The sequence below is a fragment of the Terriglobales bacterium genome (genome assembly GCA_035561515.1).
Lineage (GTDB): Bacteria > Acidobacteriota > Terriglobia > Terriglobales > Acidobacteriaceae > DATMXP01.
In genome coordinates this window covers 1-55,903 of sequence record DATMXP010000016.1, presented here as the reverse complement: position 1 = coordinate 55,903, position 55,903 = coordinate 1, and the positions used below count along the sequence as shown (strand labels likewise).

59 protein-coding genes (1 of these 59 cut by a window edge) are annotated in these 55,903 nt (G+C 57.9%); 31 read left to right on the top strand and 28 right to left on the bottom strand.

What is annotated here, in order from left to right; genetic code table 11:
• Positions 1-809 carry the 5' portion of a sensor domain-containing diguanylate cyclase gene (locus VN577_06570; GenBank protein HWR14472.1) on the bottom strand. The gene continues 319 nt to the left of window position 1, outside the view, so the window shows 809 of its 1,128 coding nt (coding positions 1-809); its start codon is at positions 807-809; its stop codon lies beyond the left edge, outside the window.
• Positions 810-1,280: 471 nt separating this feature from the next.
• Between VN577_06570 and VN577_06565 the strand changes: the two genes are divergently transcribed.
• The 7 genes from VN577_06565 to VN577_06535 all read left to right on the top strand — a co-directional run bounded on the left by VN577_06565 (position 1,281) and on the right by VN577_06535 (position 9,028).
• On the top strand, positions 1,281-2,009 hold the full coding sequence (locus VN577_06565) for a GvpL/GvpF family gas vesicle protein (protein ID HWR14471.1): 729 nt from the start codon (positions 1,281-1,283) through the stop codon (positions 2,007-2,009).
• 135 nt (positions 2,010-2,144) lie between these two features.
• The gene (locus VN577_06560) at positions 2,145-3,752 is read left to right on the top strand and encodes an ATP-binding protein (protein ID HWR14470.1); all 1,608 of its coding nucleotides are present in this window, start codon (positions 2,145-2,147) and stop codon (positions 3,750-3,752) included.
• Between the two features lie 298 nt (positions 3,753-4,050).
• On the top strand, positions 4,051-5,556 hold the full coding sequence (locus tag VN577_06555; GenBank protein HWR14469.1) for a sigma-54 dependent transcriptional regulator: 1,506 nt from the start codon (positions 4,051-4,053) through the stop codon (positions 5,554-5,556).
• A gap of 495 nt (positions 5,557-6,051) precedes the next feature.
• Positions 6,052-6,420, top strand: a complete 369-nt coding sequence (locus VN577_06550; protein HWR14468.1) for a TraR/DksA family transcriptional regulator — start codon at positions 6,052-6,054, stop codon at positions 6,418-6,420.
• A 162-nt stretch (positions 6,421-6,582) separates the two neighbouring features.
• Complete coding sequence (locus tag VN577_06545) at positions 6,583-7,887, top strand: alkaline phosphatase family protein (GenBank protein ID HWR14467.1); 1,305 nt, start codon at positions 6,583-6,585, stop codon at positions 7,885-7,887.
• Entirely contained in the window at positions 7,845-8,303 is a 459-nt protein-coding gene (locus VN577_06540) for an HXXEE domain-containing protein (GenBank protein ID HWR14466.1), read from the top strand. Before VN577_06545 ends, VN577_06540 begins: the two co-directional genes overlap by 43 nt.
• 302 nt (positions 8,304-8,605) lie before the next feature.
• Positions 8,606-9,028 (top strand): type II toxin-antitoxin system VapC family toxin, encoded by a 423-nt coding sequence (locus VN577_06535; GenBank protein HWR14465.1) that lies wholly within the window; start codon positions 8,606-8,608, stop codon positions 9,026-9,028.
• A gap of 50 nt (positions 9,029-9,078) precedes the next feature.
• Here VN577_06535 and VN577_06530 read toward each other — a convergent pair whose 3' ends face one another.
• Together VN577_06530 and VN577_06525 are read right to left on the bottom strand one after the other, a co-directional pair.
• The gene (locus VN577_06530; GenBank protein ID HWR14464.1) at positions 9,079-10,350 is read right to left on the bottom strand and encodes a Glu/Leu/Phe/Val dehydrogenase; all 1,272 of its coding nucleotides are present in this window, start codon (positions 10,348-10,350) and stop codon (positions 9,079-9,081) included.
• 210 nt (positions 10,351-10,560) lie between these two features.
• On the bottom strand, positions 10,561-11,259 hold the full coding sequence (locus VN577_06525; protein ID HWR14463.1) for a hypothetical protein: 699 nt from the start codon (positions 11,257-11,259) through the stop codon (positions 10,561-10,563).
• A gap of 88 nt (positions 11,260-11,347) precedes the next feature.
• On the opposite strand from VN577_06525, the gene VN577_06520 reads away from it, so the two are divergent.
• Positions 11,348-12,103, top strand: a complete 756-nt coding sequence (locus VN577_06520; protein HWR14462.1) for a MerR family transcriptional regulator — start codon at positions 11,348-11,350, stop codon at positions 12,101-12,103.
• Positions 12,104-12,107: 4 nt separating this feature from the next.
• Here VN577_06520 and VN577_06515 read toward each other — a convergent pair whose 3' ends face one another.
• Positions 12,108-12,932 (bottom strand): MBL fold metallo-hydrolase, encoded by an 825-nt coding sequence (locus VN577_06515; protein HWR14461.1) that lies wholly within the window; start codon positions 12,930-12,932, stop codon positions 12,108-12,110.
• A gap of 261 nt (positions 12,933-13,193) precedes the next feature.
• Here VN577_06515 and trpE point away from each other — a divergent pair, with 261 nt between their 5' ends.
• Entirely contained in the window at positions 13,194-14,663 is a 1,470-nt protein-coding gene (gene trpE / locus VN577_06510; GenBank protein HWR14460.1) for an anthranilate synthase component I, read from the top strand.
• Here the strand turns inward: trpE and VN577_06505 are convergent, their stop codons facing one another.
• Together VN577_06505 and VN577_06500 are read right to left on the bottom strand one after the other, a co-directional pair.
• On the bottom strand, positions 14,664-15,188 hold the full coding sequence (locus VN577_06505) for a DUF2231 domain-containing protein (protein ID HWR14459.1): 525 nt from the start codon (positions 15,186-15,188) through the stop codon (positions 14,664-14,666).
• A 57-nt stretch (positions 15,189-15,245) separates the two neighbouring features.
• Positions 15,246-15,854 (bottom strand): rubrerythrin family protein, encoded by a 609-nt coding sequence (locus VN577_06500; protein HWR14458.1) that lies wholly within the window; start codon positions 15,852-15,854, stop codon positions 15,246-15,248.
• 120 nt (positions 15,855-15,974) lie between these two features.
• Between VN577_06500 and VN577_06495 the strand changes: the two genes are divergently transcribed.
• The 5 genes from VN577_06495 (at position 15,975) to VN577_06475 (ending at position 21,014) form a co-directional block, all read left to right on the top strand.
• A complete protein-coding gene (locus VN577_06495; protein ID HWR14457.1) occupies positions 15,975-16,553 on the top strand; it encodes an aminodeoxychorismate/anthranilate synthase component II in 579 nt (192 codons plus the stop codon).
• A gap of 122 nt (positions 16,554-16,675) precedes the next feature.
• Positions 16,676-16,996: a PilZ domain-containing protein gene (locus VN577_06490; GenBank protein ID HWR14456.1), complete on the top strand. Its 321-nt coding sequence runs from the start codon at positions 16,676-16,678 to the stop codon at positions 16,994-16,996.
• Positions 16,997-17,094: 98 nt separating this feature from the next.
• Positions 17,095-18,087 (top strand): hypothetical protein, encoded by a 993-nt coding sequence (locus VN577_06485; GenBank protein HWR14455.1) that lies wholly within the window; start codon positions 17,095-17,097, stop codon positions 18,085-18,087.
• Between the two features lie 93 nt (positions 18,088-18,180).
• The gene (locus tag VN577_06480) at positions 18,181-19,065 is read left to right on the top strand and encodes an energy transducer TonB (GenBank protein HWR14454.1); all 885 of its coding nucleotides are present in this window, start codon (positions 18,181-18,183) and stop codon (positions 19,063-19,065) included.
• A 143-nt stretch (positions 19,066-19,208) separates the two neighbouring features.
• Complete coding sequence (locus VN577_06475; GenBank protein ID HWR14453.1) at positions 19,209-21,014, top strand: GAF domain-containing SpoIIE family protein phosphatase; 1,806 nt, start codon at positions 19,209-19,211, stop codon at positions 21,012-21,014.
• Here VN577_06475 and VN577_06470 read toward each other — a convergent pair.
• From VN577_06470 to VN577_06460, 3 genes are all read right to left on the bottom strand, one after another.
• Positions 21,011-21,268 carry a hypothetical protein gene (locus VN577_06470; protein ID HWR14452.1) on the bottom strand — a complete coding sequence of 86 codons (258 nt, stop codon included), beginning with the start codon at positions 21,266-21,268 and terminating at the stop codon, positions 21,011-21,013. The two genes, VN577_06475 and VN577_06470, sit on opposite strands and share 4 nt — an antisense overlap.
• 64 nt (positions 21,269-21,332) lie before the next feature.
• A complete protein-coding gene (locus tag VN577_06465; GenBank protein HWR14451.1) occupies positions 21,333-23,153 on the bottom strand; it encodes a phosphoenolpyruvate carboxykinase (GTP) in 1,821 nt (606 codons plus the stop codon).
• Between the two features lie 73 nt (positions 23,154-23,226).
• Positions 23,227-23,580, bottom strand: coding sequence for a hypothetical protein (locus tag VN577_06460; protein HWR14450.1), 354 nt, complete (start codon positions 23,578-23,580; stop codon positions 23,227-23,229).
• Between the two features lie 68 nt (positions 23,581-23,648).
• Between VN577_06460 and pgeF the strand changes: the two genes are divergently transcribed.
• Both pgeF and VN577_06450 read left to right on the top strand, forming a co-directional pair.
• Positions 23,649-24,545 (top strand): peptidoglycan editing factor PgeF, encoded by an 897-nt coding sequence (gene pgeF / locus VN577_06455; GenBank protein ID HWR14449.1) that lies wholly within the window; start codon positions 23,649-23,651, stop codon positions 24,543-24,545.
• 33 nt (positions 24,546-24,578) lie between these two features.
• Positions 24,579-25,265 (top strand): hypothetical protein, encoded by a 687-nt coding sequence (locus VN577_06450; GenBank protein HWR14448.1) that lies wholly within the window; start codon positions 24,579-24,581, stop codon positions 25,263-25,265.
• A gap of 59 nt (positions 25,266-25,324) precedes the next feature.
• Here the strand turns inward: VN577_06450 and VN577_06445 are convergent, their stop codons facing one another.
• The 7 genes from VN577_06445 to VN577_06415 all read right to left on the bottom strand — a co-directional run bounded on the left by VN577_06445 (position 25,325) and on the right by VN577_06415 (position 31,827).
• Complete coding sequence (locus VN577_06445) at positions 25,325-25,645, bottom strand: HU family DNA-binding protein (protein HWR14447.1); 321 nt, start codon at positions 25,643-25,645, stop codon at positions 25,325-25,327.
• Between the two features lie 118 nt (positions 25,646-25,763).
• Positions 25,764-26,675: a signal peptide peptidase SppA gene (gene sppA / locus VN577_06440; GenBank protein ID HWR14446.1), complete on the bottom strand. Its 912-nt coding sequence runs from the start codon at positions 26,673-26,675 to the stop codon at positions 25,764-25,766.
• Between the two features lie 21 nt (positions 26,676-26,696).
• Positions 26,697-27,314, bottom strand: coding sequence for a LemA family protein (locus VN577_06435; protein HWR14445.1), 618 nt, complete (start codon positions 27,312-27,314; stop codon positions 26,697-26,699).
• 24 nt (positions 27,315-27,338) lie between these two features.
• Positions 27,339-28,076 carry a hypothetical protein gene (locus VN577_06430; GenBank protein ID HWR14444.1) on the bottom strand — a complete coding sequence of 246 codons (738 nt, stop codon included), beginning with the start codon at positions 28,074-28,076 and terminating at the stop codon, positions 27,339-27,341.
• A 15-nt stretch (positions 28,077-28,091) separates the two neighbouring features.
• A complete protein-coding gene (locus VN577_06425; GenBank protein HWR14443.1) occupies positions 28,092-28,853 on the bottom strand; it encodes a TPM domain-containing protein in 762 nt (253 codons plus the stop codon).
• 53 nt (positions 28,854-28,906) lie between these two features.
• A complete protein-coding gene (locus VN577_06420; protein ID HWR14442.1) occupies positions 28,907-29,710 on the bottom strand; it encodes a uracil-DNA glycosylase in 804 nt (267 codons plus the stop codon).
• 83 nt (positions 29,711-29,793) lie between these two features.
• Entirely contained in the window at positions 29,794-31,827 is a 2,034-nt protein-coding gene (locus VN577_06415; protein ID HWR14441.1) for an oligopeptide transporter, OPT family, read from the bottom strand.
• A 241-nt stretch (positions 31,828-32,068) separates the two neighbouring features.
• On the opposite strand from VN577_06415, the gene VN577_06410 reads away from it, so the two are divergent.
• Both VN577_06410 and VN577_06405 read left to right on the top strand, forming a co-directional pair.
• Positions 32,069-32,797 carry a DUF4440 domain-containing protein gene (locus VN577_06410; protein HWR14440.1) on the top strand — a complete coding sequence of 243 codons (729 nt, stop codon included), beginning with the start codon at positions 32,069-32,071 and terminating at the stop codon, positions 32,795-32,797.
• 463 nt (positions 32,798-33,260) lie between these two features.
• Positions 33,261-34,001, top strand: a complete 741-nt coding sequence (locus VN577_06405; GenBank protein HWR14439.1) for an isoprenylcysteine carboxylmethyltransferase family protein — start codon at positions 33,261-33,263, stop codon at positions 33,999-34,001.
• 190 nt (positions 34,002-34,191) lie between these two features.
• Here the strand turns inward: VN577_06405 and VN577_06400 are convergent, their stop codons facing one another.
• The gene (locus tag VN577_06400) at positions 34,192-34,680 is read right to left on the bottom strand and encodes a transposase (protein ID HWR14438.1); all 489 of its coding nucleotides are present in this window, start codon (positions 34,678-34,680) and stop codon (positions 34,192-34,194) included.
• 275 nt (positions 34,681-34,955) lie between these two features.
• Between VN577_06400 and VN577_06395 the strand changes: the two genes are divergently transcribed.
• Positions 34,956-35,423, top strand: a complete 468-nt coding sequence (locus VN577_06395) for a DUF4440 domain-containing protein (GenBank protein ID HWR14437.1) — start codon at positions 34,956-34,958, stop codon at positions 35,421-35,423.
• Positions 35,424-35,562: 139 nt separating this feature from the next.
• A complete protein-coding gene (locus tag VN577_06390; protein ID HWR14436.1) occupies positions 35,563-36,441 on the top strand; it encodes a DUF1259 domain-containing protein in 879 nt (292 codons plus the stop codon).
• 143 nt (positions 36,442-36,584) lie between these two features.
• On the opposite strand, the gene VN577_06385 is transcribed toward VN577_06390, so the two are convergent.
• The 3 genes from VN577_06385 to VN577_06375 form a co-directional block, all read right to left on the bottom strand.
• On the bottom strand, positions 36,585-36,893 hold the full coding sequence (locus VN577_06385) for a DHCW motif cupin fold protein (protein ID HWR14435.1): 309 nt from the start codon (positions 36,891-36,893) through the stop codon (positions 36,585-36,587).
• A gap of 136 nt (positions 36,894-37,029) precedes the next feature.
• Positions 37,030-38,016: a hypothetical protein gene (locus VN577_06380; protein ID HWR14434.1), complete on the bottom strand. Its 987-nt coding sequence runs from the start codon at positions 38,014-38,016 to the stop codon at positions 37,030-37,032.
• A complete protein-coding gene (locus tag VN577_06375; GenBank protein ID HWR14433.1) occupies positions 38,013-39,113 on the bottom strand; it encodes a nucleoid-associated protein in 1,101 nt (366 codons plus the stop codon). The genes VN577_06380 and VN577_06375 overlap by 4 nt, the downstream gene beginning before the upstream one ends.
• A gap of 203 nt (positions 39,114-39,316) precedes the next feature.
• Here VN577_06375 and rplM point away from each other — a divergent pair, with 203 nt between their 5' ends.
• The 6 genes from rplM to VN577_06345 all read left to right on the top strand — a co-directional run bounded on the left by rplM (position 39,317) and on the right by VN577_06345 (position 42,741).
• Positions 39,317-39,775, top strand: a complete 459-nt coding sequence (rplM, locus tag VN577_06370; GenBank protein HWR14432.1) for a 50S ribosomal protein L13 — start codon at positions 39,317-39,319, stop codon at positions 39,773-39,775.
• Between the two features lie 194 nt (positions 39,776-39,969).
• A complete protein-coding gene (rpsI, locus tag VN577_06365) occupies positions 39,970-40,365 on the top strand; it encodes a 30S ribosomal protein S9 (GenBank protein HWR14431.1) in 396 nt (131 codons plus the stop codon).
• Positions 40,366-40,377: 12 nt separating this feature from the next.
• Positions 40,378-40,569, top strand: coding sequence for a hypothetical protein (locus tag VN577_06360; GenBank protein ID HWR14430.1), 192 nt, complete (start codon positions 40,378-40,380; stop codon positions 40,567-40,569).
• 12 nt (positions 40,570-40,581) lie between these two features.
• The gene (gene rpsB, locus VN577_06355; protein ID HWR14429.1) at positions 40,582-41,460 is read left to right on the top strand and encodes a 30S ribosomal protein S2; all 879 of its coding nucleotides are present in this window, start codon (positions 40,582-40,584) and stop codon (positions 41,458-41,460) included.
• 113 nt (positions 41,461-41,573) lie between these two features.
• Positions 41,574-42,242, top strand: a complete 669-nt coding sequence (gene tsf, locus VN577_06350; GenBank protein HWR14428.1) for a translation elongation factor Ts — start codon at positions 41,574-41,576, stop codon at positions 42,240-42,242.
• An 85-nt stretch (positions 42,243-42,327) separates the two neighbouring features.
• Positions 42,328-42,741 carry a hypothetical protein gene (locus VN577_06345; protein ID HWR14427.1) on the top strand — a complete coding sequence of 138 codons (414 nt, stop codon included), beginning with the start codon at positions 42,328-42,330 and terminating at the stop codon, positions 42,739-42,741.
• Positions 42,742-43,012: 271 nt separating this feature from the next.
• Here the strand turns inward: VN577_06345 and VN577_06340 are convergent, their stop codons facing one another.
• Positions 43,013-43,516, bottom strand: coding sequence for a redoxin domain-containing protein (locus tag VN577_06340; GenBank protein HWR14426.1), 504 nt, complete (start codon positions 43,514-43,516; stop codon positions 43,013-43,015).
• A gap of 138 nt (positions 43,517-43,654) precedes the next feature.
• Here VN577_06340 and VN577_06335 point away from each other — a divergent pair, with 138 nt between their 5' ends.
• Together VN577_06335 and VN577_06330 are read left to right on the top strand one after the other, a co-directional pair.
• On the top strand, positions 43,655-44,578 hold the full coding sequence (locus tag VN577_06335) for a deiodinase-like protein (protein HWR14425.1): 924 nt from the start codon (positions 43,655-43,657) through the stop codon (positions 44,576-44,578).
• Positions 44,579-44,992: 414 nt separating this feature from the next.
• Positions 44,993-45,637 carry a PEP-CTERM sorting domain-containing protein gene (locus tag VN577_06330; protein ID HWR14424.1) on the top strand — a complete coding sequence of 215 codons (645 nt, stop codon included), beginning with the start codon at positions 44,993-44,995 and terminating at the stop codon, positions 45,635-45,637.
• A gap of 158 nt (positions 45,638-45,795) precedes the next feature.
• Here VN577_06330 and VN577_06325 read toward each other — a convergent pair whose 3' ends face one another.
• The gene (locus VN577_06325) at positions 45,796-46,071 is read right to left on the bottom strand and encodes a hypothetical protein (GenBank protein ID HWR14423.1); all 276 of its coding nucleotides are present in this window, start codon (positions 46,069-46,071) and stop codon (positions 45,796-45,798) included.
• A 340-nt stretch (positions 46,072-46,411) separates the two neighbouring features.
• Between VN577_06325 and VN577_06320 the strand changes: the two genes are divergently transcribed.
• Positions 46,412-46,705: a DUF2007 domain-containing protein gene (locus VN577_06320; protein HWR14422.1), complete on the top strand. Its 294-nt coding sequence runs from the start codon at positions 46,412-46,414 to the stop codon at positions 46,703-46,705.
• Here the strand turns inward: VN577_06320 and VN577_06315 are convergent.
• The 4 genes from VN577_06315 to VN577_06300 all read right to left on the bottom strand — a co-directional run bounded on the left by VN577_06315 (position 46,692) and on the right by VN577_06300 (position 52,287).
• Positions 46,692-49,286 (bottom strand): ComEC/Rec2 family competence protein, encoded by a 2,595-nt coding sequence (locus tag VN577_06315; GenBank protein HWR14421.1) that lies wholly within the window; start codon positions 49,284-49,286, stop codon positions 46,692-46,694. The genes VN577_06320 and VN577_06315 overlap by 14 nt on opposite strands.
• Before the next feature lie 113 nt (positions 49,287-49,399).
• Positions 49,400-50,731: a 23S rRNA (uracil(1939)-C(5))-methyltransferase RlmD gene (rlmD, locus tag VN577_06310; GenBank protein HWR14420.1), complete on the bottom strand. Its 1,332-nt coding sequence runs from the start codon at positions 50,729-50,731 to the stop codon at positions 49,400-49,402.
• A gap of 3 nt (positions 50,732-50,734) precedes the next feature.
• A complete protein-coding gene (locus VN577_06305) occupies positions 50,735-51,448 on the bottom strand; it encodes a hypothetical protein (GenBank protein ID HWR14419.1) in 714 nt (237 codons plus the stop codon).
• 8 nt (positions 51,449-51,456) lie between these two features.
• Complete coding sequence (locus VN577_06300) at positions 51,457-52,287, bottom strand: glycoside hydrolase family 16 protein (protein HWR14418.1); 831 nt, start codon at positions 52,285-52,287, stop codon at positions 51,457-51,459.
• Positions 52,288-52,487: 200 nt separating this feature from the next.
• Here VN577_06300 and VN577_06295 point away from each other — a divergent pair, with 200 nt between their 5' ends.
• The gene (locus VN577_06295; protein HWR14417.1) at positions 52,488-53,255 is read left to right on the top strand and encodes a tetratricopeptide repeat protein; all 768 of its coding nucleotides are present in this window, start codon (positions 52,488-52,490) and stop codon (positions 53,253-53,255) included.
• Here the strand turns inward: VN577_06295 and VN577_06290 are convergent, their stop codons facing one another.
• Together VN577_06290 and VN577_06285 are read right to left on the bottom strand one after the other, a co-directional pair.
• Positions 53,256-54,068: a type III pantothenate kinase gene (locus tag VN577_06290; GenBank protein HWR14416.1), complete on the bottom strand. Its 813-nt coding sequence runs from the start codon at positions 54,066-54,068 to the stop codon at positions 53,256-53,258.
• A gap of 53 nt (positions 54,069-54,121) precedes the next feature.
• Complete coding sequence (locus tag VN577_06285) at positions 54,122-55,192, bottom strand: biotin--[acetyl-CoA-carboxylase] ligase (GenBank protein HWR14415.1); 1,071 nt, start codon at positions 55,190-55,192, stop codon at positions 54,122-54,124.
• Between the two features lie 83 nt (positions 55,193-55,275).
• On the opposite strand from VN577_06285, the gene VN577_06280 reads away from it, so the two are divergent.
• Entirely contained in the window at positions 55,276-55,722 is a 447-nt protein-coding gene (locus VN577_06280; GenBank protein ID HWR14414.1) for a hypothetical protein, read from the top strand.
• The last annotated feature ends 181 nt before the right edge of the window (positions 55,723-55,903 follow it).

Below are 55,903 nucleotides of genomic sequence, written 5' to 3'. Positions count from 1 at the left end.
ATGTCCTTGGTCAAGAGAGAGGAGACGTCGCGCAGAACCTGGTCGCCAACGTGGTGGCCGTAACGGTCGTTCAACGGCTTGAAGAAATCGATATCGAGCATGAGAAGAGAGAGCGGCGCCTTCTTGCGCTCGCACCGCTTGATCTCGAGTTCGAGTTGTTGCTCAAGATATCCGCGTGTTTTAAGGCCAGTGAGGTAATCGGTAAACGCAAACGTGAGGAGGCCTTCGTTGGCGTGCTCGCGGCTGAGTATGTTCTCGGAGACGAGAGCGAGGATCCATAGGAGTTGCGCGTCTTCCTCGGTAAAGGCGCCGGGAGTGCGCGAGAAAAACTGCATGGAGCCCAACGTCCGGTTACTGACGACAAGGGGAACGATGAGGGCAGAGTTTGAGTTTGTCTCGTCGAGGACGGCGTCCGCCTGCGGGTGTATGCCCTTGGACACGAGCAGCGGGCGTCCAAACTTGTTAACCCAGAAGTTCAGGATGTTACCGCGTGCGGCAGACTCGGAGATGTTCTCCACACCGCGTGTGGTGCGCAGGAGCATCTGTTCGCTGGTTTCTTCCCAGAAATAGACGAGGGCGGCGTCATAATTGGCGATTTCAGCGGCGAAATCACAGAGCATGCTGAGTGCGGCTTCCATCTGCATGGGAAGTCCGGTGAGCATGCTTAGGCGGAGGATGGTGTTGATCTCGCGCCAGCGGCGCTGAATGGTCTCTTCTCCGACCTCGGAGAAGACCTCGACGACGAAACGGTCAGGTGTAAGGGATTCTGTATGTCCGACGTCGAAAGCCATGGTCGAAGGGCGGCGCACACACTGTGCCTCCCTCCTTGTTGCACGCCCGCTTCCATGCGTGATTCTGGCCGGGAAGATGGATCAGGTCGCAGCGAAACAGTTGGTTTCCAGCCGAGGTGGTCCGGGACCGGAGAGAGGCGCAGAGGCGGCCTGGTTCCTCCGGTGGGCACGCGGTGGCCGTGAAACGGAATCGAGATTCCCACCTTCGCGTAACGTTTCGAACCGGCAGAGTTCGTATGATGAAAAGGAGTTGCACCTTAGCTGGTGCAGTGGTTTCTCAGGCGAAGAGGAGAGGAAGCCATGATGGCTCGTAAAGCGAGATTTTCATGTTTTTGTGCCGCAAAACCGTTGCTTTCTTCATTGTGCTCAGCTAGGATGAACTTCGTAAGGTTCTAAGTACTAGCTCTCAGATGCACCTAGCCGTTCTTTCCGTCGTGTAACCCATCGGCCCCATCTCCCTAACTCTGTTTTGGCCCGGAGAGTTGATGCATGGCGTGGTACGCATACTGTATCGTTGAGCAACAGGCCCTCCTTGGCGGCGCAAGAGCGCGACGTCCATTCCCCATCACTAACATTCAAGGAATCGGTAATTCCCCGGTACTGGGATATCCGAGCGGCGATTTCGCAGTTGTGGTGAGCCCGTATGGACCGGCCACACTCGACCAGCAAGCCGCGCGGGACCATGCCCGGGTCGTCGGCGAATGCTTTAAGTTCGCGACGGTCTTGCCGTTCCGTTTTGGAACTGTATTCGACAACGATGAGGCGCTGCGACGAGCCGTACGGTCGAACCGGCGTCACTTCCAGGAAAACGTGGCTCAACTTCGCGGCAAGTCCGAAATGCACCTGAAGCTGGTGGTGCGGGACGGATCCTTGCGGGAGGTGGGTCCGGAAGTCCTTCCGGCGAAGGTTGGGCTGGAATACCTGAACAGGTTGCGTGAGCGTGCCGCTCTGGACCGGGATCGCCAGAGCAAAGCGAAGACGCTATCGGTTCAGGTCCACAGGCTGTTCAACCCACTTGCTGAGGAAATCAGTTGCAAGAAGGTGGATTCGGGCGGGCTGCTGATCGATATCGCCCACTTGATTGACTCCAAGTCAGTGGAGAAATACCAGAATCGTTACGCCGCAGCGACTCGCCAGTTCAAGAACTGCGAACTGGTCATCAGCGGACCGTGGCCTCCGTACCACTTCCTGAGGGGTAAGGGTAAGGCGGCGAACTAGCCAAGTGTTTTTCCGAAAGCGGCTGCCATCCGGCAGCCGTTTTTGTTTGGCGGCACCTTAGAGAACATCAGCCAGCGGCTATTCTGCATCTAACTACCCAAGTTTGCGGGCGCCGCACGGGTGCCCTTGTCTCCCATGCTCCCAACTGAAGCAAGAATCCTGGTAGTCGACGACGAAGCAAATATCCTGCTGACGTTGCAGGCGATTTTGCAGGAGGACGGGTTTCATGTCGACACAGTTGCGGACGGCGCGGAGGCAATTCAAGCGATACGGTCGCGGCATTACGACCTCGTGCTTACGGACCTGAAGATGCCGGGTGTGGACGGACTCGGTGTGCTGGCGGAAGTACAAAAGTGCTCACCAAACACAGTCACGATCATGATGACCGGTTACGGATCGGTCGATTCGGCATTGGAAGCGGTTCAATTGGGCGCCTATGACTACCTGTTGAAGCCGATGGAGATCGCGGCATTGAAGCAGGCGGTTCGGCGATCCCTGGAGCGGAAGCGGCTTTCGGAAGTAGACCGCTTGTACCGGGTGGCGAGCCGGGTGTCGGCGAGTTTTGATCGTGACGCCATCGCCAAGGAAGTGGAGGAGGCCGCGCAGCAAGTGTTGCGGGTGAGGGGAGCGAAGATCTATCCGTTTTCGGCGGGAGATTCGTCTGGTGTGGATTCGAGCTTGACGGAGATTCTCAATGACCGGATCGTGCAGGCCATACTGGAGCAGGGGATGAGCCTGACGGACCGGGAAGCTCCGTTGCCGCTGGAGAAGTGGGCCTCGGAGCAAGGAATGCGTAGCTTCGCAGTGGTGCCGGGGATCGGAAACGGCCGGCTCAGTTGCGTGCTGGTTGCGCACAATGGCGGCCAGGAATATGAGTTCCATGCGTCGGCGCTGCGCTATTTACAGGCGCTCGCGGCGCAATGTGCGCTGGCCTTGTCGAACGCCACGCTATTCTCGCGACTTCAGCAGAACAACCTGGAACTCGAAGCGGCGAACCGCAAGCTCCGCGAACTAGACCGATTGCGCACGCAGTTCCTTAGTATCGCGAGCCATGAATTGCGAACGCCGCTGACGATCGTCATGGGCTACAACTCCATGTTGAAGGAGTCTCTGGCGGATCGCGCCAACGAAGACGAGAAGGAGTTGATTGGCGAGTCGGTGACTGCGTGCCAGAAGCTGATTCGGATGGTGAACTCCATGCTCGACCTGACGCAGATGGACGCAGGCAAGATGCGAACCGAGTTCCGCGCAACTGACCTGATCGCGTTGATAAGCGCTGTGGCTACCCTGTTTCAGGCCGAGGCGGCGAATCGTGGCATACATCTGGGCATGGAGGTTCCGTCGAAGCTTCCGAAGCTTCTGGTTGATCCCGACCAGATCGAGCAGGTGGTCATTAATCTGGTCGGCAACGCCCTGAAGTTCACGGATAGGGGTGGGCAGATCCATCTTGCTCTGCGATACGACACAGAGGCAGAGACGGTGAGTATTGCCGTGTCGGATACGGGAGCGGGCATAGCGCCGGAGGACCAGGAGGTGATCTTCGACGAGTACGCCCAACTGGAGAAGCGAGCGAAGAAATCTTCTCGGGAGGGGACCGGGCTCGGGCTGGCGATCGTGAAGAGGATCGTGGAAGCGCATTCGGGAGCGGTAGGCGTGGAGAGCACTGTCGGGAAGGGCAGCACGTTTACCATTGTGTTACCAGCACGAAAACTGGCAGGTTCTGCTTCGGCTGTTCCCGCCTGAGGCAACTCGGGACCCAATTGTGTTATTCCAATGCATAGAGTGTGAATGGAAGTACAATATCCGCGAGCGTAGCTGGAAGGCTGCGTGCGGAAAAGCACATCAAGGCAGTGGCGAGTGGGGCGTGCTGAAAGTGATGTGTTCCGAGACTGATTGAATCTCTGCTGATTTACTAGTAACCCCACCACCGCCGTCGGCCAAACCAGGGCTGGACGGATTGGAAGCAGAGTCGATTTTCCGGCCTGACCGGAATGTGAAAGTTTCACTGCGTCCAAAAGACGGACATTGGAGTTTGCCGGTGATGCCAGTCCCTCGAGTTCGCGTGCTCGTTGTCGATGACGACCCGAGCATGTCTCGTTTCCTGAGCAGTTATCTGAGTCGCCAGAACTACGAGGTAAGCACGGCCGCGAGCGGTGAAGAAGCGATCCGCATGTTCCGGGTGTATGACCCCACGCTGGTGCTGCTCGATATGGCGATGGGCGGGATGGATGGCATCGACACGCTTGAACGCCTGAAACAGATAAAGCCGGAAGTGGCGGTGATCGTTGTGTCCGGCCAGAACAGCCCGGACCTCATCTTCCGCGCGTCGAAGGCGGGCGCCGAGGATTACATCAGCAAGCCATTCGATCCGAAAGACCTCGAGAGCCGCATCACCAAAATTCTCGACAAGCAGAGGCTTTCGACCGAAGCCACCCAATTGCGCGAACAGGTGCGCAAACAGACCGACTTCACCATGCTGTTCGGAACCAGTCCGAAGATGGAGGAAGTGAAGCAGACGATTGAACAGGTGGCGGATACGACGGCCACAGTGCTCATCCGCGGTGAAAGCGGCACGGGCAAGGAAGTTGTGGCTCGTATGGTCTACGGCCATTCCATGCGGCGCGATAAATCGTTTGTGAAGGTGAATTGCGCGGCGATTCCCCACGAGTTGCTGGAAAGCGAACTGTTCGGCTACGAACCCGGCGCGTTTACCGGAGCCACGCGGCAGAAGCTCGGCAAGTTCGATCTCGCCAACCAGGGCACGCTATTCCTTGATGAGATTAGCGAGATGCATCCGGCCTTGCAGGCCAAGCTGCTGCACGTGTTGCAGGACGGCGAGTTTGCCAGGCTGGGTGGGAAGCGCGATATCGCGGTCGACGTGCGCGTGCTGGCGGCGACCAACAAGCCGTTGGAGAGAGCGGTGGAAGAGGGTCATTTTCGTGAGGACCTGTTCTACCGACTGAATGTCGTTACCATCCACATTCCGCCGCTAAGGGAAAGGCGCGAAGAGATACCGGTATTCATCGACTTCTTCCTGAGCAAATACAGCGACTTCTACGGGAAAACCCCGCCGCCATTCAGCGATTATGCGGTCGGGCGGATGATGGAATACAACTGGCCCGGCAACATTCGCGAACTGGAGAACCTGGTGAAGCGGTATGTGATTGTGGGGAAGGAGTCGCAGATCATCCGTGAACTTTCCACGCACAAGCCGATCGTTTCGTCGTTAAGCGGCACGAGTCCTCTTTGGAACCCGAAGAACTCGGATGGGGAAGCTACTCCACAGCAGGTGCCTCCGCCGGCACCCGTGGTGGCGTTTTCCGGTACGGGCGGTGACTCAAAGGAAATGCCGTCGTTGCTTGAGATCGGACGTCGCGCAGCGATGCAAGCCGAGCGGGAAGCCATTGAGCGGGTGCTGGCGCAAACCCGATGGAACCGCCGCCAGGCTGCCAAGATCCTGAAGATCAGCTACAAGGCGCTTCTGAATAAACTCAAGGCGATCGAAGAGCAGAACCAGGCAGCTCAAAGTAAGCAGCAGAGTGCCTAAGCTGAGAACCTGGATACCAAGTTATCCCTGCTGATATTTTCTCCTCGACTCATATTGAAACACCGGATTTTCAGGTTAACTGGTTGCCCTCTCAACAGCTTACCCGTTCCACAAGAGATGCTCATGTACTTTGGTTGAGCAAGTGCAACTTACGGAGGTAACAAAAGAGGCCGTTGACACTTTGAATGATCCCTCTTCCTGAGATATCGACTTCTCTCTGTACGTTCCGGCGGAGTCGGAACGGCGTCTTGCATCGCCTTCCCTGAGATTCCCTCCCTCCTTGCCTCTTTTAAAAGCGGTCCCTGAAAAGGGGCCGCTTTTTTGCATATGTTCTCCGTGGATGATGGAGCCGAAGTCGGTCTGGCTGCATCCAACGTTGGTCATCCGTAATAGGCGGCGTTCGTTGACGAACCTCGAAACCGGGGTCTATCATTTCCGATTCGCCACCTGTTTGGGACAACGAAAGGCGAAGGTTTTCGAAGTCTGACAAAGTCGATGGACAAGAAGAAACTAGAACAGTTCAAGAAACGACTCGAGGAACGACAGGCCGAGCTGCGTAAAACCGTCTCTACCCGCCAGCAGGACGGACGGAATCAGGGCGAAGATATCGCGCAGGACATCGCCGACAAGGCTGCCAGCTCGTACAACAAGGAGTTCCTCTTCACGCAGAGCACAAACGAGCGGCAGATGCTGGGGATGGTGGATAGCGCGCTGTCTCGTATCCGCGAGGGTACTTACGGGGAATGCATTTCCTGCGGCAACGAGATCAATTCCAAGCGTCTTGAAGCGGTGCCCTGGACCCGTTACTGCATCGAGTGCCAGGACAAACTGGAAAAGGGCCAACTGGAACAAGTTACTCCGTAGTCTTCATGCCTCTTCAGATCCCGCAGTGAGCACCGGTTCTCCGGCACTGCGGGTTTCGTTTTTTGCGGGACCCCAGCAACAGTCCATCACTCCTTTAAGTGATTCGGCGTAGTCCTACCGCGCGCGGCATTGGTGTTTAATGCTTCCAGCAGCACTGTTGCCATGCAATCTTCACGTTTTCGCAAGCTAGTACTTGCCGTCGTTTGTCTGTTCACGGTTTCTCTTTTTGCCGCGAACCGAATCACCGACCTGCGTCCGACGGTAATCCTGGTATCCATCGACGGATTTCGTCCGGACTATCTGAACCAGGTCTCCACGCCAAACCTGCACTCGATCATGCAGCGCGGCCTTCGTGCCAAGTACATGATCCCGTCGTTCCCGACCAAGACGTTTCCCAACCACTACACGCTGGTGACGGGACTGTATCCCGCACACCACGGAATCGTGGCGAACACCATGTACGATCCCGGATCGGATTCATGGTTCCGTATGGCGGACCGATCCGCAGTGGAAGACGCGCGCTGGTGGGGCGGGGAGCCGATCTGGGTTACGGCGGAAAAGCAGGGCGTGAGGACAGCACCGTTATTGTGGCCCGGTGCCCAGGCGGCGATCGAGGGCACACGGCCCTCGTACAGCCAGCAGTATGAAAAGGACCTGACATCTGAGCAGCGCGTTGCCAAGTTGTTCGAATGCATGGATCTCTCGGCATTACTGAGACCGCAGCTCTTCACTCTGTATCTCGAAATGGTGGACAACGCCGGCCACGACTTTGGACCTCGCTCTCCACAGGTCCGCGAGGCAGTGCAGGAGGCCGACAACGCCGTGGGTCTGTTGCTCAACGGCCTTCGTCTGCGAGGTGTGGAAGATCAGGTGAACATCATCGTTGTCTCCGACCACGGCATGGCGCCTATCTCGACCAAGAAGATTGTGTACCTGGACGACTACATCGATCCGAAGACCGTGCAGATCGTGGATGGCAGTCCGGTATTGTCACTTCGTCCGAAAGACGGAAACGCGGAAGCACTGTACCAGAAGCTGAAGAAGATTCGGCACGCGAAGGCTTATCTCTCGACGGCCGTACCCGAGCGCTGGCACTTCAACGACAGCCCGAGAATCACGCCCGTGGTGGTGGTTGCCGATGATGAATGGACGATCAGTACGCGCGATTACCTGAAGACGCATCCGCTCAAGGGTGGGAACCATGGCTTCGACAACAGCACAAAGAATATGCGGGCAATGTTTTTCGCGGCGGGTCCTTCCTTCCAGAAGGGTAAGATGAAGCCGTTCCCGAACATCCACATTTATTCGCTGCTGGCGTACTTGTTAAACGTGAATCCGGCGAAGACCGACGGTTCGGTCGAGGTGTTCAAATCGCACCTGTTGCCGTCTACGGTCCGGCAGCCAACCAGAAAGCAGTTGGCACCATGGCAGAAAGAACGGGATCAATACGCGGTGTTGATGAAGTAAATCGAACAGGACGTTTCCTGTGGGCATGGGTGGCGTTTGCTTTTGCCCTGGCCATCCACGTAACTGACGAAGCCGCGCACAACTTCCTCTCGTGGTACAACCCTAACGTCCTCGCCATTCGCGCGAGATTTCCCTTCCTGCCGATTCCTACCTTCACATTTCGTCAATGGATTCTCGGGCTCGCGGCAGCAGTGGTTCTGCTGCTCTGCTTGTCCCCGTTCGCGTCACGAGAGGCGAGATGGCTGAAACTGGTAGCGATCCCACTTGGTGTGATTGTGGGGATATTGAATGGGCTTCAACACTTGATCGTGAGCGTTTACCTGGGGCGAATGGCCCCGGGGGCTTTGAGCGGGCCCATATTGATTCTGGCCGGGGGCTGGCTCGTGCTGGAGGCGAGGCGGAAGCCAGAATGGTAGGTCTCGGGAAAATATGTATTACTGCATTTAGTATGTAGTTTGTATAACTATTTGTAAGAATGATATATAATGTAAGACATGAAGCTATATAGCCAGTTGAGCACGAAGGGCCAAGTGGTCATACCGGCTGAGATCAGACAGCGTTACGGATTGACCTCAGGCACCCGCTTGGCGATCGAAGCGCACGAGGATCACATCGTTCTCCGCCCGATCACTGATGCTTACATCGAAAGCCTACGCGGATGCCTCAAAGGGCCTTCGCTGTCGGAAATGCGTGAAAGGGAGCATAGAGACGATAGGGAATGACGTTCGTACTTGATGCAAGTGCTGTTCTTCGATTTCTGGACAACGAGCCCGGGGCTCTTGAGGTAGAACGCCTGATTAAAGATGCTGCGATCGGTGCACACGACCTCTTGATGTCCGCGGCGAACTGGGGCGAAGTGTTCTACATCGTTCTGAAGGCACACGGGGTTGTCAGTGCAGAGAACATTGAGAATCGGTTTCAGAGTTTACCGATCAATGTGCTTTCAGTAGATCCCATCGTTGCAAGGGAAGCGGCCGAGTTTCGCTTCCGGTTCAAGGTTCCCTTTGCGGACTCTTTTGCGGGAGCACTGGCCCTGCGCAACAATGCCACCCTCATAACGGCGGACAATGATTTCCGTGTTGTGGGTAACGCGCTCAAAGTGAGTTTTCTGCCCAACAAGTCGAAGGGGCGTACACCGTAAGCAAAAAGGCCCGGTTCCTCACCGGGCCTCTGTTCGATGAACTTCTACTTTTACGCGTAAATACCGCGCTGGCGGATGGTATAAGCCACGCGGTCGATCGCCAGCATGTATGCGGCGATGCGGTTATTTACGTTGTGAGTTTCGGCATAACGAACCACATCTTCGAACGAAGCGCGCATGATGTGATCCAACTGTTCGTTCACAACCGATTCCTTCCAGAAGTAGCCCTGACGATCCTGAACCCACTCAAAGTACGAGGTGGTCACGCCGCCGGCGTTGGCCAGGATGTCGGGAATGACGAAGATCTTGTTGTCGGCAAGGATGTCGTCGGCGTGCGCAGTGGTGGGGCCGTTCGCACCTTCAGCGATGATCTTCGCCTTAATCTTGGCGGCATTCTTGCTGGTGATGACGTTCTCGGTCGCTGCGGGCACCAGGATGTCGCAATCCGTGAGGAGGAGTTCATGCTGGTCGTGCGGCTCGGCTCCCTTGAACCCATGGATGGTGCCGTTGCGATAGCGGTGCTCCCAAAGAGCATCGATGTCGATGCCGTCCTTGTTGTAGAGACCACCATCGAACTCGGCGATACCGATGATCTTGTAGCCGGCTTCGTGCATCAGGCGGGCTGCATTTGAACCGACATTGCCGAAGCCCTGCACGATGACGCGAGTGGATTCACGGCTCATACCCATGCGCTTGAGGGCTTCATCACACACGACCATTACGCCGCGACCCGTGGCTTCGCGGCGGCCCTTGCTGCCGCCCATATTGAGTGGTTTGCCGGTAACGACGGCCGTCACGGTCTGGCGCATGTGCATGGAATAGGTGTCCATGATCCAGGCCATCACCTGCTCGTTGGTGTTCATGTCGGGAGCGGGCACGTCTTTCTCGGGCCCGATGAACTCGACTAGTTCAGCCGTGTAGCGGCGGGTCATGCGTTCGAGTTCGTGCATGGACATCTTCTTGGGATCGCAGATGATGCCGCCCTTGCCGCCGCCGAAGGGGATGTTCACGACGGCGCATTTCCATGTCATCCAGCTCGCGAGGGCGCGGACTTCGTCGAGGCTGACATCGGGGCTGTAGCGGATTCCGCCCTTTGCGGGACCACGAGCGATGGAGTGCTGGACGCGATATCCGGTGAAGACTTCAATGTGGCCGTCGTCCATTTGGACGGGGATGTAAACGGTAATTTCGCGGTTGGGGCTGCGGAGGATGCGCCAGAGACCTTCGTCGAGGTTGAGTTTCTGTGCGGCCATGTCAAACCGGGCCGCCTGTGCTATCCACGGATTGGTTTCTTGATCCAGGGGAATAGAAATGGTGCTCATTCAATCTCCAAACGGGCAGGGAACTTCAATCGCACCACATCGGATGCAGGTTGGCGCGCTCCCGGCGCCATATCTGTATCTTGCGCCAAATGGCCAATTCTAAGCTTGAAGCGGAAAGTTGGGCAAGGCGACGAGGGTGCAGGAACCAAGGTGGTGAGGGGAAACCCGCGTGCTGCACCTGGGACAGAACGCGGGTCGGGGGGAGGGCGACTATTTGGCGCCGAGATAGCTGAGATCCGGCCGGTGAGAAGCTGTTTCGGTGCCGACTCTCTGGATGAGGTTTGCGTCGCGTTCGGAAATAGAGGCGAGGAGCTTTCGCACGGTTTCGGAGGTCGGGCCTAAATCCGAGTTCTTGTCTGCGGCGAGCAACAGGAGGTATTGCATGGTGCCGTTGGCTGGGCGCAGCAGTGCATGCGGAGGCGCCGCGGTACCTTGCAACGCGCTTGCGATAGAAGCTTCGAACTGACCGCCGAAGCCGGGACGTATGTCTAAGTAGACGAAGGTCAGCAGGCGCGAAGAGAGGCGCTGTTCGTCGAGATTGCTGGCGGCGGGCACAACTTCGAAGGTCGAGACCTGACGGACATCGGCGTAAGGGACTACGTTCTTTTCGTTGTCGCCACGGTCGCCCGACGGATTGACGGGCGAATCAAAGTCAGTCCAGGCATGCCCGAAGCTGGCATCGACAAACCATCCCGAGCGGTCGCCGGAATTGATGTTCCAGCCATGCCAAATCCACGGGTCCTTCGCGTTCGTGTGCCAGACCAGGTGGCGTTTATAGCCCTCTTCAAACTGACGTTCCATGCCGGGCTTCGGCTGCCACGTAACCATGCGAACGACATTGCGATTCTCCTGAGAGAGGACCACGGTCGCTACGAGAAGGACGAGCGAGAGCAGCTTCAGAACTTTCATTCCAACCTCCAGGACAAGGTGAACATTCCCGTAGGGGGAAGGTGCAACGGCTGAAAATGGGGTATCGTGGTGGGATGTGGGGTAAGCCGTGAAGCTGCGGATCAGTGAATTTGCGCAGTTGGCCGGGGTGTCGGCGAAGGCGCTGCGCTATTACGACGAGATCGGGCTGCTGTCGCCGGCAGCGGTCGATGCCCGCTCGGGTTACCGTTACTACGACACAAGGCAGTTGGTCAGGTTGAACCTTATCGTTGCGTTTAAGGACATGGGCTTGGCGCTGGATGAGATTCGTCCGCTGCTTTCGGGATCGGCTTGTGCACAACGAAGTGCGCTGGAGGCGCTGCGCGGGGAAATTCGAACGTCCATCCAGAAAGCGGGACAGAAACTGCGATTGCTGGAAGCCGCTCTCGCCGGCGACTACGAATTCGGAGCCGTCACTGTGCAGACGAAGCGGCGTCCTCCGGTGAGGATTGCGTCAGTGCGAGCGACGGTCGATGCGTACGAACACGTTGCCGACATGGAGAAAGAGCTTCTTGCGAACGTTCCAGAGGACTGTGTCGGAAAGCTGCGCGGTGTTTTGTGGCATCGATGCGCGGATTCCGGCGTGCTCGAGGGGGAGCCGTTCATCGAACTGACAACGCGGCTAAGTCGTCGGAGCGTGTTCGACCAGCGGGAACTGCCTCCGGCGACTCTGGCGTGCGCCTACGCTGGAAACACGGAAGAAGAAGCCGAGCACGCCTACGATGCCATCCGGCAATGGATGCGAGTGCAGAACGTTCAACTCGCGGGACCGAAGCGGGAGTTGTATTGGGGAGAGTTGCTGGAGATTCAGTTCCCGGTCGCCTGATCGGCTAGAGCTGGATTTCCATTCCTTCGGCGGCCGCCCGCACCTTCGGGTAGTAGTTGCTGGCGTCGCGGACGATGTTGTCGATACAGGCGTCGCTGTGGTCGGGATCGTGGTGGAAGAGCACGAGTTCCTTAGCGCCACTTTGCATCACGATGTTGATGGCTTCACGCCAGTGACTGTGCCCCCAACCGCGCTTGTGCGCTTCATACTGATCCGGCAGGTATTGAGCGTCGTAGATAAGGACATCGGCGCCTTCCGCCAGCTTGCGAACGTTCTTGTCGAAGATGGGATGGCCAGGTTCGTTGTCGGTGGCGTAGACGATGACCCCTTCGTCGGTCTCGAGCCGGAAGCCCAGGCACCCTTGCGGATGGTTCAGCCACATGCTCTGGATGATGCAGTTGTCGAAGGCGATCCGGTCTTCCTCAATGTCGTAGAAATTACGGTGAGCTGCCATCTCGCTCATGTCGACGGGAAAGTAGGGATCGGCCATCTGCTCTTCGATGGCGCGCTGCAGGTTGCGACTGCGGCTGGAAGAGTGAAAGAAGAAATAGTTGTCGCGCGATTCATACAGGGGACTAAAGAATGGAATTCCCTGGATGTGGTCCCAGTGAAAATGCGACAGGAAGATGTGGGCGTGGATTGGCTTCTCGGATTCTCGTGCGGTCTTGGAGAGTGCTTTGCCGAGGTTGCGAAAGCCGGTCCCGCAATCGAAGACGTAGATGTGCCCGTTGATGCGGACCTCTACGCAAGAGGTGTTCCCCCCATAACGCATGTTCTCTGGCTGGGGAGTCGGGGTAGACCCGCGTACACCCCAGAATTTAATGTGCATGCGCCTTCCTTGCAGTGCGGCTAAAAGGCAGTGCCATCCGCCAATCTCAATGCAATCTGCAACTAATCGCGTCTTGGGCGCCCGGGGGCAGCGCTCGTAAGTGCAGGCAGTATATGACACTTCTAGGACACACCGTCAATTTCATTTCAGGTTCCGGAAGTACCAGATCGAGATGGAACCGCGGCGGTTACTGCAACAGCCATAGGGCGTTAGTTTGGGTCGGCACGCCTGGATTGTGACGTTGCTAAACTGTTTCTCAGGATGATTCGCCCTACCCTGAAAGAGTTCATGGCGCTGGCCCGGACAGCCACGCTGGTCCCGGTCGCGAAGTCGGTAAGCGCCGACCTGCTTACGCCCGTCTCGGCGTTCTTGTCGTTTGCTGCCGACGAGCCGTATTCGTTTCTGCTCGAGTCCGTCGAAGGCGGAGAGAAGATCGGGCGCTACACCTTTCTGGGCGCGAACCCATACATGCGGCTCATCTGCGACGAGAGCGGAGTGGTTCTCTATCGGGGCCGCAAGCAGGACAAGGTGGATGGCGAGCCGGTCGAGGTCATCCGCCAGTTGCTGAAGCAGCATCAACCGGCGAAGGTGCCAGGGCTGCCTCCGTTTACTGCGGGAGCGGTGGGCTTTGTGAGCTATGACATGGTGCGTCGTTTTGAGCGCCTGCCGAAGACGGCCAAGCAGGACGTCTACGTTCCCGACTGCGTGCTCACGTTCTACGACCGAGTGCTGGCGTTCGATCACGTGCGGCACCAGATTCACATTATGGCGGCCGCCGATCTCCGGCATGAGAGCCCGCGCCGCGCTTACGAGCGTGCCGTACGCGATATCGAAGCCATCGAGAAGAAGCTGGCAAAAGGCTTCAAGCCGCCAAAGACGAAAGTTGTCCCCGGCAAGTTGAAAGTAAAGCGTCCCACGCCGCAGAAGAAGTTCGAAGATGCAGTCCGAAAAGCCAAGGATTACATCGCGGCAGGCGACATCTTCCAGGTCGTGTTATCGCAGCGTGCCGAATTTGAGCCCGGAGTGGAGCCCTTTCAGATTTACCGCGCGCTGCGTCGTGTGAATCCCTCGCCCTACATGTACTACCTGAAACTTGGCGAGAACACGGTTCTGGGTTCCTCACCGGAAATGCTCGTGCGGGTGAAAGGACGCGAACTCGAATACCGTCCGATTGCGGGCACCCGTTGGCGCGGCAAAGACGAAGTCGAAGACCAGCGGATCGAAACCGAACTGCTCGCAGATGAGAAAGAGCGCGCCGAACATGTAATGCTCGTTGACCTTGGCCGCAATGATGTAGGACGGGTCAGCGAATATGGATCGGTGAAAGTGCGCGACTTGATGTTCGTGGAGAAGTACTCGCACGTGATGCATCTGGTGTCGGCCATCGAAGGCAAATTACGCGAGGGACTGGACGCGTTCGATGCCTTTGCGTCCTGCTTCCCTGCGGGAACCCTGAGCGGTGCACCGAAAGTGCGGGCGATGGAGATCATCGAGGAACTCGAACCATTGCGTCGTGGTGTGTATGGCGGGTCTGTTTTATACGCAGATTTTGCAGGGAATCTGGACTCCTGCATTGCAATCCGCACGATGTTCACGAGCGGCAAGCGTGCGTTTGTGCAAGCCGGGGCGGGGATCGTGGCTGATTCGGTGCCTCAGAGGGAGTACGAAGAGTGCGTTAATAAGGCGCGGGCACTCGTGCACGCGGTCGAGTTGGCCCGCTCCGGAGAGTGATTACTTCCCGACGTTAACTTCCTCGCCCGGTGTCGGGGCAACGAGTGCCTGAACTCCATATTCGTGCACCAGGCGTCCGCCGTTGTGTGCGGTGTTCGCCAGCAGCACTGCCCCATAGCCATAAAACAACAGGAATAGCAGCGGCAGAGCCGTGGTGAAGATCCTCGTGTTGCGCTTCAGCACGATCGGCAGGACCAATAAGACCGCGAACACAGTGGTGAGTACCGTGAAGGTTACACGCGTACGCTCCGCCAAGGCTTCATGCCGTTCGAGAATACGGTTGATCTCCGGCGTGCGAGTTGCGATCTTGCCTGCTGCCTCGCCGGTTTCAACAGCGATGAATGTCGAAGCCGTCCCGATCAGCATCAACAGCAGCGCTGCGATCAGGAAGCTTCTCGCCTGCTTTGGGCACACAGCCGCGCCGATCAACACAAAAACCGGCGCGATGAGCAGAAGTCCAATGGGGAAATGGATGATCAGCGGGTGAAGGCCATCCCAGGTGGGTACAGGCGGAAGTTGAAGCATAGTGCCTCCTATGAATGGAAACAGCAGGGGCCGAGAACCTCGACCCCTACAACGCGGTTAAGCCACTGGCACGTACTTCTCTTTGGGGTTGAAGCAGGCCGGACACTTTTCGAAGTCGATCTTCGTGGTCGTGTACCCGCAAATCGTGCAGACGTAGTACTTCACGCCCGCGGTTTTCATCTTAGGCAGATTCTCGCCTGCGTTCTTGTAAAGAGACGCATGCTCCGCTTCGGCAGTCTTCGCATAATTGAAACTGGTTAGCGCGTCGGTGTTCCGCTCTCCGCGGGCTACCTTGATGAACTCCGGATACATCACGTCACGCTCGTACTCTTCACCCTTCACTGCGGCCTTCAGATTTTCGGCCGTTGATTTCACGTCGGGCTTCTCAATTTTTGCCTGCGGTGTAGCGCCGAGTTTCTTGATGACGACAGCGTGGTTAGCAGCGTGAATTTCCTCCGCGCGCGCTGCGGCGCGGAACAAAACGGCGGCCTGTTTGTAGCCGTCCTGATCCGCTTTCGCTGCAAAGGCTACATAGCGAGCATGTGCGTTACTCTCGCCGTTAAATGCGGCTTGCAGGTTATCCAGCGTCTTCGTGGCCCACAGAGCAGAAGGAAGCAGTAACAACGCAATCACAGACAGTACAACGAAAAAAGCAGATTTCTTCATCCGAAACTCCTTTCTTCCAATTGCCCAAATCGTAGGACTGCCCAAAGCCGCTGGCGACACCATGAATCACGTCCCCACGTGATAATGGATATGCCAAAATGCGCTAATCTAGAACAGCCGATGGTTTTCGTTCTCGACAACTACGACTCGTTTACCTACAACCTCGTCCAGTACCTTGGCGAACTTGGGCAAACGATCCAGGTACGCCGCAACGACCAGGTCACTCTGGACGAGATCGAGGCAATGCGTCCTGACCGCATTCTTGTATCTCCCGGTCCGTGTACCCCTCAGGATGCAGGCATCTCCATCGCGCTAATAAAGCACTTCGCCGGCAAGGTCCCGATTCTTGGCGTATGTCTCGGGCACCAGGCGATTGGAGCTGCTTTTGGTGGAGAAGTAGTGCGGGCCAAAAACCTCATGCATGGCAAGACCAGCCTGGTTGAGCATGATGGCCGCACCATTTTCAAGGACGTTCCTTCGCCCATTCAGGCCACGCGATACCACTCGCTCGTGGTAAGTCGGAAAGGGTTACCTCCGGAATTGGAGATCAGTGCACAAACAAAGGATGCGGACGGCAATGTCGTCATCATGGGACTGCGGCATAAGCGGGTTCCCGTGGAAGGGGTGCAGTTTCACCCGGAAAGCGTCCTTACCGATCATGGCAAGCGAATGGTGAAGAACTTCGTGGAACTTTCGTGACTATTACCGCCTGCCAACCCCGCCAGTACCGAAAGCAGTGAAATCAGCGTTCATCTCTGTAATCTGTTGACAACAGGCGCATGGGGGCGAGATGCTTACGCCTCAAGGATGGAGGAATCCTCATGGCCGAACCGCAACGGGAGCAACGAGCCACACGCCGCTTCGCTCTCCGCCTTCCTTTAACTGTTAAGTTTCCTCAGGGAGAGCAGAAGGACGCACAGACTCGCGACGTAAGCGCACGTGGTATTTCCTTTTATATCGATAGCTCGATCGCGGAAGGCTCTCCCATAGAATTCACCCTTACCTTGCCACCCGAAATCACGCTGACCGAAAGCATCCGCGTGCATTGCAAAGGCAAAGTGGTGCGCGTTGAGCCACAAACGCCGGGGCGAGTTGGTATCGCCGCAGTCATCGAGCGGTACGAATTTCTTGCTGATACATAGATTTCTTTCTTCTCCGAAAGCGCGGTTTCGGCCGCGCTTTTTCTGTTTGTCCGGCGCTTTCGCTTCTTCCTTTTGACGTATCCGGTATGCTGTTACGGATGCGCGTTACCCGCACAATCTGCGCAATCCTGCTTCTTTCGGGGATGGCCGCGGCACAGGCCGTAATCGGCGAGATGTTTGCATCGGATGCAAGCGTTCACGGTTCGGTACTGTTTTCGGGCGGAGGCATGCAGATTCAAAGCGGTTCGTCTGTGGTCGCCGGTGATGCCGCAGCGGTGCTGAAGTTGCGCCGCGGAGGAGAGGTCAGAGTCTGCCCGCGTACGACGGTGTCGGTTGCCGCTTCTCCCAATGGCCGAGACCTGATGTGGGGCATGAATTCGGGGGCAATCGAAGCGCACTTCACCCTTTCCTCCAGCGCCGACACGGTGATGACCCCCGACTTCCGCATCCTGCTGCCCGGACCAGGGATTTTCCACTTCGCCATCAGCTCCGACTCGGCTGGGAATGCGTGCGTGCGCGCGTTGCCGTCGAATACTGCATCCCTGATCGTCAGCGAGTTGAATGGTGACGGGACGTACCAGGTGAAGCCGAACGTAGCCGTGGTCTTCCGCAAAGGCACGATTGCGGATATCAGCCCCTTGATTCCGCCGGACTGTGGCTGTCCGCCGCCGCAGCCTGCGGTCGAACGGGCCGAGGTACCGAAACCGCCTACACCCGCGCCAGCACCAACGGCTCCGAACGACGAGCGCGACTACTTCCCCCCGCCTCCGCTGACGCCGGTGTCGCAAGCTTTCACACAACCTTCGGTGCTTGCGCCTCCGCCACAGGCCGAGTCACTACATCTCCAGATGGAAGCTCCGTTCGTTTATAAGGCCGGGGATCCGGGCCAGGAACTGGCTGACGCGGCGGCGCGTCTCAGACTGATATCCGGATCGACTTTCGGATCCGCATCGGTGTTGCCTCCGGCACAACCTCCAGCCCCGCCAACGGTGCAGCCGCCTAAGACGGCACAGGCCGAAACTCCGAAAAAACCTGTCAAAAAGGGGTTTTTCGGAAAAATTGGGTCTTTTTTCTCATCGATTTTCAGATAGAAGCCAGTTCGGTACTGGGACAAAACTCGTAATTCCTAGTACTTTTCTGAAACCTTTCCTGATTATTCAGGTCTATACTTTCAGGTAAGTACCATGTCTACCCCTGCTCTCCAGAAAGCAGAAAGCCGACGCGCAGGCCCGTCGCACGCCGATGGGTTGGTAACGATATTCGGCACCGGGACTGCCACCTACGGAGTTGATCGCAAGAACTTCATTCTGTCGTATCTCATCAACACACTTGCGATTTTGCTGGTGATCTACTCTTCGTACTGGGTAGCGACGCACAAAGAGGAAATCAAGGTAAGAATCTCGCAGGCTGTGGTTGAGATCAGCCCATATGTGATGCCGGCTGCGCCGACGCAGTCTGGTGGCGGTGGCGGCGGTGGCGACCGCGACAAACTCGCTGCTCCCAAGGGTGGCCTGCCGAAGCAGGCGCGCGAGCAATTCACGCCGCCAGCAGTGGTAATCCGCAACAACGATCCCAAACTTCCGATGGAACCAACGGTGGTAGCGCCCACCATCAACATGGCGAAAATGCCAACGCTCGGCGACCCGCTTTCGAACGTTCTGGGTCCGCCTTCGAACGGAACCGGTTCCGGTGGTGGCATCGGATCGGGTAGCGGCGGAGGCGTAGGTTCAGGACGCGGCCCCGGTGTTGGGCCCGGCTGGGGCGGCGGCATCGGTGGCGGTGCATATCGCGTGGGCGGCGGTGTTTCGGCTCCACGTATTCTGTATGCGCCGGATCCGGATTACTCCGAAGAAGCCCGCAAGGCGAAATACCAGGGTACGGTGGTGCTGTGGGTCGTGATTGGTCCCGATGGGCGTCCGCGCGACATCCGAGTGCAGCGCTCGCTTGGCCTTGGCCTCGACGAGAAGGCGATGGAAGCCGTCCGCACATGGAAATTTGATCCGGCCCGTAAAGACGGACAGCCTGTTGCCGTGCAGATCAATGTCGAAGTCAATTTCCGCCTTTACTAACCGCAACGATATCTAGAGACCTACCAGTTCCGAAGCCGGATGCACGCAGGTGCTGCATCCGGCTCTCTTCTTATTTACTTAGAGCCAAAGCCCGCATATAGTTAAGCGCGTTTCGACCGACACAAGGCAATAAACACAAGGCGATGGCAGCGGGAGAACCTAACGTGGATGGCATCGGCGCAGCGGCAGCCGAGATGAAACGGGATTACATCAGCGCGTTCGCAAACGCGCTCACCTTGTTTGGAACGCCCGAAGCGTCAGGAAATGCATTCGGCCACATTCCGTCGATCCTCGTTTCCGATTTTGACGCCATCCGCTCGGAACTCTGGCTGTGGGACGATTCTTCCGGTTCCGCCTACCTGACCAACGCAGCCGGCGAGGAAAGTTCGCACGCCAGGGACTACAGCACTCCGGATTCCGTCGTGGGTAAGGCGGCAACTTCCCTCAAGCCCATCCATAATGCACAAGTCGATCCGGACTTCGGCGCGCGCTCGGGGATAACCCACGTCAGCGCATTTCCGCTGATGTCGAAAGACAAACTCGTGGGAGTGTGTGCGAACTACTCGCGGCGTCCGGTCGAAAAGGAGTTGTTGCAGTGGTGGGAGCTTTGCTCGCACATTGCCGGAAACACGCTCCAGCAGTTGCTCAGTGATCGGGAAAACCGCAAGACCATCACCCAGCTTTCGCTTCTGTTTGAAGCGACGCGACTGCTGAACTCGACTCTCGATCTCGCAGAACTGCTGGAACTGATCCTGAAGATCGCAAAGACCGAGGTTGCGGCCGATCGCGGGACGGTGTTCCTGGTCGACAGCAAGAACAAGCAGGTATGGTCGATCGTCGCGCAGGGCTTGGACCACCAGGAGATTCGCGTTCCATTCGGCCACGGTGTGGCGGGACGAGTCGCCGTTACGGGCGAGATCATTAACGTCGCGGACGCATACACTCTTGATTATTTTGAGCGTGGGTTCGATCAGAAGACCGGATACACCACGAAGTCGCTGCTGTGCGTTCCCATCCGTCACGCGAGCGGCTACATCGTCGGGGTTATCCAGTTGCTGAACCAGACGGTAACGGGCAGATTCTCGAAGGAAGACGAAGAGTTCCTGCTGAAGCTTTCCGGTCACATGGCGATGGCGCTTGAGAATGCGCGGCTTCACCGTGATGCGCTGGAGAAACAGCGACTGGAGCGCGAACTCGAGATGGCGCGCGGGATCCAGCGCTCGTTGCTGCCGGATTCGCCGCCGATCATTCCGGGATACGAACTGTCCGTCGTCAGTGAGCCATGCTATGAAGTGGGCGGTGATTATTACGACTTTCTGAGCCTGGGACCGCAGACATTGCTGCTCGTGATCGCCGACGTCGAGGGCAAGGGCGTTTCGTCAGCGCTGGTGATGTCGAACCTGCAGGCGACGCTGCGCGCGCTGGTGATGCACCTCCATTCGCTCGAAGTGTTGGCGCTGTCGTTGAACGAAATGATGTACAACGCCAGGAAGTCACGCAAATACCTGAGCATCTTCCTCGGCGTGGTAGATACGCGCCGCAATGGTCTGCATTACATCAATGCCGGACACGTGCCGCCCATCCTCGTAAGTGGCGAGAGTGGCGAGTACAAACTCCTACAGGACGGAGGCACCGTCGTCGGACTGTTCCCGACCGCTGAGTACCAGCGCGGTTCCGCGAGACTGAATGCCGGAGACATCCTTGTCGCCAGTACGGACGGAATCACCGAGGCCTGCAACGCCGATGGCGCAGAGTACGGGTACGAGCGGCTCGCGCAGTGCGTGGCGAAGCATCGCAATAAGCCGGTTGATCAGATCATCGAATCCGTGCTGGCGGAAGTGAAAGAGTGGGCGAAAGACGGCGTCCACGTAGATGACAAGGTCCTGATGCTGCTGAAGGTCACCAAAAACCGGCAGATGGAAACCGCAAAAAGCGGCAAAAAGAACTAGCCTTCAGACACAATCAACTTGGCTTCCCGGGGAAGGTAGCTTTTCCTGCGGAACCAGTCTTCCATGTCAGCCTTCAGGCGATCGAGCGGAACGCGAACCCCAATCTCGATCACCCCGTCGCTGACGGGGAGGGTGTCGTCGAAGATCGGATCGTTGGTGAAATTCCGCATGGCGAAGTTGTCGAGCCACTTGATGGGGCAGGGATGTCGCTGGCCGGCATCTTCGTATTCGACTTTGATCTTGCGCGCGAACATGGATGGATTCCACTTTAACAAAAATGCCCCGACCGAAGCCGGGGCATTGCGTCGTAACGCGGTGCTATTTCAGTCTCTGTTCCAGCTTATCCACTTGCTCTGAAAGCTCCGTCGGCAGCCGGTCACCGAATTTGGCGAAGTATTCACGGATGAGCGGAACCTCCGCGAGCCAGCCGTCGCGGTCCACGCTCAGGATCTTCGCCAGATCTGCTTCGGAGATGCGCAGATTGGCGGTGTCGAGGTCGTTCGGACTTGGCATGCGACCGATCGCTGTGTCATTGGCATGGCCCGTGCCGTTGCAGCGTTCGAACACCCATTTCAGCACGCGGCTGTTCTCGCCATAGCCCGGCCACAGGAACTTGCCGTTCTCGTCGGTCCGGAACCAGTTAACGTAGAAGATCTTCGGCAGCTTTGCATTCTTTGTTTTGCCGATCTTGATCCAGTGCGCGAAGTAGTCGCCCATGTGATAGCCGCAGAAGGGCAGCATCGCCATCGGATCGCGGCGAAGCTGGCCGACTTTGCCGGCCGCGGCTGCCGTGGTTTCACTGCTAGCGGTCGCGCCGAGGAACGTTCCGTGCTGCCAATCGAACGCTTCGATCACGAGCGGCACGATGCCGCCGCGACGTCCGCCGAACAGGATGGCATCGATCGGCACGCCCTTCGGGTCCTGCCATTCGGGGGCGATCACCGGGCATTGCCTGGCCGGCGTGGTGAAGCGCGCATTCGGATGCGCCGCTTTCCGTGGTGTATCTGGCGTCCACGGACGACGCAGCCAGTCCATCAGATGCGCTGGCTTCTTTTCCGTCATGCCTTCCCACCACACATCGCCGTCCTGCGACATGGCGCAGTTCGTGAAGATGGAATCGTGCGTGGCCGTGAGCATCGCGTTCGGGTTGGAAAGCATGCTGGTTCCCGGCGCCACGCCGAAGAACCCAAATTCCGGATTGATCGCGTACAGGCGTCCATCCGGGCCGAACTTCATCCATGCGATGTCGTCGCCGATCGTCTCCACCTTCCATCCGGGAATGGTTGGGATCAGCATGGCGAGGTTGGTCTTGCCGCAAGCTGACGGGAACGCGCCCGTTATGTACTTCACTTCGCCATCGGGATTCGTCAGCTTCAGGATGAGCATGTGTTCAGCGAGCCAGCCTTCGTCGCGTGCCTGGACAGAAGCAATGCGAAGAGCGTGACACTTCTTGCCCAGCAGGGCATTGCCGCCGTACCCGGATCCGAACGACCAGATCTCGCGCGTCTCGGGGAAGTGGCAGATGTACTTGTGCTCGGCGTTACAGGGCCAGGTCGAGTCCTGTTCGTTTGCCTGCAGCGGAGCACCCACAGAATGCAGGCCCTTCACGAAGTCACCATCGGTGCCAAGGACCTCCAGCACCTTCGCGCCCACTCGCGACATGATGTGCATGTTCGCGACCACGTAAGGCGAGTCGGTGATCTCGACGCCGATCTTGGAAATCGGAGAGCCGATCGGACCCATACAGTAGGGGATCACGTACATCAGGCGTCCCGTCATGCAGCCGCGGTAAAGCTCCGTCATCTTCTTCTTCATGACGGCAGGGTTTTCCCAGTTGTTGCTTGGGCCGGCGTCCTTCTTCTCAACCGAACAGATGAAGGTGCGATCTTCCACGCGCGCCACATCTGCGGGATTGGAGCGCACCAGGACACTGTTAGGACGTTTCGCGGGATTCAGGGGAATCGCTGTTCCGGCCTGCACCATCAGCCGGAGCATCTCCTGGTATTCCTCCTGCGATCCGTCGCAAACGCGGATCTGGTCGGGTTTACAGAGCCGCGCAGTTTCTTCTACCCACTGCGCTAGCTTGCTGTTTTGGATATTCAGGCTGGGGGATTTCAGTTCAACAGTAACGGTGGTCATAAGGGCATCCTTGGTAAAAAAACAAAAAGCCACGCTCAAGGGACCGTGACTTAGATGCGGGGCCGAACAAAAACTAGGCCGGTACGCGGGCGTCGTAAGCCTGGCGCACAGCCTCCAGATGCTCGAGGGTTTCCTTTACGGTCAAGCTGTACATCTCACGACCGCCTTCGCCTGACTCAATCGCTGTTTTCAGGAAATGACCGGCGATTTCGACCGCGAGGGGATCGGTGATCACCTTGCCGGTTTGGCGGTTATATTCCACCCAGGCCGGGTGAGGCAGGGCGATCCAAACGGAACGCCCATTGGCAAGAAACTTCACGTCGATGGCATCGGCGTGGCGGGTAGCCACAGCCACAATGAGTGCTTGATAGGCGCAATGAACATCTTCGCCCGACCAGCGGTCTTTTACCGTGAATTCTGCAAACATAGCAACCAACCAGTGTATCTGAGGCCCGACTCAGGCGGCAATCAATAGGTGATTGTTACAATCGACTTGTGGGTCAACAGGTTACCAAGATTAAGCCGGTCCGCGTAAGGGCTCCGCGCCCGGAGGTACTCCAGGCAGAGAACCTCAAGCAATTGGAGTTCGTGGTACACGGGTTCAGTACCCGCAACGGTGGAGTCTCGGACGCCTACGGCGGCGAGTCGCTCAACCTCGGCATCACCGAAGCCGACACCCGCGCGAACGTTCAGGAAAACCGGCGCATCTTCTTGCGTGCCATCAACGCCATCAAGGGCCGTGACACGTGGCCGCTGGTCACGACCCGGCAGGTGCATTCCGCTGTGATTCACCATGTCCAGCAGGTTCCCAAAGAACCGCTGGTTGGCGACGGCGTGATTACGGACTTGCGTGGAGTGGTGCTGACGGTCCGAACGGCCGACTGCATCCCCGTGCTGCTCGCCGACAAAAAGAAGAAGGCTGTGGGTGCCTTCCACGCCGGATGGCGCGGGACCCTGGCGCGCATCGTCGAGAAGGGTGTCGGGGAGATGCATCTGAAGTTTGGCTCGCAGCCGAAGGACATATCAGCGGCCATTGGTCCCGGCATCCACCGCTGCTGCTACGAAGTCGACGAAAGTTTCCGCGACAAGTTCTCGGCGCAGTTCGCGTATTCCGACGCTCTGTTCGAGGAAGTGTTCGACTCCAACGCTTTGCACATCAAGTACCCGCTGCTGTTCCTCAACCAGCGGGCTCCGGGGCATGGCGCTCCGGCCATGAAGGCGCACCTCGACCTGATCGAGGCCAATCGCCGGCAACTGCTTGATGCCGGAGTGCCGGAAAAGAACATCTGGATCAGCGACCTGTGCGCATCGTGCCGCACCGACCTGCTGTTCTCGCATCGGGCTGAGCACGGCTATACGGGCCGCATGATGGCCGCCATCGGAATTCGCTGAGTTATTTCAGCTACTCTGGACTAAACTCTCCGCATGCGACGACTCCTTGTCTTCGCCTGGACCCTGCTCTTCGCTTCCGTGTCCTTTACGAGCGAAATTGCTGTGATCGAACCCGGTGAGTTTCACGGGGCCGACGTCGAGTCGATTCACGTGGAAGATGGCGAACTCTGGCTTGGTCTTTACGCCAACCCGGGAGGTCACTTCTGGCAAAGGGTGGTAGTCCGCGTCGAATCCAGTCGTGACGAGATGGTTGACGACGAAGGCCAGACCACCGGCCGAATCTTCACCGCGACAACTTACAACGTGCCGCTTTTCCTTGTCCGAGGTTTGGACGACCTGCTGACCCAAAAAGTCATTACGTCCAGAATGGATGTGTCACTCGCGAATGGCAGTGTCGAGCCAGTCTCTCTGAACGGCACCGACTACCGCATCGAAGTTACGAATCCTAAGTCGAAAGAGAAGCAGATCACCGATGGGTCGGCCGCTGTGCTCATCCATGGAGCGGAGCGCCAAGAACTGTTCACGGTCCCGAACGGCGCCAACGAACCCGATTGGCGGCTGATCTGGGCAGGCGATCTGGATGGGGACGGGAAACTTGATCTCTATATCGACATGAGCGATCACTACAACGTTTCCCAGAGACGATTGTTTCTTTCGTCGCGAGCTGAGCCGGGAAAACTCGTAAAGCAGGTGGCCGAATTCGTTACTACTGGCTGCTGATTGATTAGAAAAGCGAAACGCGGGCGCACGGCCCGCGTCCCTGTCTACTTACGAGTTCTTTAGATTCCGTCGCCGTTCGCCGCCGCGGCTTCCGGCGTAATCTCGCCGGTGTTCACCACGTCCTTAAGTTCTTTGCTGGGCTTGAAGAACGGAATTTTCTTGGCGGGAACATCCACTCGGTCGCCCGTCTTGGGATTGCGTCCCACGCGAGGCTTGCGCTGGCGCGTGCGGAAGCTGCCAAAGCCGCGGATCTCGATCTTGTCCCCTGCACGTAAGGAGTTGACGATACTCTCAAATATCGTCTCGACAATGGTTTCGCTGTCTTTCCGAGTCAAGTCGGCTAGCCGCGATACTTCTTCGATCAGATCGGCCTTGGTCATTTCGCTCTCTCGCGCTTCAAAGTTGACAGTGGCGCTGTCTGTACCTTGGGCCCAAGCTAAGGGGCTGATTTCTCAGATAGTTATACCTGATCCCCTGCTGCGGGACAAATTTTTTCGTTTACTTCCAGAGATAGTAAAAACCGGGGTGCTGCTGGAGCAGTTTGCCCGGATCGGGCCAAATCTCCGAAACATCCCCGAACAGGAGATCCATCAGGTTTCGTTTCTCCTTCTCGGCACGGACCAGAGTAGGATCTCCTTTGATCCCAACATCCTTTGCCGTAGCCTGCACGACCGCTTCAAAATCGCCGATTTCGTCCACCAGTTTCAGGTTCTTGGCTTCTTCGCCGGTCCAGACTTTGCCGTCGGCGATGGCCTTGATGTCTTCCTGCTTCATTTTGCGGCCGTCGGCAACGGAACTGATGAACTGCCCAAGCATGTTCTGGGCAAGTCCCTGGAGGTATTGCTGTTCGGCCGGGGTCAACTCGCGGGCAGGATTGCCGGTGTCCTTGAACTCACCGGTCTTGATGACCACGTTCTTCATCTTGGCCCACTTCAGCAGGTCCTGATAATTCACCCATTCCATGATCACGCCGATAGAGCCCACGATCGACCCATTGTTGGCATAGATCTTTTTCGTACCTGCTGCGATGTAGTAGGCGCCACTCGCTCCGACCGTCTCGATCGAGGCGACAATCTCTTTCTTCTTGTCGTCCCGGATGCGCCGGACCTCGCGGTAAATCTCCTCGGAGGCCGCTACTCCTCCGCCCGGCGAGTTCACGTGCAGAATGATGGCCTTCACCGAACTGTCGTCGGCGAACTTCTTGAGCTGCTTTACCGTCTGTTTTGGCGTGATGATCACGCCCTCAAGATCGACGACAGCGATTTTGCCACCGCTGCCGGCACGAACCACCTCCGTGCGCGTCTGGTTACGAACCGTGTAGTAAACGAGCGAGAAGATGGCGAGAAGGAATACAAAAAATGCGCCCCCGCCAATCACAACCCAGAGAAAAGTGCGGCGTCCGTCACTCATAGATTTCCGTCTCCAGCGTGGTTACCGCGCTGGTGCGGGCTGCGGTGTTGATTGAGGAGTCGTGTTTCCCGTTCCAAAATCAACTTTAGGAGTCTGCCGCGACCCTTCCGAGGCGGCAAAGTATGCGTCGTTGATCTTGAATCCGGCAAACCCGGCATAGATATTGTTCGGGAACCTCTGCACGTACGTGTTGTAGTCCTGAAGCGTGTCGTTGTAACGCTTACGCTCGACGGCAATCCGGTTCTCGGTGCCCGCCAGTTCGTCCTGCAGGCGGAGGAAATTCTCATTCGACCTGAGTTGCGGGTAGTTCTCGACCACGACCAGCAGTCGCCCGAGGGCGCCATCAAGTTGTTGGTTGGCCGCAATGCGCTCCTGTGGCGTGCCCGCCGACAACAGTCTCGACCGAGCCGCCGCTATGTCGCCGAACACTTTCTGCTCCTGCTGCGCGAACCCTTTCACGGTCTCGACCAGGTTGGGAATCAGATCGGCCCGGCGCTGAAGCACGATATCGACTTGCGACCAGGCAGCCTTGACGGCCTCGTTCTTCGTGACGAGCGTGTTACGAACGCCAACGTACTGGCCGAACAGGACCAGTAGAACGACAACGATAATGACAATGGCAATGATGCCCTTACGCATGTGATCTCCTGAGAAACTCGCGTATTATGAACGGCCCAGTGTACCCGACTCCATAGCTTTATCAACTGCCGCGGTTACCTGCTCGATGGCAGCGAGGTAGCGTTGCGCCAGGCCCGCCACCTTAACCTTGCCGCGGTCGGTACGGTGCTCGCGGACATCGAGTACCTCCAGTACCGCCGATACGTCGAAATCAACCAGCTTCGAAAGCGCTTCGACCGAACCGCGCTTGCCGCTAGGTTCCGGCTGTCCCAGGGCGAGCGCTGCATGGCGGAACAGCGTGACAAACGAAGGGACGGAACGCAGCAGCAACTCCCATAGAGATTTGTCTTTGTCCGAGGCCAGGACCAATTCCTTCCGCAATAGCACCAGTTTTTCACGTAACTCGTATTCCACCTGGACGCGGTGCAGGTTCATCGGAACATGCAGCCCTTGCAGAACGTCGTTCCCGTACAGCAACCGGTGATGATGCTGCATGTCGAGTAATTCAATGGTGAAGACGTCAGCGCTGCGCTCCAGTTCCGCGCGCGACATGACAAGAGGAGCAGGCTGATGCTGCTTGGCCCACCACTTTGCCACCGGGGCGAACGACTGCAATGCGGAAAACGACACGTCGCGAAGGACGCAGAAGATGTTCAGGTCTGAGAACTCGTGGTCATATTCACCGGTTGCGGCAGAACCGTAGAGAATGATGCATTCGAGATTTGCCTCGGCCGTTTGTCGGGCTCGGTCGACGAATTCTTTAATCTTCTTTTCAGGATCCATAAGCGTCCTCGATTCTTACCAGCTACTGCTTGCGCCTCCACCGCCGGAACGGCCACCGCCAAATCCACCAAAGCCACCGCCGCCTCCACCACCGAATCCCCCGAATCCGCCGCCTCCACCTCGTCCGCTGAGTGCAGAAAAAAGAAACAGGTAAAGCAGCGTGCGTCCGAATGGCGTGAACAACGCGAACAGGATCAGGATGATGATAAGGATTACGCCACCGACCGAGATCTGGTCTGAGTCATTGGCGCGGGCCGGAACGGGCAGCGCTCCGGTGAGTTGCACTCCAGCGTCTTGCGCAATGACGCCGGCGACTCTGCTGGTGACGAGCAACAGCGCATCGCTATAACGGCCCTGCTGCATCAGCGGTATGGCTTCGCGCTGGAAGCCGCCGACTTTGCCGTCGGGGAGGATTGGCTCCAATCCGTAGCCTACTTCGATCCGGGCGCGACGGTCCTTGATGGCATAAAGAATCAGCACGCCGCGATCGGTCTTCTTCGTTCCAACGCCCCAGCTCTGGAACAGTTCGACCGCATAGCTCTCTATGTCTTGGCCATCAACGGTGTTCACCGTTACCAATGCGATCTGCGCGTTAGCTTTGCGGTCGACTTCCAGGGCGAGGTTATTGATCTTTGTGACGGTACCGGCGTCAAGCACATGGGCAAAGTCGTTGACGTAACCCGTGGGTTTGAGCTGCGAGACAGGTTCGCAGAAGAGGAGCGGCGTGATCAGCAGAATGAGAACTGCCGCTATGGAAGCTTTCGCGCGAACCCTCATCGTTGGCGATTGTACAGGAGGTTGCGCTGCGTCATCCGTGACGCGAACTGTGGCTACTTCTTGGGAACTCCGAGACCCAGATACTTCATTACTTCCTGCAAGTCCTTCCAGGCTTCGCCCTTCTGCCGCGGATCGCGTAACAGGTACGCCGGATGATACGTCACACGTAACTGGGTGCCACGATAGTCGTACCAGTGCCCACGCATATTGGCCATCGTGTCGTTGAGCCCGAGCAGGCTCTTCGCAGCTACCGCACCGAGGGCCACGATCGCCTTGGGCTTGATCACGTCGATCTGGCGGAACAGGAACGGCGAGCAGGTTTCGGTTTCGTCTCGCTCCGGCGTGCGGTTTCCGGGCGGACGGCACTTCACCACGTTGGCGATGTAAACCTGCTCGCGCTGCAGGCCCATCGCCTCGATCATTTTGTTCAGCAGTTGGCCTGCGCGTCCTACGAAAGGTTCGCCCTGCTCGTCTTCGTCTGCTCCCGGACCTTCGCCGACAAACATCAGGTCGGCCGTGGGATTCCCGACGCCGAAGACGATCTGCTTGCGTCCCTGGGCGTGCAGTTTGCAACGAGTACATTCGCCGATGTCTTCGCGAATGACGCGCAACGCCGTGACAGGATCCGAGTGTTCCACTACGGCTTTGGCCATTTCGCGATCAAACTCCTCTTGCTCGGAATTGCGCTGGTCCATCTCGAGCCCCATCGATTGCTCGATGTGCGCCATTTGCTCCGGCGTAGGCTCGGGGACTTCTTCCCCGGCGCGACGGTAGAAATCGTAAATTCCCAAGTCGCGGTAGTAGTTCACGCGAGCAGCAATCGCACGGCGTTGTTCCGGGGTAAGTGCGCGAGGCATGAAAGATTTTTGTATCACATGGAGCGGCACAGGCAAAAAGGAAAGCCGGTCGCGAACGACCGGCTTAGGGAAGAACAACAGGATTACATGATCGCCGTCGGCGGAGCAGGCTCGTCGGGCGAACCGGCGTTGGCCAGCGGCAGACGGATCATCAAAAGGGCGATCAAAGCCAGCATGATCACGGCCGCGATGTCCGGAGCGCGGTCGAAGATATGCGGCAACGGTTTCCCGATTACCACGAAGATTGCGACCACGATTCCGCAGAGTGCCTCGCCGGCGATGAGACCGGATGCCGTGAGCACGCCTGCGTTTTCAACGCGCGCCTTCTGTGCGTCGTTGAGGTTCGCGCGGTTGCGCAGCTTGTCGGTGATCCAGCGGAAGATGCCACCGACGAAGATTGCGAATGTCGTTTCGAGCGGCAGATACATGCCGACCGAGAACAACATCGGGCTGCGCACTTCCACCAGGATAAGGCCGAAGCCCATCAGGATACCGACAATCACCAACGGCCATGCCATGTTGCCGCCCACGATACCTTGTGAGAGCGACGCCATTAAGCCGGCCTGCGGAGCGGAGAGTTGCGCGCTTCCGAAGGTGTAGGCCTTGTGGAGAATCATCAACGGGAAGAACAGCACAAGGCTGCTGACGGCGATTCCGAGCAGGTCGCCAATCTGCATGCGAGCTGGCGTGCCGCCAAGAATGTGTCCGACCTTGAGGTCCTGAAGCATTTCGCCAGCCACCGCCGAAGAGACGCAAACCACAGCCGCGACACCCAGCACCGCCGCAATACCCGATGGACCGCGAAGGCCCATGGCCACCATCAGCAACGCCGCGACGATCAATGTGCAAAGCGTCAGGCCGGAGATTGGATTGTTCGAGGAACCGATCATGCCGACGAGATTGCCGGACACGGCGGCGAAGAAGAATCCGAGGATGATCATCACGATCGCCGCCACAGTCGCCGCACCGATCACACCGGTGAAGAACATGTAAAGGGCGATCATGCAAAGGAAGACCACGCCGAGTCCGCCGAATACGACCTTCGCATTCAGGTCGCGCTCGGTACGGTCCGCCGCGCTGTGTCCGGCAGCGGACTTTTTCAGGTCGGCGATGGCGCGTTTCATGCCGAGGCCGAGGCTCTTGCGCATCCGGAAGAGGGTGAAGCTTGCTCCTACCAACATGCCGCCCACAGCAATGGGGCGGACGATGTGGAACCAGATGGCTCCGGCCGATGCTGCCCAACTCTCTTCGCCTGCGCCAGCCGGCATGAAAGTCGCAAGCTGCGGGCCGAGGAAGTACGAAAGGAGCGGAACCAGAAGACCCCAGGCGAACACGCCACCGGCAAAGTTAAGTGCACCGAGGCGCGGCCCGATGATGTAACCGACGCCGAGGTAAGCAGGGCTGATTGCCGGTGCGGAGAACGTGGTCATGGCGCCGGTCTGCAGTGTCGGCGAACCCGGTGCGCGGGACAGTTTCAGGGCGCTCACGCCCAATTGTCCAAGGTGAAATACAAACTCACGGCTGGCGCTGAACAGACGGATTGTGCCGAGGAAGTAGACCAGGGCGCCGATCCCCATGTTGGCGAACAGGATCTTCGCGGCCTTGCTGCCCTGTTGACCGGCCTTATGAATCTCGGATGCTGCAACCGACTCGGGATAAGGAAGCTCCGGATCCTCAACCATGACCCGGCGGAGGAGGGTGACGAACAGAATGCCAAGCGTTCCACCGACGGCCATCAGGGCCACCGATTTCCAGTAGCCGTGGGCGACGTCGAACTCAGGCCACACACCTGCAAGAACGAAAGCGGGGATGGTAAATACCGCGCCGGCCGCAACGGACTCGCCGATGGAGCCCACGGTACGCGCCATGTTCTCTTCCAGGATGGAGCCTTTCATCAGGCGCAGGAACGCCATCGCGATGACGGCGGCAGGATAAGTGGCGGCGATGGTCATGCCGGCGCGCAATCCGAGATACATGTTGGCGGCGCCAAGAATGACCGTCATGACAAGACCGAGCAGGATGGCCCGAATGGTGAATTCGCTCATCTGCATCGTCGGGGGAACGTAGGGAGTGTGCTTCCTCACCGCCGGAGGCGGCGTAGTTGTATGGGTACTCATAAAAAGAGTCCTCTTTTTGGGTGTCTCCGCTGAAGTAGGTGCCAGAAACGGCGTAAGTTTCTCACGGCGTGCAGGTTAGGCACAAGTGTAGGCGCCACAAAGGGGATCAGTTACGCAAAACCTGATCTCCCAACATGCGAGAGCGCACGAAAACCGGGTATGGGTGCACTGAATGGTGGTGTGAATGGAGGTATATAGGCGCCGGCCTGGTATAGAGTAGCGCCTTCTCGGGGAGGCTTCGATGGCAGCAGGGAAATCGCTTTTCGCAGTCGTACTCATGTTCGTTGCACTCGCCGGCTGCGGGTCGCGAAGCACCAATCCGATTACGCAAGAGGAATTGGTACGGCGCACGCAGGAGATGATGGATGCCGTGGCGCCCGGACAGAAGGGCCCGTGGCAGGAATACCTGGCGGAAGACGTCATCTACTTCGACGAGAAGGGGCGGCTCCACGACAAGGCGTCGATGATTGGCGAACTCAGCCCGTTGCCCGCGGGCTACGTGGGCAAGATCAAGGTGGCGAATGCAAGGAGCCATATCGAAGGTGACACGGCGATTCTCAGCTATGACATCGACGAGGCGTTGACGATCTACGGTCAGAAACTTGGCGCGCGCTTTCACGCCACGGATACCTGGATGCGTCGAGGCGGACGCTGGCAGATGGTTGCGGCGCAGGTGTTGCGTTACTACGGAGACCCCGCGGAAGGGAAGCCGGATCCGGAGCGCTATGGGGACTACGTGGGTACATATGAGCTGGCTCCGGGAGTAACGCGGACTGTAACCATGGAGGGCGGTAAGCTTTTTTCGCGCCGGGGCGAGCGTCCGAAAGAAGAGTTGCTTACGGAGAGTGGAGATGTGTACTTCCGCAAGGGCGTGGAAGGAAGAGTACTCTTCCGGCGCAATGAGCGTGGCAAGGTAGACGCGGTGATCGACCGCAGGAACTACGAGGATATCGTTTGGACAAAGAAATGAACTGGCCGTTTGCAGATGAGTAACCTGCACGTGATATCCGGGATTTGACCGGCAGGATACCTACCCCCTCCCCCCTCCCTCTCGTGACGTAATGGAATCAATGGTTTGCGTGTGGACTTCGGGTTCGACCAAAGATTCTAAAGGACTTACACCTCAAGCTGTTCATTTCCGGGCAGTTAGCTCACTCGGCGTTTACTTTCTCGTTATCGTCGGTTGTCGCTAAAAGCGCGAAAGATGGCGAGACGGAATTTGTCGTCTTCACCACCTACATATTCAGGATAGCAATTTGGGTGGGGCCACCATGCCACGGTTTTGAAAAATATATTCCGAATGAAATCAAGAATTTGCGGCGAACGCAGGCGTTAGACCCCCTTGACATCAGTTTTCCCGAATGGGGAACGGCGGTCGGATCGACGGTGAGGGGGCGCCTACATGGCGTAAGATTCCTGTCGCGAGGTGTCCCATGTTGCTCGTGGTGCTCGCGTGGATTCTTGGGGCAGGCTCTCTGGTTCTCTTCGTTGTTCTTCTTTGGTTCGGCAGCCTGGGGGTGCTTGAACTTCAAGTGGCGGACAAAGCGCTGCTTGCCTGGGACGCAGGGCTCTGCCTGGTGTTCTTCCTTCAACACAGCATCCTGGTCCGACGTTCCGTACGCGACGCGATGCGCAACTACCTGCCGCAACATTGCCAAGGTGTGGCGTACACGATTACGTCGGGCGTGGCTCTGCTAACTCTGGAGTTGCTGTGGCAACGCTCGGCCACGAACCTATACGTGCTGCGGGGCACGGGACGGGTTGCGATGGGAGCGCTGCTGGTGCTGGCACTTGCCGGGTTCGTGTGGGGCATCGGAAGTTTAAAGAGATTTGACGCCTTCGGGATCGAGGCCTACCTGGCGCACCGCGCCGGCAAACAGGTGCCGGCGATGCCGCTGACGATTCGGGGGCCGTATCGGTTCGTGCGTCATCCGTTTTATGCGTTTGGCATCGTGGCGTTGTGGGCCACACCGGTGCTGTCAGTTGACCGGCTGCTGCTTAACGTGATGTTTACGGGGTGGATTGTGCTGGGCGCCACACTGGAAGAGCGTGACCTAGAGGCCGAGTTTGGCGAGGAGTATACGCAGTACCGGCGAGCGGTTCCGATGCTGGTGCCGAGACCGTGGCGTGGGTGGAGGCACGGCACGATGCCGTTGGAGACAGTGAAGAGATGAGTAAGCCCTGAACGGCAGTGATGGCACAAGGCAAAAGGCCGCGGACAGGAGTGTCCGCGAAAAGCCCGGCTCGACAGGCATTTTCCTGGAATCGAAGGAACTGTGTCTGTGACGTGAGGTGGGATAACTACAAAGTCAAAGGCCGCGGACAGGAGTGTCCGCGCCACACAGGTTCGCACACAGCTGCCACTCACAAACTGGTACAGACGGGGTCGATCCAGAGCCAGGGATAGTCTTCTGGGCTGGAGACCAGGCCTCGGCGGACGGGGTTCTGGCGGATGTACTCGATCTTCTGCGTCAGACTGTCGTCGCTGCGCAGCACGTGGTCGAAAGATTCGTCCTGCCATACGGGCCCGGTGGATCCTGCGAGTTTGTTGACACTGCGGGCGGAGGTGCCTTTCAGCGATTTCAGGATGGCGGGCAGACTCAGCGGCCAGCCGTCTTTGTCCGGCAAGGGCGTCAGAAGCAGATGCACGTGATCGGGCATGACGACCACGGCGTTCAATACATACTTCTTTCGATGATCGTGAAGGCAGTGGTTCAGGATGACGTCGCGCATCGGGCGCGAGAAGCTGCCAGGGAGGGCCTTCCTGAAGGTGATGAAGACTGGCGTTCCGTGCTTTTGACAGTGAGGGAGCCGGCGCCGGTAGGCGTAGTTGCGGTCGAGCGGTGAACCCATGATGTGTGCCCCTGGACTGTGTGGCTGGATTGCGAGGCGCGGACACTCCATGTCCGCGAAAAGCCCGGCTCGACAGGCATTTTCCTGGAATCGAAGGAACTGTGTCTGTGACGTGAGGTGGGATAACTACAAAGTCAAAGGCCGCGGACAGGAGTGTCCGCGCCACACAAGCGAACCCCGATGTCCTAGCGAAGCAACCGACGCAACTGATAGGCTCCGCGTGCCTGGTGATCCGGGCAAATCCTGTCTATTCATACTCTCGCATGGAGGCATAAATGTCCTTATCGATGACGTTAGCGTTGCTGTGTGTAGCGATGGTGCCGGTTGCGATGGCGGAGACCAAGAGCGATTCCGGCGCTGCGGAGGAGATTCTTGCGGTGGAGAAGGCCGCGATGGAGCGTTGGTGCAAGGGAGATGTTGAAGGATACCTGAGCAGTTCCAGCGACGACGTAACCTATTTCGATCCATTCACAGCCGCGCGCCTGAACGGCCTTTCCGAATTATCGAAGCTGTACCGAGGTTTTGCGGGCGGATTTCACTTTGACCGGTTCGAGTTTGTCGATCCGAAGGTGCAGGTTTCGGGAGATATGGCCGTGTTGACGTACATCCTTGCTACGTATGCGGGCTCAAAGACGGAACGCTGGAATGCCACCATGGTCTATCAAAAGACAGGCGGGAAGTGGAAGATCATCCACACTCACATGTCGATCACGCAGCCCAAACTGGCGGAGAAAGTCGAGTAGGGGCGTCACAATTCAAGATCGTTTGACGCGGATGAACGCGGATTTCACAGAAGAAGCCCGAGACCGCGGGGCCGGCTCGAAATAATTCAGACTCGCTGCGCATCGATTCAACATCCCACCCTTAAGTAGGAGGTGACGCATGCGAGCCGTATTACTTGCGTTGACGCTGAGCTGCGCTTTGGGTGCGCATTCGCAGCAAGCGGACTGGTCGGCTGTCGAAAAGGCTATGGGCAGGCAGGGAAAGCCACTTGCCGGTGGGGTGATCCGATTCGGAATGCCGCGGGCGGACTTGAAGGTCACGTTGCAAGGAGTGACGTTACAGCCGGCGTTCGCGTTGGGATCGTGGGCGGCCTTCGGCGGTGATCCGAAACGCGCCATGCTGATGGGAGACCTGGTGGTGACGGTAAGCGAGATGCCGCAGGTGATCTCGAAGCTGAAAGCCGGTGGTGTTGAGATTTCGGCGATCCACAATCACGTTGTGGGGGAGACGCCGAGAGTGATGTACATCCACATTGGCGGCCATGGGGACGCCGTGGAGATGGCAAGGGCGCTGCACAACGCGCTGGCCGCGACTGGAACTCCGAGGGAAGCGCCGGCAGCGAGTGCGGGAGCGAAGTCGCCGTTGGACCGCGCCGCGATCGAGAAGGCGATGGGGAAGCAAGGCACGGTGGCAGGCGAAGTCTTGCAGTTTTCGTTCGCGCGTCCGGAGCAGATCCGGGAAGAGGGAATGGAAGTCCCGGCGACGATGGGTACAAGCACGTCCATCAATTTCGAACCTGCCGCCCAGGGGCAGGTGGCGACGACGGGCGATTATGTGTTGGTGGGCGAAGAAGTGAACAAAGTGATCAGCAGCCTAACCTCGAACGGTGTTGCGGTGACGGCGCTCCACAATCACATGCTGAACGATACGCCGAGGCTGTTCTTCCTGCACTTCTGGGGAGTGGGAGAGCCGGCGAAGATAGTGTCGGCGGTGCGAAAGGCACTGGACCAGACCGCGTCGGGGAAGCCGGCAAAATAAGCAGGGTGAGCGGCGGTGAAACGCCCAGGTTAACGGCCAAAGACCCGGGTTAGCGCTGCGCGCGAACCCGGGGCACGGGCGAACCCGGGGCACGGGCACGGGGCGCTCGACGAAGGTCGCGGAGTGTTCGCGCCACACAGGCATCAGTCGACGATGAATAAGGTTGCGCCCTCGTCTGTGTGAGAGCGGTGCGGTGGGTCACCGTCTCCGACGTGGTAGCTCTGGTTGGGGCGCAGAGAGAAGCGTTGGCCATCCTGCAATTCGACTTCGAGTGATCCGGCGAGACAGTAGAGGACGTGTCCCTTGGAGCACCAGTGATTGGCGCGATATCCGGGAGAGTATTCGACGAAGCGCACGCGGATGTCGGCAAAGTTGCGGGTGCGCCACAGGGCGAAACCGGTGTCGCCGGGGTGGCGGGTAGTTTCGAGGCTGGGCCAGTCGGTAACGGACATCGGGAGCGGCGACATCTTCATGGGGAAAGTATACGAGGAGGTCCGAGGGGAAACGCTGGTGGTAGACCCGGGTTAGCGCTGCGCGCGAGGGGCACTACTTCGCCAAAAGAGGCGAACTAGGACGGGGCACCGGCATTTAATCGAAAGAGAACCCAAAGCGATTTGCCACCAACTCAAGCTCTTTCTCGGGCAGCGCTGTCATCCAGCACTTTCGGAGTGATACATCGTCAGCTTCAAGGCGGTCATAGATCATCAGCGATTCCGGAGTGAAAAGAAATGCTGCTCGATTGGGATTGGCACGTTCCTCATCAAAGATGACCTGCAACGTGGAAAAATGGTCGCTGAAAAACTCGTCTAAATGATTGATGGTACTGGCGATGTCGGAAGAGTATAGGGGCAAAAGCAACTTGATTACGGTTAGACTAAGTTCGCGGTCTACTTTCTCGCTAGCAAGGGAGTAGTAATGCCGTTCAAGTGCCAGAAGCATACGAAATTCAGGGACGCTCGGTAGTTCAGCATTGACCCTATCGAATTCCATGTCCGATACCTCGATCAATCCTGACATCAAATTGACACGTCTCTTGATCGCTGGCGGAATCGGGACTAAGTGCTCATCCGCCTTATAAAAGGAATCGTGGGACATTTCACTCCAGAGATGCTGTGCGAGGGTCCGTACTTGCAACTCTGCGTGATACCGCTCAGAAGGGTACTTCGAAATTGCCTCGGCCGTTTCCTTTAATCTTACATCACCGTGCACACTGAGGTAACCCACTGCGGACCACTCGTTTGCTTTGGAGCGCTCTTCGAGCGTTTCGAGTTTATCTTCCCATTCACCGCAATTTAGACATGCTTCAGCGACAGCCAAGATTCTCGGTATCTCCGAACGATAGCGCACGGTGACTCTCACTCCGACTTTGTCGCCAAGAGTGTCATACGTGTACTTTGGTTTCTTGACAAGCTTTCGAATTAAACTGTCCATCTCCTTTGGACGAGAAGTCACATCTGACCAAATGCCGAGTTTCTTGATTTCGGAAGAAAGTATCTTCTTCAATTCCTTTCCAAACTCCTCAAACCTATCCTTGTCTGCCAACCACCGGACTCGTGCTTCTTCGGTAATGGTCATCTCGGGCCGACCTTGCTGAGGGTGTCCTTAACAATGACTTTCGTTGCGTGGACTTCGATTACTTCGTCGTGCTCCTCCGGAACGGAAAGTAGTATTCCCTTCTCCGTTCTATATGCCCGTCGACGGAGCTTAGACTCAATATCACTAGTGTCCTTGTGGAAGGTGTTCAGCGATAGTCCTTCTTTTCTTAGGTGTTCGCGCAATTGATGTTGGTGTTCTTCAGGAACATAGTCCTCAATGAAACCCTTGGGTGAAAATTGTTTCCTGTTGCTCTTCAACTCAGAAAGTAGATGTTCGTAGACATCGTTCAACTGGACAGGATCTGTGACATTGTCGTTCAAGTAGCGAAGTGTGGAATCGAAGAACTTTTCCGTGGCAACCCTGGGTTCTACGGTTACCATGCATCCCAAGAAGCGGAGCCAAAAGCGCGCCATATCGTTACTGCCGCCAATGTGGTACTGGCTGTCACATACACCCGCGTCGAAATCATCCGGGTCCGGTCCGGTTCGCACGAACATGGCGGACTTGAAGAGTTTGGTTCCGTCGGTTAATACCAAGTTGTCAAGAATGGACATAGCGAACGTTTTTTTTCCATTCTTCTGGGCCTTTTCTAGCTGAGTGCCCGCTTCTCGTTCCAATTTCATGAGGATGATTGATGGCTTGCCGTTGGCGACTGCATCGATGACCGCCAAGATTCCCGGCGACATTGCCGCAGTTTGCATTTCAAAGAGCGTTGTAGCAATTTCCTGCGAGGCTGCGACAAATTCCTCGACAGTGGCCGGTTTAGTCGTGAGGGACCGAATGATCTCTGGAAGCTTGGAGGTTGTTATTGGGGCGAACTGGACTCCGTAAGCTGACTTGGAACCAAGTACCTGCGCTAGTTTTCTCTGAAGGTGAGATCGTCTGGTTGCATCAATCTCGGTTTCGGCTTCCGCCAGATCCGGTTTGGCATCCGATCCGCGAACCGACTTTGGTAGGTCATGGAAGATAACCCGGTTTATTTTGAGAGCACCCAGTTGTTCGTTCGATATCACCTGCTCGGCTCCTGTTTGGTCAATTTGGGGGGAGAAACGGCGAAGTATAAATCCGAATCCCATCCCAAAGAGGGAAATCGGCCCAAATTCACGATTTCCGGAAATACAAGTCGAACGCTGCCCACGTTTGACTTCCCGGGTCTACTCAGGTAAGCTCTATGTTTTGTTGCTCCGCAGTGGTCTGCCCAGAGAGGCGTCCTCCGTCTGATCTTTACGGTCCTGGGCTGTAACTCCGCGGTTCTCTTGAAAACTCAGGGAGATTTCAGATGTCAACGTATTTCCCCAAAGAGGGGGAAATTGTCCGCAAGTGGTTTGTAGTCGACGCCTCGGGTCAAACCCTGGGCCGGCTGGCGACGAAGTGTGCACGCATCCTGGCGGGCAAGAATAGCCCTAAATACACGCCATTTATCGATGCCGGCGACCATGTGGTCGTCATTAATGCCGAAAAGGTGAAGCTGACCGGGTTAAAGGCCGGGGCGAAGATGTACCGGCACTACACCGGATTTCCGGGCGGATTGCGCGAGGAAGATTTCGTAAAGCGCATGCAGCGGAAGCCGGAGCTGGTAATCCAGCAGGCGGTCCTGGGCATGCTGCCGAAGACCAAGATGGGCCGGGCAATGGGCAAGAAGCTGAAGGTCTATAAGGGCGATCGGCATCCGCACGAGGCGCAGAAGCCGACGGCGGCGGCCGTGGCTTACGCCGACGGGAAAGCGGCGAATAAGTAAGGAGCACAGACAGGAATGTCTGTGCCACATAAACAAGGTCGGGTACTTGGGACCTCGGTATAATTTCTGGATGCGCTGACGCGATTTGGCGCACAAGACAGCCGGGAATGAGAAATTCCGGCAAGACTCCGGGATATGAAATCCCGGTAAGACCCCGGGATGTGAAATCCCGGACTACTAGGAAACGACGAAGCATGGCTGAACAAGTTGAATATTACGGTACGGGACGGCGGAAGTCGGCGGTGGCCCGTGTGTTTCTGCGTCCCGGCAACGGCGACATCAAGGTAAACGGCAAGGGTTTCGACGAGCACTTTGTGACGGTCGCGCAGCGGATCGATGCATTGCAGCCGCTGGCGCTGAGCGAGACGCAGGGAAGCTTCAATGCCGTGATCACCGTGGACGGCGGCGGCGTGAACGGCCAGGCCGGCGCGGTGAAGATGGGTATCGCCCGGGCGCTGATCGTGTTTAATCCGGAGCTGCGGTCGAAGCTGAAGGCTGCCGGGTTCCTGCGGCGCGACCCGAGAGCGAAGGAACGCAAGAAGTACGGCCAGAAGGGCGCACGCAAGCGGTTCCAGTTCAGCAAGCGGTAAGAGTTCATCAGTTTGTCAGTTCATCAGTTCGTCAGTCTGGCGACTGGAACTGAGATGGCGAACGGCAAGTTTAAAGACTTCGTGGCGGCGGTCGTGATTCCAACCGCCGCCGCGGAAGAAACCACGGAATCAAATTCTTCCCGTCCTCGCGAGGGCGGGCGATGGGAATGTAATCCGGGACAGTACGGTCCGGATGCAATCTAAAAAGGAGGTTGTTTGGCTAACATCAGCATGAAAGAGCTGCTCGAAGCTGGAGTTCACTTCGGGCACCAGACGAAGCGCTGGAATCCAAAGATGAAGGAATACATCTTTGGCGAGCGCAACGGGATTTACATCATCGATCTTCAGAAGACACTGAAGATGTTCAAAGAGGCGTCGAACTTCGTGCGTGACCTTGCCGCCGAAGGAAAGACGATCATGTTTGTAGGCACCAAGCGCCAGGCGCAGGACGCCATCGCGGAAGAAGCGAACCGGTGCTCGATGTACTACGTGAACCAGCGGTGGCTGGGCGGACTTCTGACGAACTGGGTGACAGTGCAGAAGTCGGTGAAGCGGTTGAAGGAGCTCGACGATATGGCCACGGATGGCCGTTATGAGCTTCTCCCGAAGAAGGAAGTGATCAAGCTTGAGCGTGAGCGCAAGCACCTGCAGGCCAACCTGGCCGGCATCAAGGAAATGAACCGCCTGCCGGATGCGGTGTTCGTGATCGATTCGAACAAAGAGCAGATCGCGGTGCGGGAAGCCCGGAAGTTGGGTATCCCGGTGGTCGCGGTGGTGGATACGAACTGCGATCCGAGCGAAGTGGATTACGTCATCCCCGGAAACGACGACGCGCTACGTGCGATTCGCTTGTTCGCGTCGAAGATTGCCGATTCGGCGATCGAAGGCAACCAGGCCGCGACCGATAAGCAGGTGGCGGAAGTCCGGGATGCGGTGGCCGTGAGCGAAGGCGAAGGCCAGGCGCCGGGCGAAGAGACGGAATCCAACGAGGAGATTTCGATGGAAGACGTGCTGCGCGGCGGACGGAAACCGGCGATGTCGGCGGAAAGTGAAGCCGCTTCGGAATCTGCAGAAGCGCGTCACGCGGAAGTCTAGAGAATCAGTAGCTAGTAGCTGGAAGTTAGTAGCTAGGATTGGATTATGACCCGCGCGTCGTAGAGGGGCGCGGGTCAACGTTTGTATACGGGTTTTCAGGAAAAGGATCGGAAATGAGCACTTCTACTGCAAATATTTCAGCCGCTGTCGTGAAAGATCTTCGCGACAAGACCGGCGCTCCCATGATGGATTGCAAGAAAGCCCTGGTGGAAGCGAAGGGCGATATCGAACAGGCGATCGTGTTGCTGCGGAAGCGCGGCGTGTCGGTTGCCGCGAAGAAGGCGACGCGCACGACGAGCGAAGGTTCGGTGGCGAGCTACATCCACGCGGGCGGCAAGATCGGCGTGCTGGTCGAAGTGAACTGCGAGAGCGACTTCGTGGCGCGTACCGACGACTTCAAAGAACTGGTACACGATGTCGCGATGCACATCGCGGCGACGGACCCGAAGTACATCCGGCGCGAAGATGTCACGGCGGAAGATTTCGAGCGCGAGAAGGATATCTATCGCACGCAGGCCGCGCAGACTGGAAAGCCGCCAGCGGTGGTGGAGAAGATCGTGGAAGGCAAGATGAGCAAGTACTACGAAGAAGTCTGCCTGCTCGAACAGCCGTTCATCAAAGACCAGACGATTTCGATCGCGCAGATCATCGCACAGAAGGTCGGCAAACTGGGCGAGAACATCGCCGTACGGCGCTTTGCACGCTTCAAGGTTGGCGATCCGAATATGACGATTGCGTTCGTCACTGCGAAAGCGGAAGAGGCGACGGAAGAACAGAAGTAACTTTCTGATTTGGAGAAGGGCGGCCTGCGGGTCGCCCTTTTTGTTTTGCTGCGAAAGCAGAGGGGTGCTGGGTAGAATGTCAGGCATGGGAAATCGGAATGGGGAGTCCGGCGGGAAGGGAAGACGCTGGCTGGTGGTCGTGCTGGCGGTGGCCGTTGTGGCGCTGATTGCAGCGGCGTTTGCGATGGCGTTACTCAATCGGAGCGACAAGTCGAAGTCGCTCGATGGATTCGCCAAATGCCTGACGGAAAAGAAGGCCGTGATGTATGGCAGCTCGATCTGTCCGCATTGCCTGGACCAGAAGGAGCTGTTTGGCGAGTCGTTCCAGTATGTGACGTACGTGGAATGCAGGGTGCCGGGGCAGAAGGAGCCCGCACCGGCGTGCTCGTGGGCCGGAGTGAAACAGGTGCCGACGTGGATCTTCGCGGACGGGCAGCGCAGGCTGGGCACGACGCCATTGGCGGAGTTGAGTTCCAAAACGGGATGCCCGTTGCCGTAAGTCGTGTGGAATCAGTCAGCAGATGACGCGAGTAGTATCACTCTCGCTGATCTTTGGTAATCGAACTTTGAATGACGAGGTGAGGCAAAGGTCTCTTATGATGGAGACATGAACATGACCTCGTTATTTGCGATGATAGTTTGTCCGGTTATTTTTGCAGTTTCCGTGAGGTCGTATATTCGGATGCGGCGGTCTTAATCGGTCTTCATACTAAACATAAAGAAGGCGGCCTTAACGGTCGCCTTCTCTGTTTTTACCGGCTTTGTGAGGGCTACTTCGCCGCGGCCTTCGCCTTCAGGTTACGAAGCACTTCAAACAACTCTTCGTTTTCGGGTTGCTCATCCAGACGGTAGAGCTTGGCGAAGACGATGATGCCTTCCTTGTCAACCACGAAGATAGCGCGTTCGTTAATGCCGGGAACGGGCTCACCTTCGCGAAGTACATCGAACTTCCTGGCCACTTCGCCATGCGGATAGAAGTCGGCGCAGAGGGGATAGTTCATCATGCCGATTTCTTTCTTCTGCCATGCGATGTGGCTATAGATGGAATCCACGCTCATGCCCATGACCTGGGCATCGAATCCGGCGAAGCGGTCGAGATCCGCGTTATACGCCGGCATCTGGGCCCCTCAAACCGGGGTCCAGTCGAGTGGATAGAATGCGATAACGACGTTCTTCTTGCCCCGGTAGTCGCTGAGCTTGACAGTGAGCTTCTCGACTCCGCGAACGGCAGGAACGGTGAAGTCAGGCGCCTTATCGCCGACCTTGAGTGCCATATTGGTTCTCCGTGCCGACATTCTAGTTCCTCCGGATTCGCAACGGCAAACCCGCTGCGCGTACTAGAATGGACATATCGCAAGAGCGGTTTCGCATCGAAACAGTTCAGGCGGTGTAGCAGCGAGGAGGCCCCGGCGATGTTCGGAAGAAAACCTTACAACTACGAATCCTTCAGCAATCATGAACTACTCCGAGACGCGGCTCGGCACGGATTTGGCAGCGGTCCGGAACCGGGCGAAAGGGCACCGGATTTTGAACTACGCTCCATCGAAGGCGACAAGTTTCGCCTGAGTGACTTCGCAGGCGAGAAGAACGTGGTACTTACGTTCGGGTCGGCGACCTGTCCGTTTACGGCCTCTTCCATCCGCCGGATGAACAATCTGTACGAGGAGTACCAGGACAACGACGATGTGGAATTCCTCTTTGTTTATATCCGAGAAGCTCATCCGGGCGAGAAGCTGCCGGCGCATCAATCGATGGATGACAAACTGGAAGCGGCTGAGACGCTGCGCGATGAAGAGCACATCGAGTTTACGATCCTGCTGGATGAGCTAGACGGCAAGGTCCACAAGAAATACGGCAAGATGCCGAATCCGACATACATCATCGACAAGTCGGGCCGGGTGGCATTCCGTTCGCTGTGGAGCCGCGTGACCGGGATCGGCGAGGCGTTGGAGGAGTTGCTGGAAGTGCAGGAGGAGCGGGACACGGACCACGCGGTGGTGAACGGCGGTGAGGACCTGACGATCCCGATGACGTCGGCGATGATTACCAGCCATCGCGCACTGGGCCGCGGCGGAAAGAAGGCGATCCAGGACTTCCGAGAAGGACTGGGGCGTCCGGGACGCATGGTGCATTCGACGGCGCGGGTGGTGGGTCCGGTGGTGCTGAACCCCGGAGCTGCGCTGACGGCCGCGGGACTGGCGGCGGGCGTGATCGCGGGCGGATTGTATGTGGGATATCGTCTGCGCAAGGCACGGTTCGCGCGTTCGATGGAGCCCTATCACTACGGTTATAGGGGAACGTCGGAACCGAACGACGAGTACGCAGTCGGAATCTAAGTCGAGAAGTTCAGTGAAGACGAGCGGCTCACTCCATCGTGAGCCGCTTTTTCATGTCTGCCCTGCCCGGGGCAGTGTGGCGCCGATCAGGAAACCAAGTTCCTGAAGAACTGCAAACTCCTGCACATTCAAGTTCGTTGAGAGATCTCCCAAGCCTCTGATGCGGGCCATAACTCTGGAGAGATGTACGTATTCTGCCCCGTAGTTCCGAAATGGGAATACTGAAAGCTGTGACTCAGCAGCCACTTTGCGAACTTGGTGGCGACGTTTGCGGTTGATCGCGTTTTTTTAACTCCCACGCGGGCGTCATGGCGGAACTCCGGCACCCCAGTTGCGGGTTTTGCCTTCGGGTGCTCGCGCCACTGCGCAGTATCGCGGCGCAGTTATGCCTATCCGAGGTGAAAGGAAGCATTCATGTTCAAACGAGCAAGTACGGTTATTTTTTTAATGTGTGTGATGGCGGTGCTGGTAACGCCAGCGCGGTCAGATGTTTTCGGGGGAGTGAACTTTCCGGGAGGGTCCGCGTCTTTTGCGGATGCGGTCGTAAGTTTTACGCCGGCGATTAAGAATGGGGAGCCGATCGCCAGTGTGCTGGATCCGACACAAGCGCTGGGAGTTCCGAATTATCCGGCGAATCCGAGCTACGTATCGCTCGGCGATGGCGGCTCCATCGTTCTGCGTTTCACGAACAATTCGCTGACCGGCAGCGGAAGCAGCGCGCTGGATCTCTGGATCTTTGAGGTAGGCCCGGACGTGGAGGATACGTTCGTGGACATCAGCGAGGACGGAGTGGTCTGGCACGGAGTTGGTAAGGTATTCGGCGCCACCAGCGGCATCGATATCGACGCGTTCGGGTTTGGCCTGGGTCAGTACTTCTCCTATGTGCGGCTGACCGACGACACGAACGAAGGAGACCAAACCGGCGGAACAGTCGGCGCAGACATCGATGCAGTAGGCGCGATTTCTTCGGCGCCTCCGGTGAACCAGGTACCAGAACCGGCTTCCGTGTTGGTGGTTGCGACCGGGGCAGTGGCAGTGTTTCTGCGGAAGAGGAAGTAAGCTCGGGCCATCTTCATTTTCGGCGTTGCGAAGAGGTGACGACTTTGCAACGCCGCTTTTGTCTTCCCACATTGTGAGCCGCAATTCGTCCCAGTGACGGGTCCAAGTGGAGATTCAGCCGGATCCGGAGAAGCTTGCGGCGAGTCACCGGTGCGCTGCTACTGGAGCCGGAAGCGCTCGTTCAGAATGCGCTGGAGGCGCGGCTTGTAGATGAGGTCGTAGGCAAGTTCCTTGCCGGGAAAGAGGTTGAGGGCGGCTTTCCGGCTACTCGCAACGAGCTCGGAGGCCTCCTCGATGGTGAGGTTCGACTGCTCGCTCAACACCTGCATGACCATGCTCATCATGATCTGGAGGCGGCGAAGGCGACGGTTTTCGTCTTCGATCTCAGCGGTTGACAGGTTCACTTCCGATTTCCGAATTTCCTGACCTTCCATGTGGCCTCAACTCCCAATTCTGACGGAACTTCCGAACCACCCCTGAGGGACGGCTCCCGCCGGAAGGCAGCCTTGAAGCGCAAAAACAGCAGGGCGTCCTGCTGGTGTACTTAGCTGCAACCGTCTTGTGCATTAATTCGATGAGCTACACCTACCCGACGTTGCGCTGACCCACATCCGGGGCAATTGGCGCGACTATACACCCGAATGCGAGAATGGAAGCCGTGAAAAACGGGCCAAGAGGGGTGCCGAAAGTCACTGATGGAGTAATCTTTTCCAATTAGTTTAGGAATCGAGAGCTGTTCGATTCGCTTCGGTGCATCCAAGCAAAGGAGGAACTATGGCGACACAACCACAGACAAACCAGGAATTGGTGCAGGTATTCGATTCCGAGCAGGAGTCGGAAGCGATGGTGGTGCGCGGTTTGCTGGAGTCCGAGGGTATCGAGGCTCTGGTGACGGCGTTGGATGCTCCACAGGATGTGCTGCCGGGAGTGGGCGGCATTGTGGTGCGAGTGAGTGCCGACGACGCAGAGAAGGCGCGCGAGATCATAGCGGATTACCGGAGTTCGGGAGCGGCGGCTGCCGAAGAAGGATCGCAGAACTCCGAGACCGAAGGCCCTACCGAGGGGTAGGCGGCGTCACAGTTTTTCCATCCAGTAAGAACGTGAGTGCGCCCATCGTGTCGGTGCGGTAAGTGGCGATGCCACGTTGGGCGAGGCGGCCGAGAATCTCCGGACGCGGGTGGCGGAATGGGTTCCGTGCGCCCACGGAGATGAACGCATAGCGCGGCTGTACGGCATCGAGCAGCTCGGGCGTGGTAGAGGTGAGGCTACCGTTGTGGGCCACCTTCAGTAGAACGGCTTCCGGTTTCTGAAGCGCAATCAGGCGCTCTGCCTGTTTTTCAGAATCTCCTTCCAGCAGAACCGCAGTTTCCTGATAAGCAATCCGAAAAGCGAGTGAATCGTTATTGTGCGGCTTCGTGCCCGGCTCGTCTGAAGTTGCGGGAGCGAGGACGCGAATGTGTGTGCCGGACCAATTGAGTTCGTCTCCGGCGTGCAATTCGCGAATGGAGATTCCGAGGTCCTGCGCACGGGTAAGGACTCGCTCGGCGGCGGGAGTCTGCGGAAGACGGCTGACCCAGAGTTCGCGCGGACGGAAGCTGTTAAGGACGGACAGCATGCCACCGATATGGTCGGAGTGTCCGTGGGAGATGACGACGACGTCGAGGCGGGAGAAGCCGCGTGCCCAGAGGTAAGGGGAAACGACGTTCTCGCCGTAGTCGAATTCGGATCGGCTGAAACCGAGCGGACCGGCGGCGTCGACGAGCATGGCGCGTCCTTCGGGTGAGACAAGGAGCGTGGAATCGGCTTGGCCGACGTCGATGGCGGAAACTTCCAGTTGGCCGGGAGAGATTTGAGGCGCGGCCGGACGGGTGACGAGGAAGACAGCCGCAGCGATGAGAGCGGCGAGGGAGACGACGGCCCATCGGCGGGAGCGGCGCGCCGCGAGGAGAGCGACAGCAAGCGCGGAGATGGAGAGTAGAGATGCCGTCCACGATGGCGATGGCAGTCGGAGGTCGGCGTAGCGAAGTGATCCGGCGATGTGAACGGTTCCGGTGATCAGATGCAGTGACAGTCCAGCGATGAATGCCGGCAAAGCCGCGAGCGATTGCGAAACGTAAGAGAGCGCGAGCGCGGCGGCGGAAGCAGGCATCAGGATGCCGGTGAGCGGAATGATGAGGATGTTCGCGGGCAGAGCAGTGAGCGTGGCCCGATGGAAATAGCGGGCCATTGGCAGCACGAGCGCAACCTGCATCAAGGCGGAAACTACGAACACTTCCCAGATAGTGAGCACTACGCCGATAGTGCGAAGCGTCAGGAAGCGCATCAGCGGTTCGGGAGCGAACCTCTCCACGCGTGAAAGGAGCAAGCGCAGATCGAGACGGAACTGCACTACGCGCGGCGGAAGGGACAGGTCGAACATGGTGGACTGGAAGTGACGCAGTCCGCGACGCCACGGGTCGGAGGTGCGCTCGAAGAGAGGGACGGCGAGTCCGGCGATTACGAGCACGCAGAGGAACGTGAGTTGAAAGCTGGTATCGAAGAGCGCGGCCGGGTCAAACAGAAGCACGAGAGCAGCGGCAATGCCGAGTGCGTTGAGTGGCGAACGGTCGCGATACATCAGCCGCGCAATGAGAAAGATGGCGAGCATGAGCGCGGCGCGAACGATGGGAGCGCCGCCGTCGCAGAGGAAGGCGTATCCGGCGGCGAGGATGACGGTGGCCGCGGAGGCGATGACTTCGCCGAATCGCAACCGGCGCAGAAGCCAGAAAACCAGCAACGAGAGAATGCCGACGTTCATGCCGGAGACGACGAGGACGTGATAGGTGCCCGAGCGCTGGAAGTCGGCGGTAACGTCATGCTCGATGAAGGCGCGTTCGCCGATAAGCATCGCGTCCATGAGGGCGGCCTGGCGTTCAGGCCAAAGCTGGTGAATACGGGCGATGATGCTGTGGCGGGCGTAGGAACGCCAGCGGCCGATCCGGTCGCTGTTGTTGCCCAGCAACTCGATGGATTCGAGCTTCGCGGATCCGAGTGCAGTAATGCCCTGTCGCCGGAGGTAAGATTCGTAGTCGAGAGCGCCGGGGTTGTGGAAGTTTTTGGGCGGCCTCAGTTTCGCGATGACTCGGATGCGATCGCCATATTTGAAGCGAGGGTGGGAAGCGGTTGCGGTTTCAGCTTCTTCGTCCTCGCGTTCTCGCGAATAGATGTTAAGTCGGATTCCAGCGTGAGTTGTGCGACTGTGGGTAGCATCGGTCAGTGACTCGGTCGCAAGATCGAGTTGGAGGAAGTTACGGGTCGCAGATGCGAATGCGCCGGGTTCGCGCTGAACCGTGCCGATGAACGTGACCTCCTGTCCGGAGAGGAAATCGTTGATAGCGGAATCAGCAGCGGTAGCAGCGGACTGGCTGGCGTGTCCGACGAAAGCAATCCAGCCGAGCGCGATGACCGCGCCATGAGCAACAAGCCATGCAAATCGTGGATGTTTCGAGCAGAGAATCGCGGTACTGACGAGACAGACACTGGCGAATATCCCCAACCAAATCGGAGGCCGCCAGAGCAGATTGCCCAATAGAATGCCGCCACCTAACGCGAGCGCGAAGGTGAACATCGGAGCACGAGGATGTCGGATCTCGTGATCGGCCGGGAGCACGAATTCATTGTGCTCGCCGCTTGGCGCGCGCTCATGGAAAAACCGCAACCAGAGCCGAGTTTAGAAGGTCGCACCAGTCCCGAAACGGACCTTGCAGCATTTAGCTCGCCAATTCACCGAACCAATCGCAGCACGGTTTCGATGTGAAATGTCTGGGGGAAAAGGTCCACGAGATGAGCTTCGCGAATGCGATATCCGGCAGCAAGCAGGGCGGGCAGGTCGCGGGCGAGGGTGGAAGGGTCGCAAGACACGCAAGCCACTTCACGCGGCTGAAGTTTGACCAGCGCTGCGGTTACGCGTTTCCCCAAGCCTGAGCGTGGCGGATCTGCGACTACAAAATCCGGTTTGGAACCGGAAAGCTTTTGCAGGAACGCCTCCGTGGTGGATTCAATCGGCTTCACGTTGGCGGGTGCATTGGCGACGAGATCGCGGAACGATGAGGCCGCAGACTCGACGGACGTGACGCGCTCGAAGCTTTTTGCCAGAGGCAAGGTGAAAAGTCCGACGCCGGCGTAGAGGTCGAGTGCGCGCTTCCCGTTGGCACCATTCGTGACCAACTCGATCAGCTTCGAAGTGAGGTGACGATTGGTCTGGAAAAACGATCCGGCGCTGACACGATATTTGTATTCGGCAATGTCGTAGGTGAGATCGGGCCGCCCAGCGAGCGCGGTGGCGCGAACAGTGATATCGGTGTCAAGCTCGGGAGCAGAGGTCGTGTCATTGTGCTCGCGGCGGGGACGCGGGATACGCGAGATGCCTGCAATGGCAGGGGCCGCATCGGCAATCTCGCGCGCGAAGGCTCTCAGAGTCGAGTCGTCAGCGGAGGTTTCCGTGAGAAATTCAAGCTGAAGTTTTTCGTCGGTGGAATCGGCAAAGAACTCGATTTCCGCCAGGCCCGCTGGTGCTTCGTGCGTAGCCGCAATGGACCAGATCCCCTGGAGTGCGCGATTGATGAGCGGTGAACTGATCGGGCATTCGCGAACCGGCAGGACGCGATGCGATGCGAGGCGGTTGTAGCCGATCACAAACTTCGATTCGCCGGAGGGTGTCGCGACCAACCTCATGCGAGTGCGGTTGCGATAGTGAAGCGGCGGAGAGGCGTGCAAGGTGATCTCTGGAAGATCCACTTTCGCGATGCGCGAGACTGTTTCGCGAAGCACTGACGACTTCAACTCAAGCTGCTTTTCGTAGGGCGCGTGCTGGTAATGGCATCCGCCGCATTCGCCGAAGTAGGGGCACGGCGAGGCGGTGCGACTCGGAGATGGCTCGACGACGCTTTCGAGTTTTGCCCGCGCAAAGCCCGGGCGCTCTTCGACCAACGTCACTTCCACGGTTTCGCCCGGAAGCACAAGCGGCACGAAAACAGTCTTGCGCTTGCCGTCTGCCTGCTCAAGGCGCGCGAGGCCGTCGCCTCCATAAACGAGTTTTTCGATCGTGAGTTGCATTGCTTACAAGTAGAACAGACTCAAGCGAGGAATGCCCGCTTTCTCGAGCAGGCGTTTCTGCATGAATTGCCGCTGAAGGTGGTCGATCTGGGCGGCGGGCATTTTGCGGCGATAGGGTGCGAGTTCGCGATCGGCTTCGGCGCGGATCGCGACCAGGTCTTCGTCTTTGGCGCCGGCCATCAGCGATGCCACAAGTTTTTCTTCCATCATGGTAAGGCGGCGCTCGACATCCTCGAGTTTCGGAGAGGTCTGTGTGTCAATATCGGCCGCCATCAGGCGAATGTCGTCAGCCATCTGGCGGGCCACAGGTGCCGAGTTTTTCGCCAGCGCGTCGGCATTGGCGCGAAGGAATGTGGCGATGCGTTGTCCTTCGAATCCGGTGTCGCGGGCGGGCTTGCTCTCCGGCGACGGAGCGGTTCCGGCAGCGGCCTGCTTCATCTCTTCGGCGGCGGCGAGAACCTCCTGCGCACAATAGGCGAGACTGTTCACCTTGCGGGACTTCGAGGGGCGCTGGTCGTACTTGTCGAACGACTCGTCAATGCCTCGCAGCACAGCTTCCAGCGGAATGCCCGCATCCTTCCACGTCTCGATGAGCGCCCAGTCGAGCGTGTTCAGCAGTAGAATGCTGCCACGGCGACGCTGAAAATGCTCCTCGATCTCCGTGAAGTAATTGAAGTAGTTTTCCACCACTTCCAGTTTAAACCTGCGAAGTGGCACGCCTGCGATCAATCACGCGCGCGCTGGTACACCCGCACGTAGTCGACGTCGTGGAACTGCGGAAAGACGGTGGTGTTATCCGGATTGCCGGGCCAACCTCCGCCGACAGCGGTGTTCAGGATCAGGTAGTGTGGCGTGTGCGGGACGCCATTCACAGTGGTGTAGATGAGTTGGTCGTCCACATACCAGCGGATTGCGTCGGGCTCCCACTCAAGCGCGTAAACGTGAAAGTCCTTCGTGTAATCGACATTGCCACGCCAGGTGCCGGAAGTCGCCTTCTTTTCGCCTTTGAATGTGTAGTAGTGCAGCGTGCCGTAAACGACGTTGGTCTCGTGGCCGAGGAATTCCATGATGTCGATTTCGGTGTACCAGGGACGTTCTTCGGGAATGAGTCGCTCGTCTCCGGCGGCGACGGCGGCGGCCATCAGGCGTTCCATGGCCCAATCGCGATTCTGCGGATACAGCCAGTGCGCCGGCCACAGTCCCTTGCCGCCGGGAAGCTTGGCGCGGATCTCGAAACGCCCGTAAGTGACGGCGAACTTGCGGCTGGTGTCCACGCGTCCGCTGGTGTAGTGCATGCCGCCGAAATCGCGCACACGACTGCGCAAGCGCAGCGATCCATTCTCAACGTACACTTCGTCGGGAACGTAATACTGGAGTTCGTCGTGCTTGCTCTGTTCGCGCGTCAGCACGTTCCACTTGCTCGAGTCGAGACGATTGCCTTTGAACTCGTCGCTCCAAACGAGCTTCCATCCAGCGGGCGCAGCGGCCTGGGCCGCGAGAGTTCCGGTCAAAATCATTAAGGCAGCGATGACGGCAAAGAATTTGTGGGTGATCATTCTTCCTCTTAAGTACAAGGTTCCGAGAAGTGTAATTCCATCGGCGATGAAGTCGGCCATAGTTGTCGTGAGCGCGGTTCCATTTTGGGACGAATGAACTCCGCCGTGATTCGTCCCTGCGAGTTTCATTCGAACAGTATCAGGAACTTTCGTGTCAGCTATGTCTTGCAGGGGTTCGTTGAGCGGTATAGATTCCGCTTGTGCGTGCGATTCTTGCATTTCTTCTCTTAACGGCGTCGTGCCTGGCGCAGAACGATCCGCGCGCTATCTACGACGAGGCACTGAATAAGCTGACGGGCGGCAGCCCAAATAATCGCGACAACATAAGAGGCTTGGATTTGATGACCAAGTCCGCCGACTTAGGGTACCTGCCGGCCATCATCGCGCTGGGTACGATCTACGATGAGAGCGGCAGTAATCCGAGCAAGGCTGCGGAGCAGTATCAAAAGGCAATTAACCGGGGCAGTCATTTCGCGGAGTACCTATTGGGCAGGCTGTACTTCACCGGTGCGTATGGTGGGAGTCGTCGCGACGGCGAGAAATGGTTGCAGGCGGCAGCGGACGAGGGGAATCCGTTCGCGGCGTATTTGCTGGGGGAATTGATGTTGATTCGGGAAGCTCCAGCGGACGCGGTGCGATGGTTTCGTGTTGCCTCCGAACAGGGACTCCCGTATGCGCAGTTCCGGCTGGCGAAGCTTTTACTTTCCGGTCGAGTTCCGATCAATAAGCGCGAAGCGTATATGTGGCTTTACGTGGCACGGGAGGCAGGCATAGACGTTTCGGCAGATTTGTCGTGGGTGGAATCGGACCTGGGCAGTTCGGAGGCGGCCAAGGCGAAAGTGGAAGCGCGAGACCTGAACAACAAGGTGCGGAGGGCGGCCCAGCCGACACGATGCAAAGGCTGGACAGGCGAGTTGGACGGGTTGCCAGCGATCCCGCCGTTCGATATCCAGCCGTATTGTGAGTAGCTATTTGGCCGAACCGCGACGCTTGGCCGTAGCCGCATTCCGTTCGTAGATGATCTTCAAGCCTTCGAGCGTGAGCAGGTCGTCGACGTGTTTGATGTACTCGGAGTTTTCGCCGATGAGCGGTGCCAGGCCGCCGGTGGCGACCACCTTCGTGTCCTTGCCCAATTCGCCGAGCAGACGGGCGAGGATTCCATCCACCAGTCCGAGGTATCCGTAGAACAAGCCCGATTGCATGCTGGCGACGGTGTTGGTGCCGATCACGCGAGCAGGCTTACGGGTGTCCACGCGAGGAAGGCGGGCGGTCCGTTCAAAGAGCGCCTCGGCGGAAATGCCGATGCCGGGACAAATCACGCCTCCGAGATACTCGCCCTTGGCGGAGACGGCGTCGAAGGTGGTGGCCGTGCCGAAGTCCACGATGACGCAGGGGCCGCCGTACTTCTCGAAGGCGGCAACGCTGTTGACCACACGATCGGCGCCGACTTCCAGAGGGTTGTCGTAGTGAACGGGCATGCCGGTCTTCACGCCGGGCTCGATGAAGAGCGCCTTCGTGGAGAAGTACTTTTCGCAGACCTCGCGCAACGTGGTGTCGAGCGGCGGCACTACGGAGGAGACGACGATTCCGCTGAGCGGGCCGAGATCGATGCCGGCCATCGCGAACAGATTGCGGAAGAGCACGCCGTATTCGTCGACGGTCTGTGTCTTGTTGGTGGAGACGCGCCAGTGCGCACGAAGTTCGCCGAATGTGCCGTCGGGCTTCGAGCGAAATACGCCGAGTACCGTGTTGGTGTTACCTACATCTAAGACCAAAAGCATAGTAGCTAGTAGTTAGGAGCTAGTAGTTAGCAAAAGCATTGCGAACGTGTTGCTTATTTTGGCCTAACCGTTCCTGATAAGACCGTTTTCGTACCCTTGAATGTTTCGACAAGCAGGAAGCCGCGCTCGTCCAACCCGGCGGTGATGCCTTCGTAGCCGCCATCTTCGTCAACCGTGACGTGCCTGCCACGCGCGTAACTCGAAGAATGCTCAAAGCGCTCGAAGATCTGCTTACGTGCGGTGGCGGGATCAGACGTTAACGCCTTGTACTCCCTGTCGAGCGATTGTAACAAGGCTGCGGTGAGTTCGACGCGCGAGCATTCCCGCTTTCCTTCGGTGAGAAGAGAGGTTGCGATTTCAGCCAGGTCGGGCGGGAACTCCGGTTGATTCACGTTGATGCCGATGCCGACTACGGCGTGTCGCACGCGGGTTACTTCGGCATTCATCTCGGTGAGGATGCCGCAGAACTTCTTGTCGCCGATCATCAGGTCGTTGGGCCAGCGCAGGTCGGGCGTGATTCCGGAGACCTGGCGAACTGCCTCGGCGACGGCCAGCCCGGAGATCAAGGAAAGCAGGAGCGCGTCGCCAGGTGAGAGCGCAGGACGAAGAACGACGGAGCAGTAAATTCCGGTGGAGGGCGGCGAGGTCCACGAGTGGCCGCCGCGTCCGCGACCGGCAGTCTGTTCTTCGGCGAGAAAGACACTGCCTTCGGGTGCGCCGGCGGCAGCGGCCTGCATCGCTTCGGTGTTCGTCGATTCGATCCGGAAATAGTGGTGTACTCGGCGCGCAAATATGGTGTTGCGCAGCGCGGGCTCCAGCACTTCGGGGAGCGGCAGATCGGGGACCTTGGCGAGTTGGTATCCGGTGGCCTGATGTCCGGTGATTTCGACACCGAGAGAGCGAAGCTGTTCAACGAGGCGCCAAACTTCGGAACGCGTGGTACCGATCTCTTCGGCGAGGCGCGTGCCGCTGATCACAAGCGTGGGATGAGTGCTGAGAACGCGAATGATGTGTCCGAGACGCTGGTCGGTGCGTGGCTCGTCGCGCTCGGCCGTGACAGCGCTTCGGTTTGTGGGTGGCCGGGAGATAAGGTGATTATCTGCCGGGGGAAAAACGAAACGCAACGGGAAATCCCGCAGAAATAATGCAAAGACCCGAGTGCGCAAGACAAAGGCGGCCGACAGAATGACGCCACTCGGTGAAGGCGATGCATATCTCAGGGTTGGCGCGGGGGGTCGGCGCAGTTGTCGTGCTGTGCGCGGCCACGCTGGCGTTTGCCGGCGATCCGGAGCGTGGGGCAGATCTGTTCCGAGTTGAGCCGATGCCGTACGTTGCACCGGTGGAGAGATTCCTTGAGCGGCCAACGAAACCTCGCGTCATCGACAAGAAGTTCGTAGCGCTTCACGCGCTCGCAATGGGATTGACGATCGCCGATATCGAACGGACGCAAAGCTGTCTTGGTAATCGAACGTGCCGGGAATTGAATCCGCTGAGCCCGGTGTCACGGACCGGCATGTATGCGGTCAACGTGCCGCTGAATGCAGGACTGATGTACTTGAGCTATCGGCTGAAAGCTTCGGGTAAGCGGACGTGGTGGATTGTGCCTGCTGTGATTTCGGGGGCACACGGCGTGGGCGTGGGGTTTGAGTTTTAGTGGGGAAACGGTGGGGAAAAAGATTAAGGGTCCCAGGTTATTGTTGAGCTCGTTCTTCTCGACCAGCAGTTCGCTTTAGACCCTTGCCGACCTGCGCTAAGCACCTCTTGCGAGTATGACCTAGGTGATCGTGCTCGGGCTCCGGGCTTGCCACCAACCGGAAAAACCAGCCCAACTCCCT

Excerpts from the sequence above, each read along its gene's own strand:
- VN577_06565 (HWR14471.1), top strand. The coding sequence starts at position 1,281 with ATGGCGTGGTACGCATACTGTATCGTTGAGCAACAGGCCCTCCTTGGC.
- VN577_06560 (HWR14470.1), top strand. The coding sequence starts at position 2,145 with ATGCTCCCAACTGAAGCAAGAATCCTGGTAGTCGACGACGAAGCAAAT.
- VN577_06555 (HWR14469.1), top strand. The coding sequence starts at position 4,051 with ATGCCAGTCCCTCGAGTTCGCGTGCTCGTTGTCGATGACGACCCGAGC.
- VN577_06550 (HWR14468.1), top strand. The coding sequence starts at position 6,052 with ATGGACAAGAAGAAACTAGAACAGTTCAAGAAACGACTCGAGGAACGA.
- VN577_06545 (HWR14467.1), top strand. The coding sequence starts at position 6,583 with ATGCAATCTTCACGTTTTCGCAAGCTAGTACTTGCCGTCGTTTGTCTG.
- VN577_06540 (HWR14466.1), top strand. The coding sequence starts at position 7,845 with ATGGCAGAAAGAACGGGATCAATACGCGGTGTTGATGAAGTAAATCGA.
- VN577_06535 (HWR14465.1), top strand. The coding sequence starts at position 8,606 with ATGACGTTCGTACTTGATGCAAGTGCTGTTCTTCGATTTCTGGACAAC.
- VN577_06530 (HWR14464.1), bottom strand. The coding sequence starts at position 10,350 with ATGAGCACCATTTCTATTCCCCTGGATCAAGAAACCAATCCGTGGATA.
- VN577_06525 (HWR14463.1), bottom strand. The coding sequence starts at position 11,259 with ATGAAAGTTCTGAAGCTGCTCTCGCTCGTCCTTCTCGTAGCGACCGTG.
- VN577_06515 (HWR14461.1), bottom strand. The coding sequence starts at position 12,932 with ATGCACATTAAATTCTGGGGTGTACGCGGGTCTACCCCGACTCCCCAG.
- trpE (HWR14460.1), top strand. The coding sequence starts at position 13,194 with ATGATTCGCCCTACCCTGAAAGAGTTCATGGCGCTGGCCCGGACAGCC.
- VN577_06505 (HWR14459.1), bottom strand. The coding sequence starts at position 15,188 with ATGCTTCAACTTCCGCCTGTACCCACCTGGGATGGCCTTCACCCGCTG.
- VN577_06500 (HWR14458.1), bottom strand. The coding sequence starts at position 15,854 with ATGAAGAAATCTGCTTTTTTCGTTGTACTGTCTGTGATTGCGTTGTTA.
- VN577_06495 (HWR14457.1), top strand. The coding sequence starts at position 15,975 with ATGGTTTTCGTTCTCGACAACTACGACTCGTTTACCTACAACCTCGTC.
- VN577_06490 (HWR14456.1), top strand. The coding sequence starts at position 16,676 with ATGGCCGAACCGCAACGGGAGCAACGAGCCACACGCCGCTTCGCTCTC.
- VN577_06485 (HWR14455.1), top strand. The coding sequence starts at position 17,095 with ATGCGCGTTACCCGCACAATCTGCGCAATCCTGCTTCTTTCGGGGATG.
- VN577_06480 (HWR14454.1), top strand. The coding sequence starts at position 18,181 with ATGTCTACCCCTGCTCTCCAGAAAGCAGAAAGCCGACGCGCAGGCCCG.
- VN577_06475 (HWR14453.1), top strand. The coding sequence starts at position 19,209 with ATGGCAGCGGGAGAACCTAACGTGGATGGCATCGGCGCAGCGGCAGCC.
- VN577_06470 (HWR14452.1), bottom strand. The coding sequence starts at position 21,268 with ATGTTCGCGCGCAAGATCAAAGTCGAATACGAAGATGCCGGCCAGCGA.
- VN577_06465 (HWR14451.1), bottom strand. The coding sequence starts at position 23,153 with ATGACCACCGTTACTGTTGAACTGAAATCCCCCAGCCTGAATATCCAA.
- VN577_06460 (HWR14450.1), bottom strand. The coding sequence starts at position 23,580 with ATGTTTGCAGAATTCACGGTAAAAGACCGCTGGTCGGGCGAAGATGTT.
- VN577_06450 (HWR14448.1), top strand. The coding sequence starts at position 24,579 with ATGCGACGACTCCTTGTCTTCGCCTGGACCCTGCTCTTCGCTTCCGTG.
- VN577_06445 (HWR14447.1), bottom strand. The coding sequence starts at position 25,645 with ATGACCAAGGCCGATCTGATCGAAGAAGTATCGCGGCTAGCCGACTTG.
- sppA (HWR14446.1), bottom strand. The coding sequence starts at position 26,675 with ATGAGTGACGGACGCCGCACTTTTCTCTGGGTTGTGATTGGCGGGGGC.
- VN577_06435 (HWR14445.1), bottom strand. The coding sequence starts at position 27,314 with ATGCGTAAGGGCATCATTGCCATTGTCATTATCGTTGTCGTTCTACTG.
- VN577_06430 (HWR14444.1), bottom strand. The coding sequence starts at position 28,076 with ATGGATCCTGAAAAGAAGATTAAAGAATTCGTCGACCGAGCCCGACAA.
- VN577_06425 (HWR14443.1), bottom strand. The coding sequence starts at position 28,853 with ATGAGGGTTCGCGCGAAAGCTTCCATAGCGGCAGTTCTCATTCTGCTG.
- VN577_06420 (HWR14442.1), bottom strand. The coding sequence starts at position 29,710 with ATGCCTCGCGCACTTACCCCGGAACAACGCCGTGCGATTGCTGCTCGC.
- VN577_06415 (HWR14441.1), bottom strand. The coding sequence starts at position 31,827 with ATGAGTACCCATACAACTACGCCGCCTCCGGCGGTGAGGAAGCACACT.
- VN577_06410 (HWR14440.1), top strand. The coding sequence starts at position 32,069 with ATGGCAGCAGGGAAATCGCTTTTCGCAGTCGTACTCATGTTCGTTGCA.
- VN577_06405 (HWR14439.1), top strand. The coding sequence starts at position 33,261 with ATGTTGCTCGTGGTGCTCGCGTGGATTCTTGGGGCAGGCTCTCTGGTT.
- VN577_06400 (HWR14438.1), bottom strand. The coding sequence starts at position 34,680 with ATGGGTTCACCGCTCGACCGCAACTACGCCTACCGGCGCCGGCTCCCT.
- VN577_06395 (HWR14437.1), top strand. The coding sequence starts at position 34,956 with ATGTCCTTATCGATGACGTTAGCGTTGCTGTGTGTAGCGATGGTGCCG.
- VN577_06390 (HWR14436.1), top strand. The coding sequence starts at position 35,563 with ATGCGAGCCGTATTACTTGCGTTGACGCTGAGCTGCGCTTTGGGTGCG.
- VN577_06385 (HWR14435.1), bottom strand. The coding sequence starts at position 36,893 with ATGTCCGTTACCGACTGGCCCAGCCTCGAAACTACCCGCCACCCCGGC.
- VN577_06380 (HWR14434.1), bottom strand. The coding sequence starts at position 38,016 with ATGACCATTACCGAAGAAGCACGAGTCCGGTGGTTGGCAGACAAGGAT.
- VN577_06375 (HWR14433.1), bottom strand. The coding sequence starts at position 39,113 with ATGGGATTCGGATTTATACTTCGCCGTTTCTCCCCCCAAATTGACCAA.
- rplM (HWR14432.1), top strand. The coding sequence starts at position 39,317 with ATGTCAACGTATTTCCCCAAAGAGGGGGAAATTGTCCGCAAGTGGTTT.
- rpsI (HWR14431.1), top strand. The coding sequence starts at position 39,970 with ATGGCTGAACAAGTTGAATATTACGGTACGGGACGGCGGAAGTCGGCG.
- tsf (HWR14428.1), top strand. The coding sequence starts at position 41,574 with ATGAGCACTTCTACTGCAAATATTTCAGCCGCTGTCGTGAAAGATCTT.
- VN577_06345 (HWR14427.1), top strand. The coding sequence starts at position 42,328 with ATGGGAAATCGGAATGGGGAGTCCGGCGGGAAGGGAAGACGCTGGCTG.
- VN577_06335 (HWR14425.1), top strand. The coding sequence starts at position 43,655 with ATGTTCGGAAGAAAACCTTACAACTACGAATCCTTCAGCAATCATGAA.
- VN577_06330 (HWR14424.1), top strand. The coding sequence starts at position 44,993 with ATGTTCAAACGAGCAAGTACGGTTATTTTTTTAATGTGTGTGATGGCG.
- VN577_06325 (HWR14423.1), bottom strand. The coding sequence starts at position 46,071 with ATGGAAGGTCAGGAAATTCGGAAATCGGAAGTGAACCTGTCAACCGCT.
- VN577_06320 (HWR14422.1), top strand. The coding sequence starts at position 46,412 with ATGGCGACACAACCACAGACAAACCAGGAATTGGTGCAGGTATTCGAT.
- rlmD (HWR14420.1), bottom strand. The coding sequence starts at position 50,731 with ATGCAACTCACGATCGAAAAACTCGTTTATGGAGGCGACGGCCTCGCG.
- VN577_06300 (HWR14418.1), bottom strand. The coding sequence starts at position 52,287 with ATGATCACCCACAAATTCTTTGCCGTCATCGCTGCCTTAATGATTTTG.
- VN577_06290 (HWR14416.1), bottom strand. The coding sequence starts at position 54,068 with ATGCTTTTGGTCTTAGATGTAGGTAACACCAACACGGTACTCGGCGTA.
- VN577_06280 (HWR14414.1), top strand. The coding sequence starts at position 55,276 with ATGCATATCTCAGGGTTGGCGCGGGGGGTCGGCGCAGTTGTCGTGCTG.